Source organism: Vibrio sp. Vb1166 (assembly GCF_033338695.1).
In the GTDB taxonomy this organism is placed as follows: Bacteria; Pseudomonadota; Gammaproteobacteria; order Enterobacterales; family Vibrionaceae; genus Vibrio; species Vibrio alginolyticus.
In genome coordinates, this window is sequence record NZ_JAWOTE010000019.1 from 1 (window position 1) to 57,671 (window position 57,671).

61 protein-coding genes (1 of these 61 running past the window's edge) are annotated in these 57,671 nt (G+C 42.6%); 46 read left to right on the forward strand and 15 right to left on the reverse strand.

Annotated elements, in window-relative coordinates; translation table 11 throughout:
- Positions 1–75 precede the first annotated feature (75 nt).
- Positions 76–723 carry a hypothetical protein gene (locus R7E51_RS17415; protein ID WP_014386820.1) on the reverse strand — a complete coding sequence of 216 codons (648 nt, stop codon included), beginning with the start codon at positions 721–723 and terminating at the stop codon, positions 76–78.
- 340 nt (positions 724–1,063) lie between these two features.
- Here R7E51_RS17415 and R7E51_RS17420 point away from each other — a divergent pair, with 340 nt between their 5' ends.
- Positions 1,064–1,957, forward strand: a complete 894-nt coding sequence (locus tag R7E51_RS17420) for a DNA replication terminus site-binding protein (RefSeq protein WP_046225205.1) — start codon at positions 1,064–1,066, stop codon at positions 1,955–1,957.
- Positions 1,958–2,024: 67 nt separating this feature from the next.
- On the opposite strand, the gene R7E51_RS17425 is transcribed toward R7E51_RS17420, so the two are convergent.
- On the reverse strand, positions 2,025–3,107 hold the full coding sequence (locus tag R7E51_RS17425) for a hypothetical protein (RefSeq protein WP_032073039.1): 1,083 nt from the start codon (positions 3,105–3,107) through the stop codon (positions 2,025–2,027).
- A gap of 385 nt (positions 3,108–3,492) precedes the next feature.
- Positions 3,493–4,308 (reverse strand): hypothetical protein, encoded by an 816-nt coding sequence (locus R7E51_RS17430; protein ID WP_032073040.1) that lies wholly within the window; start codon positions 4,306–4,308, stop codon positions 3,493–3,495.
- A 350-nt stretch (positions 4,309–4,658) separates the two neighbouring features.
- Here R7E51_RS17430 and R7E51_RS17435 point away from each other — a divergent pair, with 350 nt between their 5' ends.
- From R7E51_RS17435 to arr, 5 genes are all read left to right on the forward strand, one after another.
- A complete protein-coding gene (locus tag R7E51_RS17435; protein ID WP_101905900.1) occupies positions 4,659–5,462 on the forward strand; it encodes a Calx-beta domain-containing protein in 804 nt (267 codons plus the stop codon).
- A 316-nt stretch (positions 5,463–5,778) separates the two neighbouring features.
- A complete protein-coding gene (locus R7E51_RS17440; RefSeq protein WP_077202320.1) occupies positions 5,779–5,985 on the forward strand; it encodes a hypothetical protein in 207 nt (68 codons plus the stop codon).
- Positions 5,986–6,515: 530 nt separating this feature from the next.
- Positions 6,516–7,346 carry a tyrosine-type recombinase/integrase gene (locus R7E51_RS17445; protein ID WP_077202319.1) on the forward strand — a complete coding sequence of 277 codons (831 nt, stop codon included), beginning with the start codon at positions 6,516–6,518 and terminating at the stop codon, positions 7,344–7,346.
- A 3-nt stretch (positions 7,347–7,349) separates the two neighbouring features.
- On the forward strand, positions 7,350–8,426 hold the full coding sequence (locus tag R7E51_RS17450; RefSeq protein WP_077202318.1) for an IS91 family transposase: 1,077 nt from the start codon (positions 7,350–7,352) through the stop codon (positions 8,424–8,426).
- Positions 8,427–8,800: 374 nt separating this feature from the next.
- Positions 8,801–9,232, forward strand: coding sequence for an NAD(+)--rifampin ADP-ribosyltransferase (gene arr, locus R7E51_RS17455; protein ID WP_077202317.1), 432 nt, complete (start codon positions 8,801–8,803; stop codon positions 9,230–9,232).
- A 350-nt stretch (positions 9,233–9,582) separates the two neighbouring features.
- Here arr and R7E51_RS17460 read toward each other — a convergent pair whose 3' ends face one another.
- The 5 genes from R7E51_RS17460 to R7E51_RS17480 form a co-directional block, all read right to left on the reverse strand.
- Positions 9,583–10,224, reverse strand: coding sequence for a recombinase family protein (locus R7E51_RS17460; protein ID WP_012774862.1), 642 nt, complete (start codon positions 10,222–10,224; stop codon positions 9,583–9,585).
- Between the two features lie 7 nt (positions 10,225–10,231).
- On the reverse strand, positions 10,232–10,954 hold the full coding sequence (locus tag R7E51_RS17465; RefSeq protein ID WP_101905901.1) for a hypothetical protein: 723 nt from the start codon (positions 10,952–10,954) through the stop codon (positions 10,232–10,234).
- 70 nt (positions 10,955–11,024) lie between these two features.
- The gene (locus R7E51_RS17470) at positions 11,025–11,363 is read right to left on the reverse strand and encodes a helix-turn-helix domain-containing protein (RefSeq protein WP_012774864.1); all 339 of its coding nucleotides are present in this window, start codon (positions 11,361–11,363) and stop codon (positions 11,025–11,027) included.
- Between the two features lie 46 nt (positions 11,364–11,409).
- On the reverse strand, positions 11,410–11,856 hold the full coding sequence (gene radC, locus R7E51_RS17475) for a RadC family protein (RefSeq protein WP_086959602.1): 447 nt from the start codon (positions 11,854–11,856) through the stop codon (positions 11,410–11,412).
- Between the two features lie 623 nt (positions 11,857–12,479).
- On the reverse strand, positions 12,480–13,991 hold the full coding sequence (locus R7E51_RS17480) for an Eco57I restriction-modification methylase domain-containing protein (RefSeq protein WP_101905902.1): 1,512 nt from the start codon (positions 13,989–13,991) through the stop codon (positions 12,480–12,482).
- A 129-nt stretch (positions 13,992–14,120) separates the two neighbouring features.
- On the opposite strand from R7E51_RS17480, the gene R7E51_RS17485 reads away from it, so the two are divergent.
- Entirely contained in the window at positions 14,121–15,101 is a 981-nt protein-coding gene (locus R7E51_RS17485) for a BsuBI/PstI family type II restriction endonuclease (protein WP_101905903.1), read from the forward strand.
- A gap of 324 nt (positions 15,102–15,425) precedes the next feature.
- On the opposite strand, the gene R7E51_RS17490 is transcribed toward R7E51_RS17485, so the two are convergent.
- Positions 15,426–16,505 (reverse strand): hypothetical protein, encoded by a 1,080-nt coding sequence (locus R7E51_RS17490; RefSeq protein WP_101905904.1) that lies wholly within the window; start codon positions 16,503–16,505, stop codon positions 15,426–15,428.
- 335 nt (positions 16,506–16,840) lie between these two features.
- On the opposite strand from R7E51_RS17490, the gene R7E51_RS17495 reads away from it, so the two are divergent.
- The 6 genes from R7E51_RS17495 to R7E51_RS17520 all read left to right on the forward strand — a co-directional run bounded on the left by R7E51_RS17495 (position 16,841) and on the right by R7E51_RS17520 (position 26,030).
- The gene (locus tag R7E51_RS17495) at positions 16,841–17,695 is read left to right on the forward strand and encodes an Lcl C-terminal domain-containing protein (RefSeq protein WP_180827200.1); all 855 of its coding nucleotides are present in this window, start codon (positions 16,841–16,843) and stop codon (positions 17,693–17,695) included.
- Positions 17,695–18,246 (forward strand): Lcl C-terminal domain-containing protein, encoded by a 552-nt coding sequence (locus tag R7E51_RS17500; RefSeq protein WP_014386830.1) that lies wholly within the window; start codon positions 17,695–17,697, stop codon positions 18,244–18,246. The genes R7E51_RS17495 and R7E51_RS17500 overlap by 1 nt, the downstream gene beginning before the upstream one ends.
- 56 nt (positions 18,247–18,302) lie before the next feature.
- Positions 18,303–19,817, forward strand: coding sequence for a UvrD-helicase domain-containing protein (locus R7E51_RS17505; protein WP_014386831.1), 1,515 nt, complete (start codon positions 18,303–18,305; stop codon positions 19,815–19,817).
- 119 nt (positions 19,818–19,936) lie between these two features.
- Positions 19,937–20,941, forward strand: a complete 1,005-nt coding sequence (gene traF, locus R7E51_RS17510) for a conjugal transfer protein TraF (protein ID WP_220769851.1) — start codon at positions 19,937–19,939, stop codon at positions 20,939–20,941.
- A 1-nt stretch (position 20,942) separates the two neighbouring features.
- Positions 20,943–22,382, forward strand: a complete 1,440-nt coding sequence (locus R7E51_RS17515) for a conjugal transfer protein TraH (RefSeq protein WP_014386833.1) — start codon at positions 20,943–20,945, stop codon at positions 22,380–22,382.
- 6 nt (positions 22,383–22,388) lie between these two features.
- The gene (locus R7E51_RS17520) at positions 22,389–26,030 is read left to right on the forward strand and encodes a conjugal transfer protein TraG N-terminal domain-containing protein (protein ID WP_014386834.1); all 3,642 of its coding nucleotides are present in this window, start codon (positions 22,389–22,391) and stop codon (positions 26,028–26,030) included.
- A gap of 50 nt (positions 26,031–26,080) precedes the next feature.
- Here the strand turns inward: R7E51_RS17520 and R7E51_RS17525 are convergent, their stop codons facing one another.
- Entirely contained in the window at positions 26,081–26,467 is a 387-nt protein-coding gene (locus R7E51_RS17525; protein ID WP_109320325.1) for a hypothetical protein, read from the reverse strand.
- Between the two features lie 702 nt (positions 26,468–27,169).
- On the opposite strand from R7E51_RS17525, the gene R7E51_RS17530 reads away from it, so the two are divergent.
- Genes R7E51_RS17530 through R7E51_RS17545 form a run of 4 tightly spaced genes read left to right on the forward strand, consistent with a single transcriptional unit; the run spans position 27,170 to position 29,187 of the window.
- Complete coding sequence (locus R7E51_RS17530; RefSeq protein WP_032073043.1) at positions 27,170–27,427, forward strand: helix-turn-helix domain-containing protein; 258 nt, start codon at positions 27,170–27,172, stop codon at positions 27,425–27,427.
- Positions 27,428–27,472: 45 nt separating this feature from the next.
- On the forward strand, positions 27,473–28,015 hold the full coding sequence (locus R7E51_RS17535; RefSeq protein ID WP_014386837.1) for a transglycosylase SLT domain-containing protein: 543 nt from the start codon (positions 27,473–27,475) through the stop codon (positions 28,013–28,015).
- Position 28,016: 1 nt separating this feature from the next.
- Positions 28,017–28,622 (forward strand): hypothetical protein, encoded by a 606-nt coding sequence (locus tag R7E51_RS17540; RefSeq protein ID WP_014386838.1) that lies wholly within the window; start codon positions 28,017–28,019, stop codon positions 28,620–28,622.
- Positions 28,623–28,659: 37 nt separating this feature from the next.
- The gene (locus R7E51_RS17545; RefSeq protein WP_342749706.1) at positions 28,660–29,187 is read left to right on the forward strand and encodes a FlhC family transcriptional regulator; all 528 of its coding nucleotides are present in this window, start codon (positions 28,660–28,662) and stop codon (positions 29,185–29,187) included.
- A gap of 76 nt (positions 29,188–29,263) precedes the next feature.
- Here R7E51_RS17545 and R7E51_RS17550 read toward each other — a convergent pair whose 3' ends face one another.
- The gene (locus R7E51_RS17550; protein WP_014386840.1) at positions 29,264–29,539 is read right to left on the reverse strand and encodes a hypothetical protein; all 276 of its coding nucleotides are present in this window, start codon (positions 29,537–29,539) and stop codon (positions 29,264–29,266) included.
- Positions 29,540–29,552: 13 nt separating this feature from the next.
- Positions 29,553–30,530 carry a ParM/StbA family protein gene (locus R7E51_RS17555; RefSeq protein WP_014386841.1) on the reverse strand — a complete coding sequence of 326 codons (978 nt, stop codon included), beginning with the start codon at positions 30,528–30,530 and terminating at the stop codon, positions 29,553–29,555.
- Between the two features lie 472 nt (positions 30,531–31,002).
- On the opposite strand from R7E51_RS17555, the gene mobI reads away from it, so the two are divergent.
- Both mobI and R7E51_RS17565 read left to right on the forward strand, forming a co-directional pair.
- Positions 31,003–31,557 carry a conjugative transfer protein MobI(A/C) gene (gene mobI, locus R7E51_RS17560; RefSeq protein WP_014386842.1) on the forward strand — a complete coding sequence of 185 codons (555 nt, stop codon included), beginning with the start codon at positions 31,003–31,005 and terminating at the stop codon, positions 31,555–31,557.
- A gap of 24 nt (positions 31,558–31,581) precedes the next feature.
- A complete protein-coding gene (locus R7E51_RS17565) occupies positions 31,582–31,872 on the forward strand; it encodes a hypothetical protein (RefSeq protein WP_014386843.1) in 291 nt (96 codons plus the stop codon).
- Positions 31,873–32,735: 863 nt separating this feature from the next.
- Here R7E51_RS17565 and R7E51_RS17570 read toward each other — a convergent pair.
- Positions 32,736–33,197 (reverse strand): hypothetical protein, encoded by a 462-nt coding sequence (locus R7E51_RS17570; protein WP_014386844.1) that lies wholly within the window; start codon positions 33,195–33,197, stop codon positions 32,736–32,738.
- A gap of 400 nt (positions 33,198–33,597) precedes the next feature.
- On the opposite strand from R7E51_RS17570, the gene R7E51_RS17575 reads away from it, so the two are divergent.
- The 12 genes from R7E51_RS17575 to R7E51_RS17630 all read left to right on the forward strand — a co-directional run bounded on the left by R7E51_RS17575 (position 33,598) and on the right by R7E51_RS17630 (position 43,023).
- Positions 33,598–34,410, forward strand: coding sequence for a hypothetical protein (locus R7E51_RS17575; RefSeq protein ID WP_181726419.1), 813 nt, complete (start codon positions 33,598–33,600; stop codon positions 34,408–34,410).
- Positions 34,411–34,464: 54 nt separating this feature from the next.
- Positions 34,465–34,854, forward strand: coding sequence for a hypothetical protein (locus tag R7E51_RS17580; protein ID WP_014386846.1), 390 nt, complete (start codon positions 34,465–34,467; stop codon positions 34,852–34,854).
- Positions 34,844–35,248 (forward strand): hypothetical protein, encoded by a 405-nt coding sequence (locus tag R7E51_RS17585; RefSeq protein ID WP_014386847.1) that lies wholly within the window; start codon positions 34,844–34,846, stop codon positions 35,246–35,248. Before R7E51_RS17580 ends, R7E51_RS17585 begins: the two co-directional genes overlap by 11 nt.
- Positions 35,249–36,024: 776 nt before the next feature.
- Positions 36,025–36,498 carry a hypothetical protein gene (locus tag R7E51_RS17590; protein ID WP_014386849.1) on the forward strand — a complete coding sequence of 158 codons (474 nt, stop codon included), beginning with the start codon at positions 36,025–36,027 and terminating at the stop codon, positions 36,496–36,498.
- A 10-nt stretch (positions 36,499–36,508) separates the two neighbouring features.
- Positions 36,509–36,802 (forward strand): hypothetical protein, encoded by a 294-nt coding sequence (locus R7E51_RS17595; RefSeq protein WP_014386850.1) that lies wholly within the window; start codon positions 36,509–36,511, stop codon positions 36,800–36,802.
- A gap of 5 nt (positions 36,803–36,807) precedes the next feature.
- Complete coding sequence (locus R7E51_RS17600; RefSeq protein WP_014386851.1) at positions 36,808–37,938, forward strand: hypothetical protein; 1,131 nt, start codon at positions 36,808–36,810, stop codon at positions 37,936–37,938.
- Between the two features lie 2 nt (positions 37,939–37,940).
- Positions 37,941–38,903, forward strand: a complete 963-nt coding sequence (sppA, locus tag R7E51_RS17605) for a signal peptide peptidase SppA (protein ID WP_014386852.1) — start codon at positions 37,941–37,943, stop codon at positions 38,901–38,903.
- A gap of 12 nt (positions 38,904–38,915) precedes the next feature.
- The gene (locus tag R7E51_RS17610) at positions 38,916–39,791 is read left to right on the forward strand and encodes a DsbA family protein (RefSeq protein ID WP_032073044.1); all 876 of its coding nucleotides are present in this window, start codon (positions 38,916–38,918) and stop codon (positions 39,789–39,791) included.
- A gap of 18 nt (positions 39,792–39,809) precedes the next feature.
- Positions 39,810–41,384 (forward strand): hypothetical protein, encoded by a 1,575-nt coding sequence (locus tag R7E51_RS17615; protein ID WP_032073045.1) that lies wholly within the window; start codon positions 39,810–39,812, stop codon positions 41,382–41,384.
- Positions 41,385–41,568: 184 nt separating this feature from the next.
- Positions 41,569–41,991 carry a hypothetical protein gene (locus R7E51_RS17620; protein ID WP_017086025.1) on the forward strand — a complete coding sequence of 141 codons (423 nt, stop codon included), beginning with the start codon at positions 41,569–41,571 and terminating at the stop codon, positions 41,989–41,991.
- A gap of 67 nt (positions 41,992–42,058) precedes the next feature.
- Complete coding sequence (locus R7E51_RS17625; RefSeq protein ID WP_228209261.1) at positions 42,059–42,511, forward strand: thermonuclease family protein; 453 nt, start codon at positions 42,059–42,061, stop codon at positions 42,509–42,511.
- On the forward strand, positions 42,508–43,023 hold the full coding sequence (locus tag R7E51_RS17630) for a hypothetical protein (RefSeq protein ID WP_032073046.1): 516 nt from the start codon (positions 42,508–42,510) through the stop codon (positions 43,021–43,023). Before R7E51_RS17625 ends, R7E51_RS17630 begins: the two co-directional genes overlap by 4 nt.
- Positions 43,024–43,027: 4 nt before the next feature.
- On the opposite strand, the gene R7E51_RS17635 is transcribed toward R7E51_RS17630, so the two are convergent.
- Positions 43,028–43,303: a hypothetical protein gene (locus R7E51_RS17635; RefSeq protein WP_032073047.1), complete on the reverse strand. Its 276-nt coding sequence runs from the start codon at positions 43,301–43,303 to the stop codon at positions 43,028–43,030.
- 379 nt (positions 43,304–43,682) lie between these two features.
- Here R7E51_RS17635 and R7E51_RS17640 point away from each other — a divergent pair, with 379 nt between their 5' ends.
- From R7E51_RS17640 to R7E51_RS17655, 4 genes are read left to right on the forward strand one after another with little or no spacing between them, the layout of a single operon-like run.
- On the forward strand, positions 43,683–43,946 hold the full coding sequence (locus tag R7E51_RS17640) for a hypothetical protein (protein WP_226977602.1): 264 nt from the start codon (positions 43,683–43,685) through the stop codon (positions 43,944–43,946).
- Between the two features lie 39 nt (positions 43,947–43,985).
- Entirely contained in the window at positions 43,986–44,936 is a 951-nt protein-coding gene (locus tag R7E51_RS17645) for a DNA-methyltransferase (RefSeq protein ID WP_046224247.1), read from the forward strand.
- Between the two features lie 25 nt (positions 44,937–44,961).
- On the forward strand, positions 44,962–45,204 hold the full coding sequence (locus tag R7E51_RS17650; RefSeq protein WP_014386860.1) for a hypothetical protein: 243 nt from the start codon (positions 44,962–44,964) through the stop codon (positions 45,202–45,204).
- Positions 45,205–45,261: 57 nt separating this feature from the next.
- Positions 45,262–45,633 (forward strand): hypothetical protein, encoded by a 372-nt coding sequence (locus R7E51_RS17655; RefSeq protein ID WP_180827199.1) that lies wholly within the window; start codon positions 45,262–45,264, stop codon positions 45,631–45,633.
- 209 nt (positions 45,634–45,842) lie between these two features.
- On the opposite strand, the gene R7E51_RS17660 is transcribed toward R7E51_RS17655, so the two are convergent.
- Positions 45,843–46,217 carry a hypothetical protein gene (locus tag R7E51_RS17660; RefSeq protein ID WP_052715035.1) on the reverse strand — a complete coding sequence of 125 codons (375 nt, stop codon included), beginning with the start codon at positions 46,215–46,217 and terminating at the stop codon, positions 45,843–45,845.
- Between the two features lie 349 nt (positions 46,218–46,566).
- Between R7E51_RS17660 and R7E51_RS17665 the strand changes: the two genes are divergently transcribed.
- From R7E51_RS17665 to R7E51_RS17715, 11 genes are all read left to right on the forward strand, one after another.
- A complete protein-coding gene (locus R7E51_RS17665; protein ID WP_046224245.1) occupies positions 46,567–47,676 on the forward strand; it encodes a hypothetical protein in 1,110 nt (369 codons plus the stop codon).
- Positions 47,673–48,758 (forward strand): AAA family ATPase, encoded by a 1,086-nt coding sequence (locus R7E51_RS17670; protein ID WP_046224244.1) that lies wholly within the window; start codon positions 47,673–47,675, stop codon positions 48,756–48,758. The genes R7E51_RS17665 and R7E51_RS17670 overlap by 4 nt, the downstream gene beginning before the upstream one ends.
- A gap of 535 nt (positions 48,759–49,293) precedes the next feature.
- Positions 49,294–53,493 (forward strand): RHS repeat-associated core domain-containing protein, encoded by a 4,200-nt coding sequence (locus tag R7E51_RS17675; protein WP_014386644.1) that lies wholly within the window; start codon positions 49,294–49,296, stop codon positions 53,491–53,493.
- Positions 53,474–53,929, forward strand: coding sequence for a hypothetical protein (locus R7E51_RS17680; protein WP_133305458.1), 456 nt, complete (start codon positions 53,474–53,476; stop codon positions 53,927–53,929). The genes R7E51_RS17675 and R7E51_RS17680 overlap by 20 nt, the downstream gene beginning before the upstream one ends.
- Positions 53,930–53,996: 67 nt before the next feature.
- Positions 53,997–54,428: a hypothetical protein gene (locus tag R7E51_RS17685; protein ID WP_101905908.1), complete on the forward strand. Its 432-nt coding sequence runs from the start codon at positions 53,997–53,999 to the stop codon at positions 54,426–54,428.
- Positions 54,429–54,485: 57 nt separating this feature from the next.
- Positions 54,486–55,364, forward strand: a complete 879-nt coding sequence (locus R7E51_RS17690; protein WP_243641898.1) for an RHS repeat-associated core domain-containing protein — start codon at positions 54,486–54,488, stop codon at positions 55,362–55,364.
- A 309-nt stretch (positions 55,365–55,673) separates the two neighbouring features.
- Positions 55,674–55,817, forward strand: coding sequence for a hypothetical protein (locus R7E51_RS17695; RefSeq protein WP_206949614.1), 144 nt, complete (start codon positions 55,674–55,676; stop codon positions 55,815–55,817).
- A gap of 2 nt (positions 55,818–55,819) precedes the next feature.
- The gene (locus tag R7E51_RS17700; protein ID WP_101905909.1) at positions 55,820–56,074 is read left to right on the forward strand and encodes a hypothetical protein; all 255 of its coding nucleotides are present in this window, start codon (positions 55,820–55,822) and stop codon (positions 56,072–56,074) included.
- On the forward strand, positions 56,074–56,868 hold the full coding sequence (locus R7E51_RS17705) for an RHS repeat-associated core domain-containing protein (RefSeq protein WP_032073003.1): 795 nt from the start codon (positions 56,074–56,076) through the stop codon (positions 56,866–56,868). The genes R7E51_RS17700 and R7E51_RS17705 overlap by 1 nt, the downstream gene beginning before the upstream one ends.
- Positions 56,869–56,959: 91 nt before the next feature.
- Positions 56,960–57,214 carry a hypothetical protein gene (locus R7E51_RS17710; protein WP_041154783.1) on the forward strand — a complete coding sequence of 85 codons (255 nt, stop codon included), beginning with the start codon at positions 56,960–56,962 and terminating at the stop codon, positions 57,212–57,214.
- A gap of 76 nt (positions 57,215–57,290) precedes the next feature.
- Positions 57,291–57,671 carry the 5' portion of a hypothetical protein gene (locus R7E51_RS17715; protein ID WP_101905910.1) on the forward strand. 144 nt of this gene lie beyond the right edge of the window, so 381 of the gene's 525 nt are visible here — the first part of the coding sequence; its start codon is at positions 57,291–57,293; its stop codon lies beyond the right edge, outside the window.

Genomic DNA, 57,671 nt, shown 5'->3' on the forward strand with positions numbered 1-57,671 from the left:
TTGATCATATGACAAGATGTGTATCTACCTTAACTTAATGATTTTGATAAAAATCATTAGGGGATTCATCAGTGCTTAACCTGCTTTATCTAGATAGGTTAAAGGTTGAGGCTCAAGGATATACACTAAGCCTTTGGGCGCACGGCTGAGTACATCAACAGCATTAATACTCAACCTTTTAACCTTCACCTCAAGGTTACTTAGAAGATTAATAATCTGAATCAACGCTGCCTTACACATAGTACGATCAACATCTTCAAGCACTAAAACGCTTTGCTCCAACGTTTCTTTACCGTTGTTATGAATCTTCTCCATTATCCACTTCATCGCAATCGCTCCAGTGCCGGAGCATGGCTCATAGAAAGAAAGTTCTTGATTGTGATGGTCACTAGGCGATCCTACGAGTGCTGCGAGTAAACGCCCCAGCTCTGGTGGAGTAGGAAAGAAGTTTTGTCCTTGTTTGTAGTAACCACACTCGGAGAAAAACATGCCGAGAACGTCAATACCAGGATAGTTTCTCATGGCCGCACTCAAGATATGCGATAATTCGATAGCCGTAGGTTCCAGTTCTTTTGGCATTTTTGATGATGGAGGGTACAGCCCGGTCTGCTGATATGCCCAGTGGTCGATAAATGTATAAACAAACTCGGCAACACCCATACGATATCTAGCCGCCTCTATTACCTGAACTGCCTTGCGGATTTCGCTATGCACTTGCGACATTCATTCTCCCCTCTGTTTAACTCAACTCACAGTATCATAATATAATCCCATAAACATAGCAATTTAGACCATCATGCAATACCGGATACAGCTCCAATCCCCTCCACCACCGAGAAAACTGAAAGTACACCCCCCCCTAACCACCTTGCTAGACCTCTCTTTTTTTCTCTCTTTTTCTCTATTTATCTCTCTCTTTCTAAATTCGGGGGCGAGCCCCGGCTCAACAAAGCCGAAGGAGGAGCGTTAGCGACGACCGAGGCTTATACCCCACTTTGCATGATGGTCTAAAAACGGCTAAAATGTAATCAATGATCCGTCAGAACAACGCAAGGAATAAATGATGAGCCAGATAAAAACGCTCTTTGACGACGTGACATTTAATCTGTCTCGTCTGAACAAACTACTAACGAGCACTATGCCAAGCATGGCGATAGTGAGCCGGATACCTCCAGTACATAAAGGCAATGAGCATGAGGTAATAAAACTCATCATGCCCGAGCACCATTCCGGCATGGCCGCTATGAAGCTGGCGGGTGAAGGCTACGTGGATCTGCACATCAAACACCCCTACTCACAGAAATCTGCCAGACGTTATGTTGGCGTGATCCACCTGCTGCCCTCTAATCCCAACAGCGCTGAGATTGTTCAGTTGGTACATAGCATCAACCAAAGCAAGGCCGACATCGAGGAGTTGGTGATCACTGAAAACGAAACCCGGCAAGCACGGTTCAAGGCAATCCATGACAACTGCCCCGGCGTCATGACAAAACATCTCTACAGACAAATCCACTGCCTAGTCGATGCGGACGTCAAATCAGTGAAGTTCAGTTGGCAGAGAAAAGATGCTTTGCACCAACCGGACAAAGCAGTACTAATAAGCCAAATGATCAAAGAACTGGAGCGAGCCAACCCTGAGAACGAGTTGCCCCTGACCCAGCTCATCAAGAAAGTCGCCAGCGCCCCTGATATGACACTGAGAATTCGTCGGGATGTTAAAGTACAGCCAGCGGCCAATGTGGTAAAACTCTCTGGGCAGAAAACCATGACTGCTCCGTTGCCGATCATCGTGGTACAAGATGAACCCTTCAAGGCTGGACAGATCGCTTCGTTTGTGGCCGCAGTGGAGAGAAAGCAACGCTCGGACAAACAAAGCTCAACTATCCTTGGCACGTTCGCTGGCCGACAAATAGAGCAGATAGCTCCCAAAAAGTTAAATAAAGAAGATTCAACGTAAAACGAAGACAGAAGAAATTGATATCAGTTGTTCGGTTAAACCGAACAACTGATGCTTTTAAGGATTGTTAGATGTTGTCGTCAATAGCCCAATACGATGAGCCGCTTGGCATTGCTGGAGATTGTTCAAGATGCTCAATTCCCATATCTTTAGCAACATACTGAGCTACATCATGAGACACGTGACCATCATCCAAGTCCGAAGCTATCATTGCTTGTGAGTAAACAAAAAAGGGAGGATGTTCCTTAAAATCACGTTGCCTCATCCAGGCTTGCACTGAGCGAGAAAAATATCCCCACAATTTGTTTTTATATAAAGCAGCTTGGTCAGCGATAGTTGGATTAGGATCGTTCAATTGAACGGATTTGGCCTTTTCAAACATTTCATAAGTAAACAAAGGTCTCCCGAAATACTCACTAGCAGAAGACAATAGAGTACAGAACTGATGATGTAGAACTCTATCCTCAGCCAAGTTTGGCACGTAATTCAAACCACACTTGTCGCAAATAACAGCATGACCTAAACCATCGTATTCAGGCGGCATCATTTCGACAACTGTATTGGACTGAACGCTCCTCAATTCATTCAAATATTTTTCAGTGACAAAAGTACCTGAATCAGAATCCTTTGGAAGGTGAAAATACTTAACCTCAGGGTCATAGTACCAATAACCTCCGCGTCCATTAGTGTAGCGTTTGCCTGTTATAACCACTGTGTACACAGTCATTGAACCTGCTGTGATGCTGGGGTTTTCCGAGTATGCTTTTCTTCTCCTCTCACAAAGCTCGGCGGATAATTCGTTTGACATAACTCGTACTGAGTCAAAAAGATTAATATCCAATATTTCAACTATATAGGATGTTGCCGCGTCAGGATTCGCATCAACCGGAGCTCGTTTTAAAAAAGGCACAGGAAGATCTAAGTCATAAGCGATAGGTGGTCGCTCAGTTAAAGCTTGATCTGTATTTTCAGAAAGCCCAGCCCCAGCCCAGTGGTTCCAATTTTTATAACCCTGAGCCTTAGCTAGTGCATGAAGGAGTTTGATTGGTTTCAGCGAAACATTAAAATCATCTTTCAATGTTGATGACAGTTTTCTTGCGAGATATTCAGCGTTTGATTTCGAGCCAAACGATATCGTGGTAGTTTTCATATTAAAGCAACTCCAAATTAACGGGGTATCTATGAAAGGTTGCCCTGATTACCTGCCAAGCCCCCAGTTAAATGAATCTGCATTAACACGGTTAGACATTTGCAAAGATAAAATCACCTGTTTCACAGGGCGGTCTAGTCAAAAGACTGGTCAAGGACTTGAGCATATTTCAGCGCGAAATCGTAATGACCCCAGAATGATAGCAAGTACATATCAAATGACACACTGTAGAACTGCCCGTTGAGGGCAATCAGGCAGAGAACTGATACATTCACACACATAAATTTGGTTCCCTCATAGATGAGGGAACCAAAATCCATCTGTTCAAAATCCAACCATCCGGAATTTCCGGATGGTTGGTAATTACGCAATTTGATAGTGGAGCCTATCCAAAGAGAGGTCTGTAAACACCAGCCAATACAGGGATGTTTCCTTCAATAGAACTTAAAAATTCCATAAGCTCATCTCGATCCATTACCTTATGATTGCCTTCACTATCAAAGTAAGCGAATTGCTCCACGGGAGAAAAATAGTGAAAGCCAATGCTGTGCTCCAGTTCCTCATTAAAAAAAGCACCAATGGCATTATCGAGACGGTAGTAAAGTGTATTAAGACGAGGGTTATCATAGACCCCAAAATAATCAAGCTGAGATTGTTTTTTCAGTTCATAAGAATCAGGTTCACGCTTTAATTGCGATAAAATGGATAACTTTGCTCGCTCCGCGATCTCTTCGTGAGTCATCATAAAACGCTTGGCAACAACAAATGAATGGATCACACCTCCATAGTTTTCGATATGGAAGTCGTACTCGTCATCCGGCCTCATATGCTCGATAGCTTTTTCTAGTGTAGACAGCACCTTACTACCACATAAATAAGCTATTTCGCTATCGTTAGCTCTAACTTCATCAATACAAGACGCATCTAAGAACTGAATTGGAGTGCGCTCCTCATGAGAAACAAAGAATTCATCATCCCCATTATCACCTGATAAATACATGAGATCAGATTTGGAGCTAAATGCAGAGCCACACCAGTGATTCCAGTTTTTATACCCGAGACATTTAGCCGTGGCGTGAAGCAGTTTTATTGGTTTGAGCGAGATGCTATGGTCTTGTTTCAAAACTGAGGAAAGGTTATCAGCAAATGAATTTGCAGCCTCTTTAGAGGCAAAAGTTACGTCATTAGATAGGTTTTTCATGTCAACTCCAATAGAGCGAGTTTATAGGATGCCCTGATTACCTAACATCGCTCCGGTTTACACGAAACATATTGGTTTAGATAAAAACACCTTTTTCACAGGGCGGTCTAGTCGAAGGACTGGTCAGAGATTTGAGCATCTTTCAGCGCGAAACCAAATTGACGATTAGATTTTCCTTTTCGTTACTCCATTTTTCCACTCCCAAACTGCCCAAAATGGACCATTACACGAAGTCTCTAACCTTTGCGACGTATTTGCCCAAAATGGGCTGATACAGAGTCATAATCTATGCACCTACCCTATTAGACTGGAAACCTCAAACAGGTCTAATTAAAGAGGGCAATACATTAATGAAACGTTCAGCATTGGCAATTGCTTTGATTGCAGCATTAAGCGGATGTGGTTCCGGTGGAGAAGATGGAGGAAGTAGTTCCAATACAAACACCAACCCAGGAACAAAATCTGGCTCTATTAAAATTGATAACATCTCGATAAAAGAAGGAAATTCAGGTAACAGTGATGCCAAAGTGCGTGTTACTCGTAGCGGTGGTAAAGATGGTGTAATTAAAGGTAAATACCGAACTACCCCTGGAACTGCATTATCAGATCAAGATTACCTGGAAACTGTTGGAGAATTTGAGCTTCAAGATGGCGTTACTCGGGTTGATTTGATCATCCCTATCATTGGTGATGTAAAGGATGAATATGATGAAACATTCTCCGTTCAAATTTTCGATGTTTCTGGTGCCTCCAGCATAGAGAGAGATACTGCTACCGTAACAATCACCAATGATGACTCCTCTCCAGAAATATCATTTACCTCAGAAATCAGAACCACATCAGAAGGAAGTGGTCGCGTTAAAATTCCGCTACAACTAAACACTTCATCAGGAAAAGATGTAAGCGTCAGTTACGAACTCAGTGGATTAGCTATTAACGGCCAAGATTATAGTGTCATCAGTGACAGCACTATTGTTTTCCCGGCTGGAACTACTGAGCAGTTTCTTGAGTTAAATATTGTTCAAGATGACGTTCCCGAAGGCGGTGAAACAATAAAAATTAAACTTACCGAGGCTAACAATGCCACACTCAGCAAACAGTTTGAGACCAGTGTTATTGTCGGTGGACAACAAAGTTTGAAACTCGAACAATAAAGATTAGAACTATGACAATAAAGTACGAAACTTTTCGGTGCCATTTGTCGTAGTTTGCCTTCTTCTCTGAGACGATTTTGCCCCATTCCTTCTCTGCGCGAAAGTCTACTCACAATTTGTGATTGTACGTTTGCCTTACTTGTAGTTATTCGAGGAAGTGTCGAAGTAAGCTTTTTAAAAATCATACGTCATTTTGCAATCTAATACCGATAACATCTCATTAAACTATTGATTATTAATTGAACTGTGATTGAAAAGGCTGCATGATAGGACTATGAAAAGCCGTATAAAATGCGTTATATGCGAAGGAGGATATATGACAAAGGAAGTTGCCGATAAGTGCTATATCGCATTAGGCATTGCTGCTGGAGATAGTATCTATCAGTACTTTTTCCGTACTGAAGAACCGTTTAATTTCTACAAGCCAATATTTATGTTCATAGTCGTTTTCCTTATTCTCATTACATTAAGCTTTGGCTTGAGGTTACTTAAACGGCTCATTTCTGCTCCTAAACGTGTTTAGAACGCAGTAAACCTTCATAAGAATAATTTGGTCAACAGGCTGTTGACTAAATTCAGGACAGCTCATTTGTGAAGCAAATTGTTTCGCAATTGACCAACAGGCTGCTGGACAAATCCCACTGCCCAATTTTGCAAGAGGCTCTTACAAAAAAACGAGTCAACACATTTATGCCCCAAAACAAGTCTAGTCGAGCGTCGCAAATGAGCGATCAGCGGACGGTGAAAAATGTTCAGCTGATACCGTTTTTATATCCAAAATCAACAAACTTCCCCCATATTCAGGTAAATGAGCAATTTGCGCATTTTTGTCCTTAGACCACGTCATTAACTTTCAAATATTTTCATAGCTAGCAAAAGGTTAGCTAATTTGATAAAAACGTATGAACCAGAAAAGTGAGCTATTACGTGGTAGAAATATGCGCGATTTGCACACTATTAAATTGTTGAACTAAGCCGCTGCGCGGAGTCGCAAACATCCCAATCAACGACCACACTTACCTTGAGATTTAACCCATTAATCTGGAGGTAACAATGAACTCTCTCATTGAACAAGTCGCCACTGAAATTGAACTCATGGGCTATTCACAACGAACTCGCGAGACCTACTGTGGTTGCTTACAGCGCATTGAGAACTATTTCAGTAAATCCTTAGCGCAAGTCACGGATGCGGAATTGAATCACTATTTTAATGAGCCTGAGGTGCGCCGATTAACCCGAGCGAGCCAATTGGTGCAAATTAATAGTGTCCTCTTCTTATTCAAACACATACTCCACCGGCCGTTGCAATTAGCCATCACTTTACCCAAGCAACGGCATAAGCCACCCCAATATTTAAGCCGACAAGATATCCACTTACTGATTCACCATTGCCAAGATTTACGTTTAAAAACCATGATAATGCTCAGTTATGGCTGTGGATTACGCTTAAATGAATTAACCCACCTCAAAGTGGCACAGATTGATGGGCAACGTAAAACGGCCTTTATTGAACACGGCAAGGGCAACCAGTCTCGTTATGTGGTGATTCCTGAGACGGTATTGCATCAACTCCACGTGTACTGGCAAGCCTATCACCCCAAAGAGTGGCTGTTCTATTCTCGCTGGTTAGCCTCCCAACCTCTCAGTAGCTCCACCTATACGAAGGCACTGAAAAAAATCGCCGCACAGCTTGGGCTTAAGGATAAAGTGAACGCGCATCAGTTACGCCATGCCTATGCCACGCATCAATTAGAGGCAGGGATGCCGTTGCATCAATTACAGCACCAGCTTGGGCATCGCAGCATTAAAACGACCGAGTGCTATCTGCATTGGTTGCCAGAGCTTGGGCATGGGGGCGTTGATTTACTAGCCAACTTGCAGTAACGCATGCCACCGCTTCATCTGGCGGATATTCTCAGCCAAGGATTACCGCATTACCAACAACAGCACCGATTAACCCGTCAACAATATCAAGTGTGTGCACATATCTTGGCGTGTAGAACAGGACAACTCGGTTATCAACAGTGGCGTTGTGACCAGTGTGGTCATGAGGAGCAATTTAGTTGTAGTTGCAGAGACCGGCATTGTCCTCGCTGCCAAGGACAAGCCACGCAAGCTTGGATTGCCAAACAAGCGATGTCACTGCTACCTTGCCCTTACTTTCACTTAGTGTTTACCTTACCGCATGAACTTAACCTAATCGCACACTATGCACCTAACGTGCTTTATCACTGTTTATTTAAGAGCCTTTGGCAAACACTCATGACATTCGCTGCCCATCGTCATCAGGGTCAACTCGGCATGACTTGTGTGTTGCATACTTGGGGGCAAAACCTCAGCCAACATATTCATGTGCATTGTTTAATCCCCGCAGGTAGCCTCAATCGACAATCGCAGTGGCAACCTATCACTAAAGGTTATCTCTATCCTGTTAAGGCTTTATCCACTGTGTTTCGAGGTAAAATGATAGCGGCACTCAAGGCACAATCCATAGCGCTACCGTCATTACCCGCCACTTGGTGCGTGTACAGCAAAGCCTGTGTCTACCCACATCAACTCTTGCACTATCTTGCACGTTATACCCGCAAAGGTGCCTTATCTGAATCACGATTAGTGAACTATAACGCCAGTCGTGTGCGCTTTCGTTACAAGGATTATCGTGACAACAATAAAACCAAATTCATGACCTTAAGTATGGATGAGTTCATTCGGCGCTATTTACAACATGTCCTGCCTAAAGGCTTTATGCGTATTCGCCATTATGGCTTTTTAGCCAATGCTTGTCGTAACAAGCGCATCCCCCTCATTCGAGCACAGTGCCGTGATTTAACCGATAAAATCGCCATGGATAACGTGGAAACCAAACTGCATTGGGTTTGCTCGCACTGCCATCAAGGGCAATTGATATTCGTCGCTATCGTGCTCCCCTTAACGCAACAGATAAGAGGATTGGATTCAAGTTAAACAATGATGACGTCAAACCATTTACGCAAATATTAGACTGAATGCCGCCTGATAGACTGGCGCTTGCGTGTGTAAAAAATACACTTGCAATTAACCAGAAAAGTAACGTAAATTAAGACCATTAATCGACTGAACGACAGTGACAATGGAATGCAATGATGAAGATAAATCGGATAACGTCATCAATCATCCTCAGGCTTAAAAAAGCAAATTCCATTAGCATAAATGATTCCAATACAGTGATTCACAAGTCGCCGTCCGTTCAACAAATGATTTATTTACACTCATGTGTAAATAAATACTAAAACGTTAGATTTCATGTTAGCTATAATTTCGCAATATTTAGTATAAAAACCATAACTAGGAAAAAAGATATGACTGAGAATGCCCAAAAAAATGCAAAACCTTTTTCTCAAACGTTTTTTCATGGAACCAAAGCAGATCTTAAATTGGGAGATCTTATAGAAACAGGGTTTAATTCAAATTTTGGACAAAATAATAAGGCTAAGTATATATTTTTGACAGCTACACTAGATGCTGCCATTTGGGGAGCAGAGCTTGCCCTAGGTAATGGTCGCGAAAGAATTTATTTGGTTGAGCCAACAGGTCCAATTGAAAATGATCCTGACCTAACGGATAGAAAGTTCCCAGGGAATCCAACTATGTCATATCGTTCAATCCATTCATTTAAAGTTGTAGGTGAAGTATCAAGCTGGCAGGGTCATTCAATAGAGCAAGTTAAAGCAATGAAAGATGGTTTAAATAAACTACATGAACAGGGCATTAACTCTTTAAATGAAATCTAACAAGTCGGTGCACATGACTGCTAACACGTCACTCGGTTTGCTCTGCCTTCGGCAGTTTAGCAAACTCTTCGTGCCTTAGTTTGCGCAGCATGTGACCTAGGCGTTAACAACGTCCGCAAATGGCACAGAGCCGTTGGTCGGCTCTAACTCATTTCTGTCCAAAAGCGAGTTTCAAACTTTGTTGTCACACTTTCGTTGGATAGCCACATTGATTGAATCTAAGTGTCGATCTTTATTGTCAGTATTGGGTTCTTTTAGCCACGATAGTAACGCACTTCGGAAATAGAAAAGTTTCAAACTTTAATGTCCTCCGACATTAAAGAGTTGGTTGCAGCAAAAGAAAAAGGCCGCTAGATAGTGGCCCTTTTTTCAAGTTTTTTTTTGTACTCAGCCCATATACGCTTAACCTGGCTTGTACTACACCCAGCAAGCCGAGCAGTTTCCTCAATAGTGTGATTTGGACGTAAAGAAAGGATAAGTTCATGTTGTTTGTGATTAGCCTTTCTTCCCTGGTACTTACCTTTTTTCTTTGCAAGCTCAATACCTTGCTTTTGCTTCTCTCGTCGGTCCTCGTAATCATCCCTAGCCATTTGCAAAGCCAATTTTAGTAATAGTTCCTGGACTGACTCCAATACAACTTTGGTAACACCACTGGCGCCAGAAACTAATTCTGTGAGGTCTACAACGCCAGGGACAGAAAGCATTGCGCCTTTGACACGAATTGAATCAATCAGCTTTTCAGCTTCCGGTAAAGGCAGGCGACTAATGCGATCTATTTTTTCAGCTATGACCACTTCACCAGGTTGCAAGTCGTCAATCATACGAAGTAATTCAGGGCGGTCTGAACGCGCTCCTGACGCTTTTTCTCGATAAACCCCAGCGACATAGTAACCAGCCGATTTAGCGCCCTCGATGATTTGTTCTTGGCGTTCTAAATCTTGTGATTCGGTACTAACTCGCAAATAGACCCTGGCTACTTTGTTAATTGTCATCATATATTCAAAATACCGATTTAATGTTTTTTCGACGTTTACGCGCTTCAACCTCTCTATTAAAGGTTTCCAATGTTTCTATTAGGTGCGCGTATCGTGTTTCTACATTTGAATACTCACTACTTTTAGTTAGTTCGAGAAGGTTTGCTACTGCGTCTTTAATTGGCACTTTGGCTACCCAAGAATCTTTCTCAAACGAAAACTCCCACGCTTGATTGAGGTATTCCTCAAAAGACCTTTGAGCCTTTTCGCGCATAGTCCAAATATGACGCTGCCTAAGCGTATGATCACTGTCCAGGTAGTGATTCTCGATATTATCGTTAATGTTTAACTCCCAAGATTCGGGAATGTTACGCATACGTGTAAAGTGCGCCGCAGTCACCCATAGACAAAACTGCTCTTTGGTGAAAATATCACTGTCTGAGTTCAGAGATTCCAAGACCTGAGTAGCGTATTTACTGCATTGGGATTTCATGTGCGCCAGTTCTTGAGCCTTGCGCTTTTCAATGCGAGCTTTCTTCTCTTTGATATGTGCAAATTTATGCTTGGCTTGACTCAAAGCTTGTGCCGCAACTTTCATAGCTTCGATTTCTTCTGGCTCAAACAGTTCTGTTGCTAATGGGTTCTCGATAACTTCTTTAAGCAAGCCGTTAGAAAGTTTTGTCAGTGCCGTTTGCTTTTTTCGAGCACGCTCAGAAGTCCAGTATTTAGTAAATTCCATATCAGACATTACTTTTCCTCTCTGATTTATTCTTATTGAAAGTCTCAAAAACTGTGATTATACCTACTTGTACTGTCCACTATCGAACTTGCTTAATATCATCTTCGGGACTTGCTAAATTCGCAGCATATAGCATTCTGCGCCATGCGTTCGCATCAATTTCTCGGTGTTCTTTTTTATCGCTTGCAGTTTCCCATTTACGAACAATAGAACAACCTTTGGGACTTACCGTCTTACCAAGAAAATAGCCAAGTTTTGCTTGAGACAAACCAAGATAAACTCGCAGCCATTTTATTTGCTCTGGTGTCGGTGAAAGATAATCAGGATCACTCAAAGGCAAAGTGCATTGAGAGTTCATTAGATCATCTAGCGTCATTTGCGGTTCAAAGCCGCTGTATAGTGTTTTATCTTCACTCATATTAACAAACCCTTAGAGCGCGACACAGTGTGCCGCGCAGTCATAACTAAATTATCCCATGCTCAGAGAACGCATAAGTTTCTTCAACACTGACCACGATGTGATCCAAAGTACGAACATCAACCAACTCCAAAGCGTCTTTTATTCTTCGTGTAATACGACGATCAGAACTAGATGGGGTTGCAACACCTGACGGATGATTGTGAGCCAGGATCACAGCTGCGCCATTGTGTTTGAGAACGGATTTTACAACCTCACGCGGATATACAGAGGCACTATCAATCGTTCCCTGAAAAAGCTCTACGGCTTCAATTAGTCGGTGCTGATTATCGAGTATTAGCAGCATGAAAATTTCACGCTCAGATGTAGCAAGTCGAGCCTGGCAAAAGCCTTTAACTAGATCAGGACTGGTAAAGGCATCACAAGTTTTGATTTTTTTTGCAAAAATAGCGGCTGCTTGGTCAATGATGCTTTGTTCTTCTGGTGTAAACATTGCGTTTCTCCATTTATAGGTCATGGAACATTCCCGACCTTTCGTAAACAATTATACCGCCCCGCTGTGGCGGTGTCTACTTTTTTTAATTTATTTCTTCATTATTTCCAATGTGCAATAAGACTTTAGGGCTAACGCTCCACTCAAAAATTGATAGCATTTACTCTTGGCGTAAAAACAATCATGTGTCTTTTTAAGAGGTGTTCATTTTAGGTATGCTCTATTTACCTAGTGAATGTTGATAGGACAATATAAGTGAACAGCAAGGCTATTTGACCAGCCCAATTTAACCAACCCAAATTGGCTAGGTTAGGCTGTTTTCTAGCAGCTAAAAGGAATAAAGCTATTGGATTTCCTTCCTGGCGTAATTTTCATCGAGTATAGGGGTCACACGACGATTCGGAAAACATTGTACGTTAAGAGCCTAACGCAATGATTATCTTAGCCAAGATAACCAGTTTTCGATGGGTAAACCCAAAAACTACTCACAAGAGTAAGCTGAAATGAAAAGAGCCGACAAAAATCGGCTCTTTTTTAAGTCTGAAGCCCAATGGAACGAAAACGTACGCTAAGCTTCTTACCCATATAAAATCATCATACTTTCCTATAGCTGCTAACACAGATCAAATGAAACTCTCAATAATCCGGTCTACACATGCTTGATTAAACTCTGCAAAATCAATTGCTTCACCCATAGAAATAAGCTGTTCTCTGGTTGGGTAACGTAATGTTCTTAGGTCTGTAGCATTTACTTGAGTATGACCGTTCATCTGACGGAAATACTTATCTACTAACGTGCTGTTAAGGAATACCCATAGACCTTTTGCAAGACCATCATCTAACGGCTCACCCAATGCATGAAAGTAATTTGTTTTATTTTCAAAACCCACTACTTCAACATCAGCAATATCAGCTGTGTAGATTGACGCAACGATTCTACGTTTCTCTTCTTTAGCGGTCAGTCTGCGAGTTAGAACATAAGTTCCGTTTTTAACCATCAGGTTAGCTGTGCTTTCGTTGTTTAAAAGTGCGTTCGGCTTTTTGGCATTTTCTACTGGCCATTCAATCGCACATTTTTGTAAATGTTGTGGAAAGATTAAAGGCACTGAACCATCAACAAAGTCGGTGCTTAAATTTTCTCTAGTGCGAAAATCTACAACTTTACCTGTGCTTGCCTGAATACCAAGATCTTCAAGTGAACACGGTAAACCACCTGCTCTAGTTGCTACGCTCTGTTCTTCTTCATCAGTGATGATATGAATAAAACGCTCTGGATTGTTTTCACTTACTACTCTGTCAAAAGGCACTTCATAAACATACGGGCTTGGATCTTCTGCACAAGAGCTAGAAGTGACAATAACCGTGTCTCTTTGTGGTTCACCTTTTGTTAAGTGATAAATAACGTTTTCCTGCAGCACTTTATCAGCCTTGAATGCTGATTTACGGCTATTAAAAACATGAATTTTGTTGATTGAGCAAGAGTCTAATAACAATCTACGGAAATCGTTGAAGTATGGACCGTTACAGAATGAACGGGGAGTGATTGCGACAAGTTCACCGCCTTCTTCTAATAATTTTATCGCTAACCCTACAAACGCTGAGTATAGATTTCCAGTTTCAAAACTAACCTTTCTTAGTGCTGCTCGCTCAGTGCCTTTTGAAGAAATTTTTAAGTAAGGTGGGTTAAGAATGACTTTGTTATATTTAGGTTTGAAATTGTCGTTTAAGAGCTGTTCAACTGAGTGTTGAATAAAATCATCTTCAACTACGGTTTGATCCCACTGGACACCATATGATTCACACGTATTTGAACAATGCTTTAATGTATCAGACAGGTAATGATTCATTACGCTTGATAGTTCGAAGCAAGTTGAATCAATGCTTGTTGCATCGTTCTTAACTCGCTCAACAAACGCAGCCGTTAACGATCCTACTCCTGCTCCTGCATCAAGTAGACGGTGTTCACCATCTACATTTTCAAACATATCAGCAAGAAGCTTAGATACAGCAGAAGATGACATAAACTGACCTAATTTCCCTCTAAGCTTTTCATCGAGTTTTCCATTTGCCGCAACTCGGTTAACATCCGCAATATCATTTAAGTTAAGGGGTAAATTTTGAGCCAATTCAGTCATATATGTTTTTTTATACAGTTGTGTGTTGGACGGGCAGTATCGCAAAAAACCTGCACAAAAGGAAGAAAAAAACCTGCACATAGGTTACATTGTGGGATCTGTTAGTTTACTGGCTGATAAATAAAGAAAATGAGAGACAAAAAACTAGAACAAGCTAAAGAAATTCTCAAAGCTTTAGGCTTGCCAAAACAGCAATACAACGACAGATCCGCTTGGGTCTTTCTTGCTCTTGCTAATGTAAAACCAACTGACGATTGGAGTGTAGCGACAGCGCCACTTTTACCGACTGTTGATATTATGAGTTTTATACGCTCAGAGTATGGAAAAGATTACCAACCGAACTCTCGTGAAACGATTAGAAGACAAACACTCCACCAGTTCGACCAAGCTCAAATCGTTGATAGAAACCGTGATAATCCTGCTAGAGCTACAAATAGCAAAGACAATAACTACTCATTGAATCAACCTGTCATCGAGATTCTACATACTTATCCTAACGGTAATTGGAAAGAGCTTGTGAAGAAGTTCCTTTCTGATGTTCCAACGCTGCAAGAGATGTATGAACGCACTCTTAATAAAGAGAAGATTCCTGTGCTCTTACCTGACGGTAATGAAATCAAGCTGTCCCCAGGTGCTCATAACCAACTTCATGCTGATATTGTTCACGAATTTTGTCCTAGATTTGTGGGGGAAGGTGGTAAAGTCCTCTATATCGGCGATACAGCGAGTAGCCGTGATGAAGGTGGTAAACATATGGTTCTTGAAACTGAATATCTTGAATCATTGAACGTCCCTCCTATGTCTCACGACAAGTTGCCTGACGTTGTTGTATATGATGAAAAACGCCAATGGTTGTTTTTAATTGAAGCTGTAACGAGCCATGGACCAGTCAGCCCTAAACGATGGCTAGAGCTTGAAAAAGCTTTGAACGGTTGTTCTGTGGGGCGTGTTTATGTCACCGCATTTCCCCATAGGGTTGAGTTTAGAAAAAATGCAGCAGACATTGCTTGGGAGACGGAGGTTTGGATTGCTGATAATCCAGATCATATGATTCACTTCAATGGTGACCGATTTCTTGGGCCACACAATAACAAACCTGAGATTAGCTAACGTTCTTCTCCTAGAATTAAATAACAAAGGTAGCGAGGAATACCTTGCTGCCTTTTAGTATTAACCCTCTTACAGCGATTATTCCTTTATAAATATAAAGTTACGTTCTTAGCGTACAATATTTTCCGAATCGTCGTGTGACTGTCGGTGGACAACAAAGTTTGAAACTCGAACAATAAAGATTAGAACTATGACAATAAAGTACGAAACTTTTCGGTGCCATTTGTCGTAGTTTGCCTTCTTCTCTGAGACGATTTTGCCCCAAAGCTAGCTAGATGCTATTGCATGTCTTATTAGTATATCTAACTTGAAATGTCATAATTACTATTTGAGCCACTTGTAGCACCATCCATCACTCATGAGCAATTTCCTGATTTTTGCTCTGTCATTAGCTTTAGCTCGCATATATATAGAGCGTATTTCTTGCTCATAAGAATCAGATTCAAAACCACGGTTAATCGCTTTTTGATACCACTCATGACCTTGGGAGATATCTCCACTCAACATTTTGCACGCACCAATCAAAGTGCATGGGCGGTAGTCCTGTAGAGTCAATTCATGAGCCTGTATGCCAAATTCGATAGCTTGTTCTAGCATATTTAAATCACGTTTAACACCGCCAGCCGTAGTAAGCAAAGCAGATTTTAACTTCTTATTTCCATTCGCAAATTTGAATGGAAAGTGCTTATTCACCAAGGTTAGGGCTGTTTTTGCCTTATCTGCTTTACGATAATCAGCAAGAGCATTAACCAAGTTCCACGGCTTATTGGTCGTATTCCATATTCGCTTGGAGTTCTCTGCGCGACGAAGGTAATACATGCTATTCACCTGATCATTCTCAAAGCCCTTCTGCTTAAGCCACAAGTAGTCGGCATCAGTGATCATACCTTTGTTGAGAGTCGTGAGAATATAAGCTGCTTTAGAGTGCCTACGAATCGAACTAATATTGAGTGAGGGGAAGTCGATGAATTGCTTATCATACTTAGCTCTAAGATCTGCAAACATCTTGTCAGACGCTATTTGCCGCTGTTTTAGCTTTTGTTCCTGTGCTTTTTGTTGCTCGATTCTTTGCTCTTGAGGAGTTTTTGTCGTGTTATATTTAGCGAGTTTTGACTCGATAAACTCTATATTCGTTGAAAACTCAGCACCTTCAACTGACTTACGTTTTTTCACACAAACCTTCAGGCTCAAGAACTCACTAAACACATCAGGGTGATCTTCAAGCAATGAATTCAAGATCGCTACATACTCTAAACCCATTGCACTTGTTATACAGTTGGCTTCATCGAGTAATGGTTTATCGAGCACGCTGCCATCTATAGCTTCAGATAAAAGCTTCAACCAAGCATGGTGAAGTGGGAATTGAACTCGATCAAACAGCCTAATTACTTTAGTGACCAACATAACGATTTAATCTCCATCCTCGTTTAAAGCACTGTCCATCATAAAGGGGCCATGCTAAACCGCACCACCAATTATAGCGGCTGAGTTTTTCGAATTTTCTATACTTGAAGTTATCCATACTCTACTAATTTAGTAAAGTCACTGAAACGAAATTGTCCAAAAGCGAGTTTCAAACTTTGTTGTCACACTTTCGTTGGATAGCCACATTGATTGAGTCTAAGTGTCGATCTTTATTGTCAGTATTGGGTTCTTTTAGCCACGATAGTAACGCACTTCGGAAATAGAAAAGTTTCAAACTTTAATGTCCTCCGACAGTTATTATCCTTGGAGACTTAGTGTTAAACGATACTGGCGTCACCAGATATGTAAATGGGAATGACTTCGATGCCCAAGGCGCACCTAATGATCTTCCTGGGCAAGATGCTGAATTTGGCGCTGATACTGACTCACCAAACTACTTAGATGGTTATGCAGGTTTCTCTTTTACAAAATTAGACGTTTCCGGAAACCACCTTCCTCATACAGCGACGGCATGGTCATGTGTCTTGGATAACCGAACAGGGATCGTCTGGGAAAACAAAGGTGATGCAATTACTGATATTCCATCTTCACTTTCGGAAGCAGAATTCAAAGCCCTAGTAAATGATGCTTGGCGTGCCAGCAGAAACCCAAGCTCAAAGGATTATGTTCCTTACCCTTATTATCACTGGCATCAAAACTGGCAAGCTAAAAACTACCTATACACCTGGTACAGCAAAGATAGAACTAATGACGGTGGCAGTGCTGGTGGCGCTTCACTAGAATTCCAAAACCGTAATGCTCCTGTTCACGATAAGGCACAATGCGCGTTCCCTACGACAGATAACGCTGGCTATGTAAAAGTCACATCATGTAGTACCGATGACTACATTCGTGCGGCCAACGAGCTAGCCGTTTGTGGCTATAAAGATTGGCGATTACCTTCCATTGAAGAGCTACGTTCTATTGCCAATTATGAAAACAGTCAAACACTGCTCGATACCGACTATTTCTATAACTACGAAGGTGGCGCACCGATTTGGTCTGGAACCCCGAGTTCAAATGGTGAAGGTACAGCATGGTGCATGGACTCAAGCAATGGACAAGCTAAGTTGTGTCATAAACAAAGCAACTCGGCGAGCATTCGTTTAGCAAGAGGAGGGAAACAGTGATGAAGTCCAAACTAACCGTTGCGGCAAGCATTCTTTGTCTTGTAGGGATATCAACTCAAACTTACGCACAGACTTGTAAGTCAGATATTATCGCTCCCACCACCAATATAGAGCAATTTACAGTACATAAAGACGGCACAGTTACTGACGCCGCAACAGGCTTGATGTGGACCACTTGCACTATGGGACAAAGATATAGTGCCGATAACTGCATTGGAACTCTAAAATCATTTCCTACTTGGTCTGATGCGTTACTAGCTGTGGACGACGCTAACAGCAGCAATTTACTAGGGTACTCTGACTGGAGACTACCCAACATTAAAGAGCTTGGTTCCATTGTCGAAAGGTCATGCTCAGCTCCTGCGATCAGATTGGAGGTATTCAAAAGCACCCCAAAAGTACTTTATTGGTCAAACACTCCTGACAGCAAGGTTAACCCTCAGTTGAAAGCGCGAGTTATTGATTTCAATGAAGGAACTGAGTTCGCATCGTTAGCACAATCTAATATATATCTGCGGCTAGTTCGTGACCTTAAAGAAACGTCCAACTAATTCCATCGTAAGCCCCGGATTTTATTCTGGGGCGTTCCCATAGTGAAGTACACGCGATGAACAAAACATTACCACCTGATACCCCAGAGCAAGCCCGAATCACCAACTATCAAGGAAACCAACTGATAGTTAGGGCCTATGCTGGCACGGGAAAGACAACAACCCTCATCAAATATGCTCTTGCTAATCCTCGCCTAAGAATGCTGTATATCGCGTACAACCGAGCGATAAGAGATGAAGCTGCGGAAAAGTTTCCCCGAAATGTTACGTGCAAAACCTCTCATCAACTAGCATTCGCATCTGTTGGACGTATGTTTGCGCACAAATTAGTGGGAAACATTCGCCTGACCGATATAGCACAAGCGTTAAACACAAAAAACTGGACTCTTGCAAGAGACTGCCTGGATACGCTAAATGCATTTATGTGCAGCGCAGATGACCAAATTCTGTATGACCATTTCGAAAGAGCAGATACTGGATTACTACTAACAACAAAGCAAGAGAGATACGTAATAGAAGTCGTTCAAAGTGCAGAAGATATTTGGAAGAGGATGTGTGAACCTCAAGATCCTTTCCCTATGGTTCATGATGGATACTTAAAGCTGTACCAATTATCTCACCCCAATTTATCATTGAGATACCAGGTAATCCTCTTTGATGAAGCACAGGACGCTAACCCAGTAACTAGTGACATTGTAATTAGGCAGCGCTCAAGGACTATTCTTGTTGGAGACGTCCACCAGCAAATCTATCGTTTCAGAGGTGCAAATGATGCGATGAATAACCCCCGCTTCTCGAACGCAGATCAACTCTACCTCACACATAGTTTCCGATTTGGGCCTAATGTAGCGATGGTTGCTAATGCCCTTCTCGAACTAAAAGGAGAGACCAAGCCGGTAATTGGGCGCGGAGCTAAAGATCAGGTTCTTATGATGCTACCTCAAAATATCGGGCATCATGCTGTGTTACACCGCACGGTAATGGGAGTTATTCAAACTGCTTTGGGCTACACAGGTGCGGGACATAAAGTTTTCTGGGCTGGTGGTATAGAGTCTTACCAAATCGACTATCTGGAAGATATCTTTTGGTTCTCACGTGAAGAAAGAGAACGTGTCAGAAACAAGCAGATACTTAATGATTATGAGGACTATCAAGAGTTCACCGAGATAGCTCGTGCGACTCAAGACAACGAGATGTTTAGAGCGATGGCAATTATCGAAGCCTACGAAGATCTTCCTGAACATCTTGCGATATTACGCCTTAACACCGTAAAAGACGAATTGGTTGCAAATGTCACTGTGTCTACCAGTCATAGAGCAAAGGGACTGGAGTGGGATTATGTCCAACTATTTGATGACTTCCCTGACGTTTTGGACCCCGAGCTAGAACCTGAGGCACGGGATGATGAGATCAATCTACTTTACGTTGCAAGCACGAGAGCCATGCGAGCACTTGCGCTTAACGCTTCAGTGGAAATGGTGATCAGGTACATCACCCATAAGCGTCAACTTGAAAAGATTCAGCAGGAAGAAGCAACTAACAATCAGTCAGAACACATAAAAACAGCCTAATCGACCAAAAATACAACAATAAAACCTCCCCTAATTGCCCTAAATGGGAGGTTTCAGATGCATTCCTTAATCCTCCCCCCCGTTACCATATGCCTGAATGGGAAAATATGTGTGGTGACATGAACAACAAGACTTTAAAGAAAGCTACTTTAGCGCTGGCATTGATAGCCTCAATGCCAAATATCTCCGTAGCAGAAGACAGTAGGCCCGGCTTTTACGATAGAAAGGCGGAAGGATGGTTTTTCTATGAAGTCGAGCCAGAAGAAAAAGAAGTACCTAAACCTAAGCCAGTAGCAGTGCAACCTCCCCCACCACCTCCTGAGCAAGAACAGATGGCCCAGAGTGAAGGACCTGAATATTTTTCTGCTGCGTGGTTTAGAGAGAACTTACCTAAATACAAAGATGCTTGGTGGGATAACCCAACCATTGAGAACGCTAAAGCTTTTGCTTACATGCAGCGATTCGCAATGGATCGTTCAGAACAAGCGCAAGATGCATATGAACTGGCTATTTTAGGTGATCCTTATCTTGATGAAGTGTCCAGAAGACCTTATGCCACGTTCGCATCTCAGCAAGTAGATAGTAAGGCTGGGAAGGAAAGGCAGACATTACTTGGGACTGTAGCAAGTCGTGTGGGTCTATTTTTCTTCTACCAGCCAAACTGCGAAATGTGCGAAATACAGGCTCCAATAGTCAAAATGCTTGAGCAAGGATATGGATTTACTGTCGTGGCAGTATCTTCTGACGGCACCCCTTTCCCAGGAAACATTTTCCCCGAGTTCAAAGTAGATAACGGCCATGCCGAACAGCTAGGTGTCGTCACCTACCCAGCTTTATTCTTAGCTTCACCAGATGGGAGTTTTGCTCCTGTTGGGCAAGGGGTAATGTCACTTCCAGATACAGCCAATCGAATTCTAGTTACTGCTCGCCGAGCAGGTTGGATCAGTGATGACGAATTCAACAAAACAAGAGCACTGGTTAATACCGACAACAACATTGCGGAAATTCTTACCGATAAAACAGGTGAGGCTTCCTTAGAAGAAATCATGACGGATGATAAAGGGAACTATATCCCGCCGGAACAATTGATGGACTTCATCCGCGAAAAAATTAAGGAGAAATAAGATGTTCAGAAAGAACAAGCTGCGGAAGAAAGCTCTCGCTATTTGCGTAGCATCCGTTCTGTGGACAGTACCGAGTATATCTACAGCTAACGGCTTAAAGTCTGAAATGGACGCCCTTTTCAATGAAATGAGCAATGTCACTCAACCAGGTGTATTTGAAACACAGCGTCGAGGGGTTCTGGCTGGTGGTCGATACACCACGAAAACACGCATATTTAATGAAAACCTAGTGTCATTCACACCTCCATCATGGAAAGCTGGTTGTGGTGGTGTTGACCTATTTGGGGGCTCATTGAGCTTTGTTAACGCAGAACAAATCGTCACTTTGCTGCGTTCGGTAGCTGCAAATGCAAAGGGATACGCATTCCAATTAGCATTGGATAACGTCTTTCCTGATGGTGCAAAATGGATAGAAAACTTCCAAAAGAAAATACAACAATTAAACCAATATTTGGGTAATTCTTGTCAACTTGCACAAGGTATCGTAAATGACGCTACCTCTTCATTCGATGTTAAACACAAAACTGACGCTTCCATTACAGCTACCACAACGGGTCTGTTTGACGATGTATTCTCATCTAAGCAAGAGCAAGGCGGTTCTACACCACTCGAACAATTGAAATCAAACAACCCAGATGAGTACAAGAAAATGATTGGTAATATCATCTGGAAGCAATTGAAGAAAAATAATGCAAACGCATGGTTCACATACGGAGACAACACATTACTAGAAGCCATAATGTCTGTGACGGGAACAGTAATAATCGGTGATATTGTTAATGATTCACACGCAAGTATTACGGAAAAAACGACACCAATCACCACTTTACCTGGCAATAAAATCCAAATTTCAGATCTAATCACTGGTAGTAACGTTGAAATATACTCATGTGGTTCAGATACTGAAAATTGCCTAAGCGCTGGGGCAACTGGTGGCGGTGTTAAAACCGTCAACATCACAGGCATAAAGAGCCAAATTGAAGATATGCTTATTGGTTCAAGTACATCTACAGGTATTATTTTCAAGTTTGCTAGTAATGCTGGAACACTATCAACTAGCGAGCAAAACTTTTTAGCTAGCTTACCTGTTGGTATAGGTGCAATCATCCGAAATCTTTCTGTTCTATCTAAAGACTCTGCAATGTTATTTGCCTCAGAGTCGTCTGGAGCGATTTCTCTAGCAATGATGTATTCATTTACTAATGAGCTTTTCAGAGCTGCATTTATTGCTATATCAAACAGTGATAGTCCTTATAAACAGCAAGCGTTGGAAGTATTACGTGAATCTCAAGCCAACATGAGAGCCGAATACTCAATTCTTACAGCTCAATATGGAGATCTCTCTTCTCAAATCGAAAAGTACAACAACCTCCTAAATAACGTTCGAAAGCAAAAATATATGTTATCGACGCTAACTAAAGCACCAAGAACAAAGGAGTAAAACTTCATGCCTGAATTTACTATTTACTCCATTGGCGACTCAGCATTTCTTGAGCAGATATTAATTGCTGTAGCCATGATCACGGGGACCAATGACTTCACCAAGATGGTCAGTGTTGGGTTGCTTATTGGTGTAGTGATGATAACCGTTCAATCTGTTTTCCAAGGGGCAAAACAGATCAATATTCAGCAAATTTTTATGGGGTGGCTACTATACGCCTGCTTCTTCGTACCGACTTCATTAGTCAAGATTGAAGATGCTTACACCGGGCAAGTTCGTCCTGTGGCAAACGTGCCGATTGGTATAGGCTTTGCCGGAGGTGTTATATCGAATGTTGGCTACACCCTAACAAAATTATTTGAGACTGGTTACGGCATTATCGTACCCAATGTTACTGAAACTCACTTTTCTGAAACACTCAAGCTACTGAATGATGTAAGACGCGGTGTGTACGATAGCGCTATTTTTACAGCCCTAAACCAAGAGCAAGGTGGTGGCTATGTTGATGTTCGTCGCTCAGTTTCTAATTACATTAGAGAATGTACGCTAACAAAAGTAGATCTCAACCTGATGAGCTTAGATGAGCTTCTAACACTCCCTTTAGATCAAGCCTTACAATTCAATTCTTCACTATACGGAACGCGTGTATATCTAAACGCGTCGAATCCCGATGGTGGTGATTTTACTTGTAGTGAGGCATGGTCTACAGCTGAGGGGGTTGGCATTGTTGGGGCATTAAATAACCTAAGTGGGTCCAATGTAAATAACGCTTTAAACAATCTACTTGGTGTAGATCCTACCTATACAGGTGTAAATGCTCTAACAAAGATAGCTGACTCATTACAAGCAGTAGGAGCAATTTCCACCTCAGCAGTAGAATATACAAAAGTCGCTCTACTAGAGCCTTTGTATTATGAAGCAGCTGCCGGACGATACCAGGACCTTCAAGACTATGGTTCTGCATTGATGATTAACCAAGCGATTCAACAGCGAAACACTCAATGGGCAGCAGAGCAATCTATGTTCATGTCAGTCGTCAGACCGATGTTAACGTTCTTTGAAGGTTTTGTTTACGCGATAACTCCTATAATGGGCTTTATCATCGTTATGGGTTCAATGGGAATGACGTTGGCAGGAAAATACTTCCAAACGGTTCTCTGGATACAGCTATGGATGCCAGTTCTATCTATAACAAACCTATTCATTCATACAGCAGCGACTAATGAAATGGCAAGCCTGTCTACACCAGGCTTAAACTCAATGTATGCATTATCCTCAACAGGAGACATTCTACAGAACTGGATCGCTACGGGGGGAATGTTAGCAGCAGCCACTCCTATTATTTCACTATTCATAGTGACAGGATCAACATACGCATTTACCAGTCTAGCTAACAGGGTTAACGGTTCTGATCATGTCAATGAGAAAATTCAGTCGCCTGACGCTTTGAATCAAGGCCCAGTAATGAACAGTCAACCTGCATATAACCACAACCAATTTAGTGGGACGATGGCAACAGGAGCGGAAAGCATGATCAGTTCATTTTCTCTTGGCTCATCTATTGGAAGCGGGGTTAGCTCAGCAAGGGCAGTACAAAGCCAGAAGTCAGAAGCATTCTCAGACACCCTTGGCCGAGGTTTTTCTCATGGCGTATCACAAGACCAAGCATACTCCCGTCTTTCTAGCATTGGCCGAACAATCGGTTCACAAAACACTCAACAAAGCCAGTTGGTTAATCAACAAGCTAAAAGCTTCATGGATAAGTTTCAAGTTGATGATCAACATGCCGATGCTGTAAAAGGCGCGTTCGCAATGCAGGCTACAGGCTCTTTAGATGTAAAAGAAGCTGCGGCAATGGTAATGCCACTGATGGGCACCGCTCGTGCAGCAGTAAAAAATGCAGTTAAAGGTCCCTCCAAAGGAACTGGTTTGGCAACTATACCTTCTCAAGAGGATGGAGCCAAAGGCGGTGGTGGTGATATTGTAGGTCTAACTGCTCAAGCCCAGGGAAAAACGGAATCGTCTGCAACAGATACGTCAACATGGTCTGCCAGTGATGTATCGCAATTCATGAAAAATGTTTCATGGGGGAAGACTGATTCTCAGGCACTTACCAATCAATTAGCTCATGGCATTAATAGACAAGGTGGCGAATCCTTTAAACAGTCATGGGGTGATAATTTATCTCAAAATCTATCTAAGTCTGCACAAGAGCTTGTTTCTGCCACTAATGCATATACAACAATGGATCAATTGCAAAACTCTATGGGCTCGATGACAAATAGCGACTTTAAAACATTGGGTGGCGAAGTCGCTCGCTCGCCAGAAGCAATGGATTACCTCAACCAACATTATCAAAATGCACCGGACTCAGTTCGAAAAGAAGCGGCAAATCTCGAACAAAGATATCGTGGTTATGGCATGGACCCAGGTGTAGCTAAAGCGGCAGCTAGACTGACAGCTATGACAAATACCAACAACTATCAGCCAGGGCAACAAGTTGGAGGCTTCCAAGCTGCTGTTAGTGCAATCAACTTAGCTACCGGGAGAAATAGCGGATTTGAAAGCGACCCTCTACAGTACAGCGGCCTCACTCCTCCGACTGTGCCAGAGAATTTAGGGCAGACAGTTGGCAGCAACGTTGGAAGCGGTCCTGTTTTACCTTCCAATTTTAGGGAGAACACAATCAGTACGTCTGGCACAGCTCCGGTAACAGAAACGCCACCAACACCTCCTGTTACTCCGGTAACTGGCGAACATGATGCAAACCTCCAACAATTAGGCAATCTTGCAAATCAGACTAACCGAGCTGTTTCTAGCCCAGAAGAGCAAAAAGCAAGAAATAATATGCTCAATGCTTTGCCGGATATGTCATGGAGCGCTTCCACTTGGGGGGCAGTAGACAATACTGGAGACTGGTTGGCTCGAAGAGCTGAGCAAGTTGGTGGTGCAGCAGTAGCTGGTGGACAGGCGACAGCGAGCGATTTTTCAAATGCAATGGATCAGTTGCGAACCATGACACCAGAACAAAGGGACCAGTTTATCGAAGCGACTCAACGTGGTGACGACTATATATCCGAAGAGTACGGCTTTGGCGGAGAAATGGCAGTTGCAGCGGCAAAATTAGGTCGTAATGTTATTGGCGCAGCAGCTAGCGGTTACAACGCAGCCAAAGAGTGGTTAACGGGAGAGTCGGATCTCTCAGAAGCAGCTAAAGGAATGAGCTTAGAACAACGAGGGGCATTCTACGCAGCAGCGGCAGCGTCGGCAGCGGAAGCTGGCGGTAGTGCAGCAGCTAATTTCATGGAACAATATGGAGATGAATTCAAGCAAACTATGGCTGAGCTCGGGACATCGAGATACGGTTTAACAAACGAACAAGCGGCTGTTTATGCTGAATCTTTTGATACTAACCAAGATAGAATGAGTCAAGCTGTTAACAACTTAAAAATGCAGTATGCTGAAACTGATGCTAATGGTTCAGTAATGATGAATGAAGATGGCAGCCCTGTTTTATCTCAACAAAACCAAGAGTTTACAGACCAACTTGTGAATGTTTTACAAAATGCAGGTGACGCTGGAGATAGATCAGGAAGTTATCTTACTGCCGTTCGTGGCTACAACATTGCAAATCAGCAATTCGATTAATTCTTCCCTTTCACCCGAATCCAAAAGGAGCACCAAGTGCTCCTTTTTATTTAGAAGGTATTAAAAGGATTACCATTTGAATCTACATCCATACCTTTGTGGCCCATCATTGGCAAACCTGTAGCGGGATTGTGTCGTTTTTTCTTTGCGCATCTCCCAGTTCCTATTTTATTAACACCACCAGAATAAACAGCGCGCATCCCAACGAAAAGAATAAAAGCCATCATTGCTACCAATGCTACTTGCCACTGTATGTATGCGACAGCAGACCAGAAAACAATCGCTGCAAATGGACTTTTATGAACCAATAACACAAACCCCAACGTCCAGTACATTACAGGAACAGACATCAAAGCCCATCCCCAAGCAGTATCCGCTGCCATAACAAACCCCAGCAGCAACAGAAACAAACCGATAATATTAATGACATGCTTCATGCTCTTACCCTCAACGAATTTCATAATACCAATATAACACAGAATCAAATAATGCAACCATGAATCCGTCTTCTACTACTCACTTTCACATGTGAAAGTGCCTATAACGCCATCTTCATATAGAAAAATATGAAAAATGTGACTTTCACTCAGCAAAAATGTGATGAATACGCTAAATATAATAAAGAACCATTTGTGAAATCAGTTGATTATAATTTTATTAGTGGTTAAAATGCACCCTATTCGGTCAAATGTAATGGTTGCAATTGCATCTGATCCCATCTGCAAGTCAGAGTATTAATAAGAATCACCCTTAGGGTTAGTTGTGAATTTATTAGGAACCAGCGCCCGCTCGGTTCCTAAACCTTATTTAGCTTACTACACACACGTAGAGTACATTCCTTTTTGGTACTCTGCCTCTTCGTACCACTCCCCCGAATGGTACGCCTATAGCCCATGACTCCAACCCAACTGGGCATAAAATTCTAGCAGGTCAAAAGCACCTGCATAAAAATTAAACTTCAAATTTCAATTCGCTTACTGCAAAAAACGTTACCACGCAAGATAAAACTATTTTTAAAGTTTTTTTCTGTTGATAGGCTCACTTTATGATCCTATAAATAAGGTCATAATACGTCAAGAAATGTCAACAAACGACAAGAAAGCAACTTTAAAAAGAGTTTGGTAATAGAGAGACAAAGGATGTATTTGAATAGCGAAATTCCCCAAAACGAAGAACAGAAACGCAGTTGGATAAAGTATCAATTAAAGATACAAGGGAAATCCCTGGCATCCCTGGCAAGGGAGCACAAAACATCTCGACAAGTACTTTCTAACACTTTGTACGAACCGTCCCCGCGCTGGGAGTACGTTATCGCACAAGCGTTAAACAAAAAGCCTACTGAGATATGGCCGGAAAGATACGAAGACGGATTACCAAAAGAAAAATTGAAAGTTTAAGGGATCACCCCGAAGGACTGGCTAGGAAAATAAGGGTTTTCATATATGGCAAGGGTCAAGAAGTTTATAGCAATTACGTTGCTCGGGATGTCTAGCGTAGCAAACGCGATTGACTTAACTGGTACAGTATTCGAAAAGGCAGCAATAAAACACGGTGTAGAAGCGAAGCTTTTGTACTCTGTTGCGTTGGCTGAGTCAGCTACAGGTCGAGGTGATGGAAACATTAGCCCTTGGCCTTGGGCATTAAGGACACTCAAAGGTGGTCCTCATTACGAGACCTCTCTCGAATCAGCCAAGTTAAAACTCGATGCACTTCTCGCTCAGCACGGAAGAAATGTTGACGTAGGTATGATGCAAATCAATCTGCGTTGGCATGGAGATAAAGTAAGTTCTCCAGATGAGCTCTTGGACCCTGCTAAAAACGTTGACGTCGGAGCTGGTTACTTAGCCCAGTGCATTTCGTCCGCTCCTGGAGATTTGGAGCTAGGCATCGGTCGTTATTACACCTGGTCTGATGAAGCTAGAGCAAGAAATTACGGCAGTCGAATCCTTGCCATTTATAGAAACTTGGATACTGAGGGCATTTAGGATGGACTACTCATGTTCTTACAATATGAATATTGCCTCTCTTAGTGAATCCCAGGCTGATAGAAATGTTTACGAATTTGATCTGTCTTTATGGACATTGTTGAAGCACCTAGCAGAAATCCACCCACGAGAAGTCTCGGAGCAATTTTCTCTTCCACTGGAAACAGTGGAAGCACTTGCGGATGCTACAAAGCATCAATTAGAGCTCTTATCATCAGGTGTAATCCTTTCTTTTAAGCTTTCCTCGCCAGAAAAAATCTATATCTCACACTTGGAGCAATCCTTCGATCAAATTTGTTTGACGCCTTCTTCTGACTCTGGATTTGGGGCTGCATATTGGCTGCTTATGGGAAAAGTGTCACAGCAAGACATTAATATTGCAGCGCAAACTTTCGGGGTCTCAGTCAACCTTACAAAAATCGTATCTCAAGCCTCTGATAATCAACTAAGAAACTTAGCATGTAGCCAGGACATGCCATTTTCGATCAGGTTTTCACCTGAGCTGGTGAGAGAAATTCTGGACAGTGACGAACAAAGGGTTACACACCTCATTTTAAAGAAGCATCAACAATCTATAACTACAACGGGAGGCGGCAATGAGTTGTAATTCAAACTCTTTGGCCCGATGGATATCGGCTAGGAACATGGCTTTGGCTGGATACATTACCAAGATCATCATGGTAGAAACAGGACTTACCTACAAGCAAGTACGTAGAATGTACAAAGAGCTAGAAGATGAAGGTCTTGAAATTTGCAGGAAGAGTAGAACTGCGCGTGGAGGTGCAACTTTGATTCATAGCCATACATCAAAGATTGAAGCGTCTCTATTGATGCAGCTTTATTACAATATAGCTGGCGAAGCGGCCCTTCGTTCAATAAACATTGATGCACTCCATGTGGCTTACCAAATGTATTGCGCTATTAGAAATGAGACGCCTGGAATGAAAGGAACTCGTTGGCAGATGCTCGACATCACCGATGCGTGGTGTTTAGCCCAAGAGCTGCGTTCTGGTGAAGCTATGATAGAAACTTGTCATAGCTGCAAGTGCAACTACTTCACATCAGTTAATCAAAGAACAAGTGTGGATTGCCCTTTCTGTAAAAACCAAGCATGTAGCGGAAAAAATGAAGAAGAATCGCTCACCCATGAAAGCAACTATTCTTATGCTTGATTTGCTCATTGATTAAAAAAGGGGTGAGATTTCTCACCCCTTTTCTATTGGAACAACGCTCTATTTACAATCTGCGTCATACACTTTGCAGCAATTTACCTTTCAACCCATTCCTAGCTTTGTCTAACTTATTATTTTTCTCTTCAACCTGCTCTTCAAGTGGAGGGCTAAAGTGTTGGACTGTAGTCATTGCCCCACCTCTAAGAGCATACATACCTAACATAGCTAAACATCTAAGACGGTCACAACGTTCCTTATGATGCATTTGAGATAGCTCTTGATAAAGCTCGGGAAATGCCTGCTCTGAGACTTTGAAATTACTAATTTTCCCATCCCAATCACTACTAGCCATATGTCCCCCTTAACTAGCCGCAGAACCAAAAACCACGAGCATTCGATGCCACTGCGTTGGAAGGAACCACAACCTTTGAATGAGGGAACAGTTCTTTTGCAGCTTCTTTGTAAGCCGAAGCTCCTCCACCAGCAAGCAACACAGCATCAGCAGCCATACCTTCTTCACGCATAGACTTCTTCATAGGCGTTAATGCATTTGGAGCAACCTTAGACGCAGCCTTATCGAAGTACTCACTAAGAGGAACTTTCGAACCGTGTAGAAGCAATTCTTTCTTATTCGAGCGGATAGCTTTTTCGATTTTTTCTAATCCAGGTCCCGTACCATAGTCCTCTTGTATTAGTCTATTTAGTTCCTGTAGAAGAATAGACATTGCTTTCAGAGACGTACCAGAAGATTGATAACGTACCTCCCCCTCTTCGAGAGCGACCCAATCAACACTAAAAAACCCAGGGTCAATAACAACTGTTCGACCTTCATTTATGATTTCTAACAGTTCCTCATCATCGCAAGAACTAACCACATCCATATACGCTCCGGCAGGCTGAGGCACGACTACAACTGATTTCACCAGCACCTTTCTTTTAGGTGAAATTTGATGCTCACCAGTAAGACGTTCAACAAGTGCATCTCTCTTAGACTTATCCATAAACTGATCAACAGGAAGACCAGTTACAAGAACATCAATCTCTGAACGTCCGCTCAAAAGTAAGCCAGCTAAAAATAAAGCCTTATACGATTTGGTTGAGGGATAATCACCATGTAACTCTCTTTCCCAACCCTGCAATCGATCTGGCTCTACCCCAGCGACCCATTTTTCTCCGTCTATGTCCACCAGGATACAATTAGACGCGCCTCCCATTAACTGCTGAGGCATAAGCTCTGCTGGCCCAGCGCCTACAGGCAGAACTTCAACCTTAGGCTCTTCCCCCTTCTCTCCGTATGCAAGTTTTAAGTTTGAGTATCCAATATCTAGACCAAGAACAAACATGCCCCACTCCTATTAAATCAAAAAGTAATCACAAGATGGCTTTTAGATGCAATTCAGCCGATGAGAGACAATTTACATCACGACATTTACCAAGACCGCCTCCACAATTGCCCAAAAGGGGCGTTTAGATTGCTTTTCGATTAAAAAAACCAAAAAAAAGCAACAATCGAAGCATTTGCTCAAGACTCTTTAATAACCTCGCTGGTGTATAGTGAAATATTTATGAGTAGAAATCCTATATCTATCTGGATAAAACCGATACATAATCATAAAGATTGCAATATCTAGGATATTGGTAACAAATTATCCAGATAGATAGAGCGTTGACAAAAATAATTCACGAGCTATCGTAAGAGAGTACCTATCTATCTGGATAAAAGAGTTAAATCCTCCAGATAGATAGGTATTTGGATAGGAATTGGTTAGGAATTTTGCTATTAGCCACGCTAAAGCCAGCTCAGGAGCCTAAGAAATGAGTACGGATAAAACCAGTAAGAAGGCAAATATAGACTGGGATCTTTTGTTAGATCCCAAAAATGAGGATGAAAGATCTGAACTGTACCTTGATGACATTGAAGCAATATCAAGAGACTTTGTTCTAGAGATACAAACCGCACTAGAGCAAGAGATGAAAGTTCTTATCGTTGAAGCAAAGAAAAGAGCAGACGTACATTGGGCATCAAACAGAATAGCCAGAGAAGAAGAGGACGAAAATAATCAATGGCGATTCGGAACTAGGGCAAGAATGAATGGAAGAAGCCTATCTGCCGAATGGTTTTTAAACCGTTTCAAGCCAGATCCAAAGGGGGGTAAATCCCAAGTGTATTCAACATACCTCAAGAAAGGGACAGGCAATCAATACGACTTGTCAGCATTCAAAAAAGCCACTGACGATGAGTTCAAGTCCATAAAAATGACCGAAGAATACTACGCAGTGCTAAGACAACGCTCAAATGTACTAATGAAGATCCGTAGGCTTCTGAATGACTACGAAAAACTTATTGATAAGCGAAAGGTTGAACTATAAGAACAATGAACCAAGGAGACCAACATGAATTCTGTATCAGCCACTGAAATGGCAAAATTAGGCAAATGTGAAAAAATGATCAAACGATCACGAGTGAGTAAAAGGATCAACGAGAGAGCGCCTAGAAAGCTCTCTAACGCTTTTAACGGAACCAGTGATACATTGCGAGGTGAATTTGCTCACTTCTCCTATGAGAGTGCCACACAGCGCTTTATGACAGACAAACAAGTTAAATGCCGTCGTGTGCTGCAACTATGTTTAAGCGGTGCGTTCGCTATGGGATTGCTATCACTAGTAGCTTTATACGCAAGTTAAGCAAGGGTAATTTGCACTCACAAGACACAGAGGAATTGGTGTTAGTACAAAACTTATCCACTTTTTCTGTGGATAAAAACATCATTTGTCACCTCACAACAAACCTTACTGATACACAGAATTTGCACGTTGTTAAGAGCAGCATTGAGACACAGCAAAGGTTTTAATGTCAGAGTCGAAATAATGGCTTACATCCTCTCGGCTTACTTCCATTAGGTGATTACCCCCAAACACAACGCTGCCCTCTACAAATCACCAATCGGATACTAAACATGATTGCCAGGTAAAATTCGAACGAGACGAGAGCTCTAACAATGTCACAGCAGAACATAGCGTGACAAAACACAAATGACGCACCAGAACACACCAAGCCAATTAACATACAGACCCGATCAGTTAACCGATCGCGCCTTATGTCTATGAATCAATATCAAACCTACCCCAAAACCAAATTAGGGAGCTCTACCAATTAGCAACCTAAAAGACTCCAACAGTGCAGGTCCTAGAGTTAACGAAACCACTTGCTGGTCTTACGTTAATCCAGAAAATCAATGTGTATACTTGCCTTGCGGCCAGCTCAGAAGTTCTATTCTCAAGTATTGCGAGCTTTATTACCTTTGCAAACGCGGTATCCAGCTCACTATCGCCATACGATGAACGTCATAAAAAATGATGCAGATATGAATGTCTTGAAGATACCGAAGGATTTATGTAATGCTTGGTACTACCTAGTTGTGTTTCCTTCGGTCCATAGGAACTGCTTTGGTGAAAGCAAAGAAGATAAATAGCACTAGAGGCTAATCAATGAATTAGAACCCGGTTTGGTGATGTTTCCGAGCACCGAAATAACATCACACATCGAATCAAGACCGGATAGACAACTCAGAACCATTACTCGCCATAACCTCCACAATACCAAACAGAGCTAACGAAAGAACAAACACTCCAGCAAGCAGTAACATAAAGTACCCTATCTCTTTGACTGCGAACTTGAGAGCTGACAACAGAGAGACCTGTTTGCCGGAAATCTTTGAGTAACCCCACTGAAATGCCAGGAACGAAGCTAGGCCGCAAAACGCAACTATACCTGCAACAACCAGAGGTTGTTCTATCAAAACATCCTTATTCAGAAAGCCTTTTGAAATCGCTACTGAGAACAATCTACCAATCAAAAACCCAGCCCCCACAGCCACTCCACTGCGAATTAAGACGACCTTAAAAGACTGGGAATAACTTAGCGTTGTTCCGTTAGTACGCCGAGAAGTGTATTGCACCACCAGCGTGGATATAGCTAATCCAAAGAAAGTAATAACGACAAATTCCATACAAGGCTCTCCAAGCCAATTCTGAGCGTCCAATAAAAAGCATAGGACACTGATTTTCTTTAATCGACCGTACTGACATTTACTTTAACCAGCCGTGAATTAGTGTATTGCATCATCTTTATAAGGTCATATAATGAGCTTAAAAGGCAAACCGAAAACGGACTTGGCTTTTCAATGTGAAATATCGAAAAGCAACCCAAAGACGACATTTAGATTGAATGCTGGGTATGCATAAAAATAGATTGAATGCCGTCAAGAAAAGCAAAGTGCCTTTAAGGTAGTGTTTTGATAGATAAGGTAAAGTTGCATTGTTCACTAAAGGAACACAAAAGCAACCTAAAAACAACTTAGGAGTTAGGTAATGATAAATGGAAAACTAATAGGTTTAGGCGTGTCAATAATGTCGGTAATAATGACTGGTTGTGCGTCAACTTCCCAACCAGTGTCATACGATGAATCACACAGTCGTGCATATAACATCGCGCAGGCTGGTGGATTGTACGATGTAAGTGACAAATACGTCCCAAGAGAGAATTACGAGTCTTTGCAATTTGCAGGCAGCGCTGCGACAAACTCTCTTTTGTTTACCTCCTCCTTCGGTGCGAACCTAGATTTAACATCAGGGTTAGGATTGGGGCTTGTCACCTCTCTTTTAGAGCAGCCCGACACAGCATCCAGAAACAGCGTAATTGCATGGATGCCAAAGTCCGAAGCGTCATCCACCAAAAATGCTCAAGAAAAACTTTTGTCTGAAATGAAAACGGCCATTGAATCAACGCTAGAAGAAATGGGATTAGAGTATGAAGCAACAAATGGCAATTCCGAACGCAAAGTAGAGTTCTACTTTCACAGTGAAGAGTACGGTTGCCCCATATACAAACCAGGCATGACAAATGTGGATCTCTGCTACATAGCAACCGAAGTCTTTGAGCCCCGCGAAGCAAAGGCCCCTAGCTTTGTCGGAGTCGATGAAATTGATTCGTATGCTTTTGAATCAAACCACAGTGTTTACTACAACCGATTCCGAGTTACTCCCGGCAAAGGTAGCCATGTCCCAAGCGACAAAATATATTCACTTGTAAGCGGAAAACTTCCCTCTTGGGCTTATGTTTACGTAGCATCTGGGAACATACAGGTAGGTGAATCTAAATTTAAAACGCCTTATCTACTCGACAATGGCGAACCTCTATTGTTCATACACCCAGAGAACTAATTAGCTCTCCCCAAGCATTTTGCTTAGGGAGATTGCCTTTTTCAGGAGGTAGACATGCAGCAGCAGAAAGAACAAATTACACGCTCAACAATTTCATATAGAAACAAAAGAGCTAAAGAACAAATCCAGCACATACTCCAACTTGCCGAAAGGATTACCTCTGACGTCGAAAAGGAAAAACGAGAGTCCATGCATTTGTGTTTATGTTGCTATTACGCTCGTTCTCAACGAATAGGAGGAGCTGCGATAACATCAAAACCTTGTGGTGTTTGCGAAGAAACAATGCAGTTCGGCTCAACTGCTACTGATGCAGTCTGCGACAGCTGTGCAAAGGAACAGGGGTTATGTAAACAGTGCGGAGCAGACATTGAATTGGCGGAAAGAAGAAAGCCGTACCCTTTTGAGAATGAGATAAATAAAAAGGAACTTTCAAATGATCAATGAGGAATGGTTTTCTGAATTAGAAACAGTTCTGTTTGTGTTGGAGGACTGTCAGGTTGACTGTGATGGAATGACTTATCTAGTAAGCCATCTTCTGAAACAAGCCAACGTTGAACACTGTTGCATGTTCGGCTATGTAACAGAAAAGTCGTCAGGAGACGTAGTAACCCCTCATTGCTGGATTACATTGCCAGGAGACTACATCGTTGATCTCAGACTTAGAATGTGGCTTGGGGATTTCGATCATATTCCCCACGGCGTATTTAAATCAAGCTGCACACCAGATATCGTCTACGAAGGAAAAGGGCTAAGAGACTCAAATTTAGATGTAGACACCTTAGATATGATGTCTGACGGTAGACTTTCACATGTGAAAGTCCCCTCTTTGCTTCACTAGTGCTCCACCAGCTGCAATAGCCCCTTCTACACGGGGCTCTTCCCTGCCCTAAAAGTCTTTCACGCTACCCCTTCCCTCATACCGAACCTAAATGCTTAGTACTTCCTAAGTGGCTACGTGACAAATATTTAAGGGGCTATATAATGATACTATAAAGTAATCGAGAGTATCTTATGAATATAGTCTTGTTGTTAGTTTCACTGATTGTCGCTCCATTTCTAATTGCCAAAGTAGACCTATGGCGGAAAAAGCATTTGCATGAGGTGCTCAGCTGGTGGAGTGAAGAAAACATGCCAAAAGAGTTGAGAAACGCAACTCTGTTTCTTTGTGAAGAAGATGTGGCAACAACACTACCTGTACCTCTGCATGGAAGAGTTGATCAGGTTTTTTTATCAAAAAAGAAAGTCCTTATCCCTCTGGATACCAAGTTAAGGAAAGATAACAGGATCTTTGAATCGGATGTAATCCAGCTATCTGTATACCGAGTGATTCTTAAAAATCAATACAACTTAGAGGTATCCGATTACGGGTACGTTAGAACGGTTGTCCCACAGCCCGACGGAAAGAACAAGGTTCGTTACATCAGAACAAAGTTACTGAATGAAAAAAAAGTCGTCTCTCTCTACTACAAATATCAGGCTATTAGGCAAGGACTAATAAAGACGTCCTGTTCGTGTGAGGGATTGTTTCATTGAGTTCTCAGTTGCCCTTATTGGGCATGTTGCCGTGAGAAGCTTTTGCTGTTTATCCGTTACTCTCATGGCAAAGGAGGGCTTATGCCATTAACAAGAATCAATAAAGCAATGATGTTGCTGATATCTATCGGCGGAGTAATTGCTGGTCTTGCAGGTAAACCTATCGTCGCCTGTACAGCATTAGGGGTAGTTCTTTGGCTTGCGGCCAAGAATGGAGGCTCAAACTCCATCATAGAAATCCGCAAAAAAGCAGCCAAATCAGCGTTCGACAATATGGATCTTGTCATTGATAACAAACGCTGGCTCGGGAAGGATGCAACGGTTGTTAAGGTTTCAAACATCACTGCGGCCAACGAGATAAAAGTGCCTTGGAACCTACAAATTCTTGCTAAATCGGTCAGAGGCACTTGGTTCACTGTAGATATGAGTGTGATTGGGAAAGACCAAATCCTAATCATGGCAATTAATGAGATTGATGAAAGCACAGTCAAGCGTCTGTTAGCGAATGATCACGACTTATACCGTCAATACTTCGGTGAACCAGAGTTGGCGTAAGGAGCGAAATGTGGAAAGAACTCAAACACCAGAAAAAAGTGAAGAAAACCTTAGTAACAAGCCATTGAATCAAGCTGGCTATGCTCAATGCCTGTTTATCCTTATCCAATCAGTGCTTTTCCCTGAGCTTGGCGCTGGTGGAGCAATGATCGCTGCCTTATGTGCAATGATGCCTTGGATGGTTATGTACGCTAAAAAAATGCCAGCACGAGTATTCGGTATGGTCATGGCATCTCTACTGCTAACCCCCTTCTATTCAATGCTATGCCTATTTGTCTTGAAGGTCATTGGAGTTGGAGTGTAGTGCGCATGGATCTATTGGCCCCATTCCTAATATCCGACTTGGAGAGACATGGCGCGAGTCAAGAGCTTATTCGTAATGCACAAAGCTTAAAACACTCGGCTTTCCGTTATAAACAAAAAGATATTGAAGAGCTGTCCAGAAAGCTTGGTATAGAAAGCCAGGAGTTGATGGATGGGCATGTTCAATATATGACTTCAAGATTCACGAGGAAAATGAGCGGCATCATTTCATCATACCTAATGAAAGATACCGGACATTTCGCTATTCAATGTACAGAGCTTTGCCGAGAAGCAGAAGCACTTAGCCTTAAACGCAACCGCGAAGGAAAGCTGGTTCCGTATAGTGCAGCAAATGCTGTGGCTGTTGATCGAATGCTTGATGTCGTCATAGCCAGGGCAACGGAGCTTAAAAATAGAATAGCGGATGAGTTCTTCAACGCAGAAACTAGCTCTGTCTTCATAGAACAAAGAGAAGCTGGCACATTTTGCCCAGAAAAAAAGACTAAAAAACGTAAAGCAAGGCGAAGAAAGAGTTCACCTATTTACGTCAAAGGAAAACCCTACGCTAGTTTAACCGAACTGGCCCAACAAACTGGTAAAGCAGAAAGGACTCTCTATTCAAGGATTAGGGATAAAGGGCTATTAAAAGCCTACCAAACCAACACTATGACAGATGAGAACTGGAACTCAGTCTTATCTGAACCACCAGCTCCAAACAAGGGCCCAAAGGCGGCCAACAAACCTATCACCTATAAAGGTGATTCCTACCCCACGTTAAACCATCTAGCCGAAGCCGCTAACTTAACGTACTCGGCTCTCTACCAGAGACTTCGACATCGAGAATTATTGGAAAAGGCACGATGTAACGAGCTTTCAGATATGGACTGGGAAAAGGTACTCAACGCTATTCCCCCTAATCGAAAAGCCGATGTTGAAATTGTGATAAATGGCAAGGGATACCCTTCCGTTGCGGCAGTCGCTACTAATTTCGGGTTAGCGGAATCCACGTTATCAGAGAGGTTAAAACAAGCCGACAAACTTGAATTAGCGAAAGAGAACAAATTAACCGAGGAAGAATGGGAGCTGTTTCTGGTTCCACCTCACCCAGGTCGAAAACAAACCACAACTAAGGAATAAACATGAGTGAAAACAATAAACCAGAAGCATGGGAAAAAGACATGATTAAAGATCTGGTCTTTACCCTCCATAAGGAACAGGTAAAAGACAGAAGATGGCGAAGAGGGATTCAGTTGATTCGCTCCCTTGGCTTTGTCCTTATGATAGTTGCATTTCTAACCGTAGCTTCAAATCCAGGAGGACTACCTTGGCAGACATCCAAAGCTGACACTCCACATGTTGCATTCATTAATATCAAAGGAGAAATCGCTGCGGGTTCACTTGCAGATGAAGATCATCTAATACCTTCCATTCAGGCTGCTTTCAAAAATCCCCATGCAAAAGCTGTCGTTCTACGAATAAACAGTCCTGGTGGAAGCCCTGTGCAAGCAGGTCGAATATACGAAGAGATTCAAGCTCAAAAAGCAGAATACCCAGAAAAACAAGTTATCGCTGTAATTGATGATATCGGTGCATCTGGTGGCTATTACATCGCCGTGGCCGCAGACAAAATTTATGCGGACAAAGCAAGTATGGTTGGCTCTATTGGTGTCATCAGTTCTGGCTTCGGATTTACCGGGCTCATGGAAAAATTGGGTATTGAAAGACGAGCTATAACATCTGGTGAAAACAAAGCTTTGTTAGACCCATTCTCCCCTCTTTCAGAAGAGATAACTAGCTTCTGGAAGGAAGTGCTATCGAAAACCCACCAGCAGTTCATCGAGCGAGTAAAAGAGAGCCGTGGTGAACGACTCAAAGCCGATCCAAAAGTGTTCTCTGGATTGATCTGGAATGGAGAGCAAGCACTTGAGATTGGGTTAATTGATGGTTTAGGAAGCCTACACTCTATTTCTCGCAATGTTATAGAAGAAACAAACCTCGTTGATTACTCACCAAGTGAAGACATCGTTAAGCGCTTAACACAACGCGCAAAAATGGAAGCTTCAACCCTGATTCATGAATTGGCAACTGTAAAAGTTTACTAAGGACAAAATGTAATGTCAGAACAAACCACACCACAACAACAAAAATCATTCAGTCCAATGCAGAAAAAGCTACTGGCCGTTGGTGCTGCTATGACCCTAATTTTGGGAGCGTCTGTCGCTACAGTGGGATATCAAATTTACCAGACCAAAGAGTTGCTCATTCAAGAGCGCGATTCTCTCCAGTCGAAGATTACTCAACTAGAAAGTGACTATCGCTTTAAATCAGAAGAGCGCTTTAACAATGCAGTTCAAAAAGCACTGGAACATTTCGTTCAACAGAAACGCGAACAGGATATTCAGGCTAAATACGCAAAATACGAATCAGCTCCCGAACAAGTGCCTGACGATAAACGCATATATGGAAACCTGAACGCTCGATTCACGCTGGTGGAATTTTCTGACCTGGAGTGTCCGTTCTGCAAAAAATTCCACGACACACCAAAAGAAGTGGTGGATGCAAGTAACGGGAATATCAACTGGCAATGGAAACATCTGCCATTGAGTTTTCATAACCCAGCGGCAGAAAAAGAAGCGTTAGCAGCGGAATGTGTTGCTGAACAAAAAGGCAACCGTGGATTCTGGGTGTTCTTAGACGAAGTATTTGCCAAATCACAAGGCAATGGTGGTGGAGTGCCTAATTTGGCAGAAGTTATTGAGAGTGTTGGTGCCGATGCTTCCCTAGTTCGAGAGTGTTTAGCTTCTGGCCGTTACGACCTGAAAATAGCAGCAGATGTGAAGCAAGCTACTGAAAATGGCATTTCAGGTACACCAGCGACTTTCATCGTAGATAACCAAACTGGGAAAACTCAGCTTATTCGTGGGGCACAGCCATCACAAGCTATCGCGGCCATCATTCGAAAAATGATGATTGAATCCGAAAACAACTAACAACAGAGGATGTAATTGATGTTAAGAAGAACAGCTTTAGCAGCTGCTCTACTATCAGTGTTGGCAGGATGTGGTGGTTCCAGTGGAGGCACTGGAACTACTTCCAATGGCAATGGTAGTGAAAGCAATAACCAAGACAACTCAACAGAAACAACAACGGTCGCTAAGCGAGAATGGCAAAAAGAAGTGTTACTGAGCTCTCCAACAAGAGATGCAACACTTCCTGTCATCCAGCTACAAAACGAAAATGGTTCGGCTGTTCTATACAGTGCCTGGGTCGAAGAAGCCAACAATGACAAACCGGATGAGCTATATGCTTCTGTAGCCCCTATCGAAGACTATGCGAATGGCAATGTACCTAACAAAGTCAAGATAAGTGCCGATATTGGTGAAATACTAAGATCAGACTGGCAACCATTCATTGTCGATGAAAACCACTACAAGAGCTCTGTTCAAATGAGCCTTTCAAATCATGGTAATGCCTATATTACATGGGTACAGAGAGACAATAGTAACAACCAGAAACTGAACGTTTCCTATTACGACGCAACAACACAAGAATGGTCCCCACCATTAGAAGTTGATCATGTACTTATGACTGACGCGGCAGCTACGAATGAGGAAAGTCGAGTAAAAATCACCGACAACACTCTCTTCACTGACCCGTCAGGACAAAGCATCGTTATCTGGCAAACTCCGATTTTTGGCTCCGATACAAATGCATTGGCAATAGCCTGGTTAAGCAACGACGGCACAAAAGCCAATATCATTGCAACGACAGAACTTTCGAGAAATATAAAAACAAACAGTGACGGTGAAGTTAAAAGTGCTATCTCGATACATTCAGTAGAAACTTCTCCTGGCGTACTTGAAATCCTAAGTATCGAAAAGGGCGCTGATGATGAAAATGATGTCCTAGCCAAACATACCGTCAAACTTGGTCCATTCAATACGCCTGTAGTGGAACGCAGCGTTATTGATGATGATGGAGTCAAGAGTGGTTTAGCATCTATCAACACTAACCTTACTAGCTATGCGCTATGGTCTGAAAGCCGAGGGTCGGGTTCTTCTGACCTAATCGGCGTAACATGGCGTAATGACAACAATGGTTACTCTCCTATCTCAGGCATTCCCAATATAAGTGCCGATGCAGGGCAAGCTAGCTTAACCAGTACCAATGGAGATGTTCATGCTGTGTGGCGTCAACGCGACAATGTTGTTGGCAATACCATCAGAACAGAGAAGCTAATGTTTGCCACATTAGAACAATCCATAGCAAGTAACGTCACAGAGCTCAATTCAAACGGTGCTATATATCCACGTTTGTTTTCTGGAAATGACGACAAGTTATATACAACTTGGAATGGCGAGTACTTCCATATCAAAGAGGCATACATCGAATCTGGAGATATCCATTGGCAAGAAACATATCGTCCATCCTGTGACCCAACAACAGCGATTGATGACCTCTTGTGTGGTCTAGGTGTGCGGGAACGGTACAGCGCGATGGTCGATGGAGATTATGGTGCAATGTCATGGCTGAAAGATGTAAATGGCACAAAGTCAGTATTTATCTCTATCAGCACAAATTGACTTTCACATGTGAAAGCGGCCCCAGTAATTGGGGCCTTTTTGATTGGAGACTACTAAGTCCCCATCCAAAAAGGGCTTCTGGTTCAACGATGACAGTATCCGTCACAGCTATGGATCGGAATTAAATGAAAAAACAACCTAAAAACAACTTTCACATGTGAAAGTGGAATAGGTAAGGAGTGTTATGAAACCACAAATGATGATAAAAATGGCAGCAGCCTACATGATGGCATCAGCTGTAATTTGGAGTGCTGGAGTATGGTTACTAGAACTACCCTCGCCTCTTGGTACTCAAACATGGACGACGTGGTTGGGAGGTCCAATTTTAGTTCTAGTATGCGCATCTTTCATTTCGTACTTGCTTGTAACCTATCACTCAACTGGATTGCTCTTCACTAAAATTTGGATGCTGTGCAATGTCTGCTTGTCTGGGTACAGCCTATTCATGACGTTCAATGATCTAATGCTGGCTGGTGGATGTTTAGCGATTCTCTTAGGGTCTCTTTGGTTCTTGAAGGAACTGGAGCGACCAGAAATGAAAGGGGCCTATACCGCTATTTCGGCATTACACAAACAAATGTGGAATGCTCTATCAGGACAACAGTAAGGAATTAATCATGCTTAAAAAAATTCTAACTACCACCCTTCTCTACTTCGTTTTTAATGCACCAATTATGGCTGAAACCTTTTATGGGAAGGTGGTACGAGTCAGCGATGGTGACACTATAAAAGTCCTCACAGATGCCTCATGCACTGGCACCTATCAGTGTACCGATGGTAAAAAAGAACACCGTATTAGACTTGCAGAAATCGACACACCCGAGTCGAAACAACCCTGGGGAAAGAAAGCAAAACAAGCCCTTCTTTCTATAGTGGGTGGGAAAGTCGTTCGTGTAGAACAAACCGACGTTGATCGTTATGGCCGCATTGTTGGTCATATCTACGTCGATGATTTGTGGGTAAACGGACAACTGGTAAAAACGGGTAACGCATGGGTATACAGGCGGTATGCAAAAAGCACTGAACTGTTTTCTTACGAGCAAGAGGCAAAACAGAATGGTGTAGGCTTATGGGCATTGCCGGAGGCAGAAAGAATGCCACCTTGGGAATGGAGACGTAAAAAGTGAAACTATCCATTAACAACCAACTGGGTAGGGATGTAAGCACATTGGCTTTGAATGTATTTGGTATTTTTGTCTATATCAGCCTGATCCGGATATACCTCCACCAGCTGACGCTTCCAGAGCCACTACTTTTTGCTCTTATGTTCTCCCTTGTATTCAATATCTACTATGAGTTTAAAGCGGGGATATCCCGCTTAACCCATGTAAGAATACTGTGTACCATCATTATCTTTTGTGTTGCGGCATTCCTTGCCCAAGAGATTAGAGGTGTCTATCTAACAACTATGACCGAACTTACAAACTACGAGAACGCAGAAGAACTCATAGGGCAAGAGTACTTAAAAGCTGCTCAAAATAGAGTTGTTGGTTACGGTGGGTGTTTTGCAGTTGGTTTGGTAACGGCGAGAATGTTGCTCTACAAAATCTTAGTTAACGTGGCAAGTAGAGTTTTGGTATTGCCTAACTATCGCGGTAACGTTTGTCCAATGTGCCAGCAACCGACACAAATCCACTAAATCCTCAGCCGACTTTCACATGTGAAAGTCGGTACTTCATCATATCACCTGACGATAGAAGCCCTTTCTCCACAAAGCATTTCATCAAAGACATACTCAAAAAAAATCGCTCTCGCTCACTAAGGTTCAAAATGTTGGCGTTATGCATTTCACGATATGCAATTACCGTCATCATACTTGCTTCAAGCGGTTCTGCTTGGCCTATTACTGCTTTAATGTCTGGCAGGCTATCTAGATCCACGCCAGGCACAGCTTCGTGCAGTGTATTTAATTTAAACACTAATATTTACCCAATAAATAAGTTGCTTTCAAAGGTTCACGATAAGTAATAGTTAATATAGTAGATCTTATCAATGAACATAAAATGTTCTGTCAGAACATCGCAAGGATCTCATTATAGATAAAGAAGATCCAACTCGCACTTTCACATGTGAAAGTCTGTGGCATAAGTTGGCAGGAATCTCATATTTTACAAAACGTTACCCTAGCTAAGTCGCCATAAACTCAACAATGAATCACTTTAAAGAGCTCCCATTATCCAATTAGTTCAATTCCATCGAAGAGATATACCGACATCTCTACAGGATTTAGATATTGCCATTTCATTTAAAGAACTATAAAATGATTCTATGAATTATTAATATTGGTCTGGAGCATAAATGAAACCAAACATGCAGGGGCAGCTGGAGCTTTTCCATGTGGAAGAAGCTTATGCACAAGCTGATGGTCCAATGACCAATGCCGAGCTATATGCGAAGGTAGCAAGTATAGCCGGGCTATCAGAGGCTGAAATCAATACTAAAGCCGAAATCGGCAAAGCCAAGGCACAACACAGCCCTATCAAAAGAAAAATTCGTTGGTTTCAGCAAACATTAAAGTCCATGAATATCATCCAAAAAGTGGACGGTGAGCGTGGCGTATAGAAGCTGGCAAACAAAAATAAAAAAGGGCTTCATGAAGCAATGGGCGAAGTAAAGCTTGTCGCATATTCAACAAATCTAGGCATCGCTATTTGGGGAAATAGCAAAAAGGTATTCACAGAGCTTGGAGAACCGATCCACCTTTGTGTGACATCCCCTCCGTATCCTTTAAAAATCGAGCGCGGGTATGGGAATGTTAGTGAACAGGCATGGGTGGACTTTATCACCGAGTCTTTGGAACCAATTGTAGAAAACTTGGTGCCAGGGGGTTCTGTGGTACTCAACGTGAGTAACGACATTTTTGAAAGTAAACGCCCTTCGCGTTCAACTTACCTTGAACGTATGGTCTTAGCTCTAAATGATCGATTAGGGCTTTCATTAATGGACCGTTGGCCCTGGATAAACACATCCAAGCCACCAGCTCCAACCCAATGGGCTTGCGTTAACCGTATGCAGCTTTGTTCCGCGTGGGAACCTGTTTACTGGTTTACGAACGATCCAGACCGAGTTCGCTCTGATAACCGAAGAGTTTTGGTAGAGCACACTGAGCAACATAAGAAATTACTCGAACAAGGGGGCGATAGTCGTATCGCTACTTACGGTGATGGTGCTTACCGATTAAGAGGGAATGCCTTTTCCAATAAAACGCAAGGCAAGATCCCTAAAAACATAATCCAACGAGGTCATCGTTGTGCTGATACATCAGCAGTAAGGAAGATAGCCAAGGAATTGGGTTTACCACCACACCCTGCAATGTTTCCTACAGACATTCCATCATTCGCTATTGAGTTCCTAACCAATGAAGATGAGCTGGTGGTTGATCTCTTTTCTGGTAGCAATAAAACCGGACTGGCAGCGGAGAGAGCGGGGCGACGTTGGGTTGCATGTGACTTAATTTTAGAGTACGTGCGAACACAAGCTGAGTTGTTTAGCTCGTTTGCTGGCTTTTGGATGAATCCTGCTTTGGCCTGTGTCGGTCGAAGTGTTAAATAAACTCGTGATTACTGGAGAGTACATTATGAACAAACCTTCAAACACACCAAGCACACTGGTTGTATCCATGCTTTGTATTTTAGTCCTGGCTCTGGAGTTTGCTGCTGTAACCCATTTTACTGGTTCTACTTCACCTTTAGATTGGGATCGCATCACGCTTATCTCCGTTGCTTATTTAGCCGCAAGCACCATCTTAGGTGCCACATTTTGCTTGGTTAAAAGCAAGTTGCGTTTCAATACTCTGCAACATCAAAAAAATCTGGGATAGCAAGAATGCCAGAGCAATGTGATAAAGCAGGACTAAGCCGTTGGTGCAATAACCAGGATGTTCGACAGGTTCAGCAAAGGGCCTGTCGTACATATGTGTAGTGAGTATGATTTCGACCATGCTGTTGGTTATATCGTTCAAGTACGAGAGAAGCGTGACGCATATGGCTCTGAACAATATCTTGTGCGTCATCCAAATGGAGAGCTACACACACATGAAAACCAATCCTTCTGGCTACTAAACGAAGAGCATCAAGGGCAAGCTTTAGCTTTATTTGCCCAAAAGCCAACAGAAGAGGGGAGCGATACTGTTTACACGGTAGCCGAAGGTTTTCCAGAATCCGGCTATATCATTCCTTTTAAAAAAGGTGCGCCAGAGAGCGAAAATCAGCATCTAACTATGGCAATTACTATCACGGAGAACAAATAGAATGGACCCTAAAAAGAAAGAGCTTGCGGAAATGTTCATTCAGAGTTGTATTGAGCAAGGCTTAACTATGGACGAGTCAGCTGAATTGTCAGCTCATATACTCATATCAGCTGTTAGTGCAAACGGGAAAAGTCATACGAGAATTGAGATTGCCAATCTCGGCTCAGTGGAAGTAGATTGCTAAGGGCTCTAGGAGGCAAGGATGGCTCCTAGAGAATGGCAAATCCATTGCCAGCGATATCAAAGTGTTTGTTCTTCATCACCAGACCAGAAGAAGGATTAACTATAAACCGTTGCTTTTTAATAGCAGGAGTATTTGGAACGCGCTTGATTGAAGCTGTGGCCGAAAAAACAACAAACGCCAAAAGAGCAACTACGGCAACCTGCCATGAAAAGTAAGCTACGCCAGACCAAAAGACGACCATTACTACTGCATTTTTATGAACAAGCCTAAGCAGAGGCATCAACCAGAAAACAACCGCTACGCTGATTACAGCCAAACCCCATTGATTATCGTTAGTTTCAATCATAGCAACGCCAAGAAGAATCACTGCTAAAGCAACTAGGTTAAGTATGTGTCTCATTTTTCGTCTCCTTAATTGACTCTGGAAAGCTATCTCGGCATCACCGTCAAGCCCTCATTCAATTCAACTTACACTTCCATAATATCATGGAATTAAAAAATGCAACCGTGACCCAGAAACACGCTTAGCCCACTTTCACATGTGAAAGTCTTATGTAGCAATGCCTAAGAGCGTGATCTGGCTTTTCCTAAAATTAAGGTATGGTCGAACATTTCCTAAAATTAAGCTATAACGTGAAATGTAAAGCGTTCTATTGTCCTTTTTTAAGGTATAAATCACATCTATTTGGCTTGTTTTCCTCTTTTTAAGGTATGTGGTATGCTTCAAAAAAACATTACGGTATTAAAAAATGAGTAGTAACACAGACAATTTAGAAGGGTATTTCCCTGCTGAGATAGTCAACGAGGCATTTGGCAGCAGGCCATCGACTACTACGTTAATGGATTGCATCTTTTTGCCAGGTAGAATTCCGCGAGACTTAATTACAAGGATCAGTGGTAACAAGGCTGAACTTGAGCAACAGCTACTGGCACAAAAGCCTCTTCTATCCACCAGCTTGTCAAAGCCATACTGGAAGAAGGGGACTAATAAACGTGAATTCGATGCCGTTAGAATCGACGTATACAGTGCTGTCTGCTTGGCCGATGACAGACATCTACTGGAAGGGATCGTTAGTGTAGGGGGGATGTACGTAGACCTATCTGGCTTAACGCTTCGCCAGGCTATTGAGCTCGCGCAGATTAATGTCGAACTGGATAAGTTGTCACACCAATACCACAACCTTCTCGATACAAAAATGTTTAGTGGGGTATACGACTACTTCCTTTGTGACTTCACAACACTGTTTGAGTTCTTGAACCTGAAAAATCAAAAGGCCAACAAGAACACAGTAATGACAAGACTTCAAAGGCTATCACAAATGTTACTGGTCTTGGATTACGAGAAGGATGGTGAAACGCTACCTCACTACCACACGCGAATGAAGCTGGTGGACAGCAACTACATTCCATTGCTGGTTCTGGATGGGATTAAAAATAAAGGATCTATCAGGGCAGATACGATCACTCACTTCATAGTTGGAGTGCATAAGACTTTCACTGCGTCTTTGCGACAAGAGGGAGCTATTAGCCGGAAACGTTTTTTAAAAGTCTACCCGCAGCTAACGGGCAAACATGCTGTTACTGACTTCTGTAAATATATTGATGCTCATAAGCGTGAATATGTACATGGTAAGTATCTGAGTCACCTTATTAAAGATTACTATGCCAACAAGGTTAGAGTGTCTAAACAGCATCTGAGTCGCCATATCAATAACACTATGGCCGAAGTCATTTTGAAAAAGGATGTGTTATTGCGAGATTTCCGATTGCTACTCCAAGAGAAAGTACGTGACGATGGTAAGCAAGATATTATGCTGTTGTACCTGGGCGATGAAGAGAAAGAAGAGGTAACGACATGACAACAACACTCCACAATGAGGATGTTATCGCTCTAAGCGAAGAAGACATTAATGAAAGTTTAGCCAATTCCAACAAAGAACAGATTTTGAAAGGTTTGTTTCGAGGCAGTGTCGGATTTCTGATCGCTCCACCTGATTCTGGTAAGAGCTATTTGTCTTTATCAATAGCTTATGAGATGGCTTTGCCAGAGTACCCATTAATTGGTGTACGGGATGAGGAAAACAAAGTGCTTAGAACTTTGATATGGCCGATCGAAGATTCCTTGCCCGGAACACTTCCGCGTATCAAAGCACATTTGACTGAGTTCTCCACCAGCATCAAAGACCGATTAAAATCGAGCATTGGGATATACAAGCATTCTGATCCAATTTGTAGTTCAGGCTCATCTAAACATACTAAAGAGTGGGAAGAAGCATCCAGTGCACTGGAAAAACTTATTGCCACGGCCAAAGGGTACGACTTGGTAGTTATAGATACATTGCGTGATGCAATTGGCTCAGCTGACGTAGTAGATGATGACTATTACATCAGAATTGCTTTGGAGAGGCTTGCCAATGAAGCGAATGTCGCGGTTCTTGTTGTTCACCATCCGACAAAAGATGTGAGCAGAGGAAAGGAGATAATCAACAGCGTCTCTGGCTCTGGTTTATCTTCCACTCTCTCAAAGTCAAAACTTCATCTGTATTTAGATCAGTTGATAGACAAGAAAGATGGAACGGTACAAGAGACTCGTTTGCGTCATATCAAAGCTAACTATGTGCCTTTTGACCAGCAGTGGAGAAAACCGATAAGGCTGCACTGGAGTAACAATTCACTATTGCACGTTGATCAAGAAGTCGTTATCCAACTTAGAAATGATCAATTAGACGGTGATAGTGATAATGAGAAAAAGCCAGGAGCAGATAAACCAGTTAAAAGACGGTTATCGCGTCTTTCAGAAGAGCCAGGATTGATACACAGAGATGACTCCCTTCTATCTGAGGAATCGAAGCGCTTGGCCCAACAAACCAGTCATGGCCCATTTGGTGGTGGCATGGCATCAGAGCTCTCCGAACTTCGTACTGGTAAGTCCTCCAAGTAATCCAATTCCTTAAATTAAGCTATTGCTTAACGCCTTTTTCCTAAAATTAAGCTATATATACGGATTAAGGCGTTTCCTCATTTTAAGCTTAGATATAGGTGTGTTTCCTAATATTAAGCTATGTGATAGAGATGAACTTCCTAATATTAAGCTTCAATTTCCTAATATTAAGCTTTAGCTTACAGAAACAAAGCTTAAAGTTAGGAAATTTCCTGATATTAAGCTACCTAACACGCTGCATGATCTTATGATCCTATGGATCTATATATGATCAGTAGCGTTCACCGCTGATGCGGCTTCGCTGATCACTCAACTTCGTTTCACTGCTATGAGCAGTAAAACAAAGTCGAGCGATTCAATTAAAACCCGCTTCCATATTAGCCATTGTTTCATGTCTGTATGCGCCCGTATAGGGCAGTTAAGCATGAAGTTAATCTCTTTGATTAAGTTGATAATAGAGTCCGTGTAGAAAGTAATTAATGGACTTTAGAAACCAGTGGATCATTTTCATACTAACTTAATCGCAAGAGCTTGTTTGTTAGCACTTATAGTTCCTAGTGCTGTTTCTGCTCAGTGGCGTATCAATGCCAGTGGTAGTTCAGAAATTGATGCAATGAGATTTGATCTCCCAGAGCAAGCGCATGAATTTTTAAGGGACTATAGAATTAACGAGCTCGCAAGCACACACAGCTATGTGAGTGAAAAGCTATACCCGAGTGAAACGTATAGTGATGGAAGACTAATCTCATGGCTATGTATGCATCGTAGTGATGCTCCAGGTAGTTATGACCCTGACACTTGTTACTTTGGAGCTCTCTCTGGAACTACACTGACAAAATTCATAATTCCTGGGGAGATGACTGATTCTCCACTTCTCAATAGAGATCTTGGTAAACCAGAGACAGAACTGTGCGTTGGAAACCCTATCAACCTAGCTACTGGTAATAAATATCAGCAAGAAACCGATTATGTAAGCGCTGGTATGGAGCCTCTTGTATTCACACGACATTACAACAGCCAGTTAGCTTTGAGTGGTAAACAAAGCGATGTTGGTATTGGATGGAGCCACAACTATTCAAACAAAGTGATTTTTGACAAAGAAAGTCACGGAGAGAATATGGTTGTCTTGCATCGGCCAGATGGGAAAGAGTTAGCATTCTACCGGACAAATGCGGTTTGGATGCCAACATGGAAAAGTGATGATCGGTTATACAAAGATTCTGGTTGGAGATATCAGAGGGCTGATGGTGTTGTCGAACTATATGATAGTAATGGTCAGTTGATACGTATTGTTCATCCATCGGGAAATGAGCTGGATCTGAATTATACCAACGGTAAGTTAGACTCTGTTTCTGACAGTTTTGGCCGGACTTTAAGGTTTAGTTACGATCAAGGGAAGATCATAAAGATGATCGACCCTGCTGGACAAACCTTCTCTTACGATTATTCGAATGAATTGTTAGTTGCAGTGCATAAACCGGATGCCAATCAGCGACGTTACCACTATGAAGACAGTTTAAACCCAAGCCTTTTGACTGGCCTTACGGATGAAAAGGGAAGCAGATTTGCTACGTGGTCTCATGATCCTTCGGGTCGCGCTGTTCTGAGCGAACATAGCAGTGGTGTTGATAGGACAAGTGTTACATACAACCCTGATGGTTCAGTTACGGTAACGAATGCTCTAGGTCACGAACAACATTATCTGTTTAGTCGTTATAACGGAAAACTAAAGCCTGACAGTATACAGGGTGCTGCATGTACTGGCTTTGCTGGTGGTACGAAGTCGTTTGGCTACGATACCAACGGTGAGTTGAAGTCAATTATCAATGAAGAAGGCCAATCATTCTCTTACCAATATGACCAAAGAGGACTTGAAATTTCGAGGACAAGCTCGACTGGTGATACGATCACAACACAATGGCATTCAGAGTTCCCAAAACCAACCAAAATTACATCGTCATACTTGGTCCAAGAATTTACCTATGACGACCGCCAGCGGCTGTTAACGCTTAAATTGATTGACCGAACCAACTCAGATGTCAGGCAGTGGGCATTTGAATATTATCCAGACTCTCTTGGTGTTCCTGGACAACTGAAATCAGTGGATGGTCCACGGGTGGATGTTGATGATGTAACGCGCTTTGAATACGACGCTCAAGCCAACCTAAGCCGAGTTATCAACTCTCTTGGGCACGTAGTGTCATTTGACAATTACGATGCTCATGGAAGGGCTCAGAGCGTCACAGATGCCAATGGAGTAAGCTACTCGCTTAACTACAACACGTTAGGTCAAATGATTTCTTCTACTGGTCCAGATGGAACTACATTGTACTCTTACGATGAATCAGGACTCTTGGTATCTATCACCTTACCAACCAATAGCACTTTCACTTATGAGTACGATGCTGCTCAGCAGCTGATGGCCGTGATTGATGCAAATGGAAATCGACAAAGTATCAATCGAGATTCACTAGGAAATATTGAGCAAGTTGAGCTGAAAGATAACAGTGGCATTGCTCACTGGAAGCAACTGCATAGTTACACTTTGAATGGTTGGCTTTCATCAACAACAAATGGAACGGGAAATGTTTATACCTATTCCTATGACAAGACAGCCAACCTAACGGGCAAAGTTGACCCTTCTGGAAATGCTTATGCCTACCGCTATGATGGTTTTAGCAACCTGCTCCAATCAATTGACCCTGTTAACCGCGCCACTGCAATGCAGTATAACGATAATGCCTTAGTAACGAGAGTCACTGATCCAAGAGGGCGGAGAACTTACTATTCATACAACGGATATGGCGATGTTCTCTCAGTACAAAGCCCAGACACAGGCACGGCTCATTACACTTATGACAAGGCTGGAAACCTGATCGGTAAAACAGATGCCAACGGTCAGGTTTTCACTTATCACTACGACGCGCTTAATCGCCTTTCTTCAATCACTGTGGATGGTCAACCTAATGCTAGTGTGACATTCCGCTACGATGAGCCAGAAGCGCTGTATGGGGTAGGGCAGCTTACTTCCATTACAGACGCTTCTGGCGTATCAAAATACAGTTACACAGCCAGTGGTGAGATAGCCAGCCAAGAACTAATTGTGGATGGCCGCACCTTGTTAACCAATTACACCTATGATGGTGCAGGGCAGTTGGCGAGTATCGAGTACCCGAGTGGCCGCAAAGCGGTTTATCAGCGCAATGTAGCTGGAGAGGTCATTGGCATTACATTGAATAATGGTGTTAACAGCAGAACATTAGTCTCTGACTTGGTACGGAAACCTTTTGGGCCTGTAACTGATCTGACTCATGGAAATGGGCTTTGGGAAGAGCGCCAGTACGACATGAACTATCAATTGGAGTCTGTACAGGTTGCTGGTGCAATGCACCGCAGTTATCTCTATACGGCCAATAGCAATGTCGATTCAATTACAGACTTAATGGATAGTGGCTATAGCCAAACTTTCAATTACGACAAGCTGAGCCGCTTGATTGATGCTACTGGTGGTTACGGGACCCGAGAGTACACCTACAACTACAACGGCAACCGGACGGCTATCTACCGCGACGGCGTGAAAGATTCGTACAGCATTGTGTTCAATAGCAATCGTCTAACCAAAACAAGTATTGGCTCGATCACCTACAGCTATGATGCAAACGGAAACACGATTGGCCGAGGAACGGATGTCTTTGTCTATGATGCTTTCAATAGATTGACTGAGGCTACGGTCAATGGCGAAACATCAATCTATCACTATAACAGTGCTCATCAACGAGTGAGGAAGTCAGCTGGTGGCGTAGATGTGCTTTATGTTTACGGCCTCGATGGCGAGTTACTGGCCGAGGTGGATGCCGGAACCGGGCAAACCCAGCGAGAATATGTCTGGCTTGACGGCCAGCTGATGGCTTACCTGGTGAATGGCACCGTTTACCACGTTCACAATGATCACCTGGGCACACCGCAGGCCCTGACAGACGAACTGGGTGAAGTAGTATGGAAAGCGCAGTACACGCCATTTGGCCGAGCCAGTGTCACGACAGAGCTAGTCACCTTTAATCTTCGCTTCCCCGGCCAGTATTTTGATACCGAGACTGGGCTGCACTACAACTGGCATCGGTACTATGACCCGTCTCTGGGGCGTTACCTGCAATCAGACCGCCTTGGCTTGTTCGATGGAATGGATACCTATGGGTATGTGCGTGGAAATCCGCTGTCGAGCATAGACCCTACAGGTGAGTTCGCATGGGGAGTGGTGTTCGCCGGGATAGATTTGGCATATCAGCTTTATGATAACGGTGGGAAAATTGATTGCGTTAACTGGGGTGATGTTGGATTGGCAGCTCTTGGGGGTGGAATGTTCAATGCCGTGAAGGTAGCAAAAGTTCATCGCTTCAAAAGTGCTGTCACTACTAAAGGCAACCCCCATTCATGGGGAGCAACGAGAAGGTGGTACGCGAAAAACATAAACAAGGACATCCCGCCACGACAACATATTCATCATTGGCTTGTTGAAAGAAGACACTTTGAAGGTAATCAAAAATTAGAGCGTATATTTAATCAGCCTTGGAACCTTAATCCAAAACCATTCACAAACATCTATCACAATACAAAAATTCACAATAACGGAATTAAAGGTTGGTTTAATGGTGTTCCAATATGGGCAAGAGAAACCGTAGCAGGCTTAGGGTTAACAGCAGCAGGAGGGAATGGTTGTGGGTGCAGTGAAAAATAAAGGTATATTACTGAGTAAAAAAGAAAACTTTATGCTGCCTATCTATGAGGAAGCCCTAGAGAAGGCGTCCGCCTCGGCTAAAAAGATAGGAAATCGCTATGTTGGATCGTTACTTATCAAAGGAGATGGTAGCGTCTGGAGAATTGACTCAGTACAAGAGGTTAGCCCTCGTTTTATACAACGAGTTTGTTTGCAGTTATTGGGGAAGCCTAGAGACATCAAATGTTCTCTTCACCTAGTAGAAAATGATTTTGTGGACTGGGTAGAGATGATCGCTAATCTGGCTACTGAAAGCGGTTCGTACTCTGTGTGGGGTCAATTCTATGACAGCAAAGCCGAGTTGAAAAAAGCGGTGATGGGATGTAAGACGCTGGAAGATTTATTCGCTGTGTTCAGGCTTGAGGATGATAATGAATTTTCTAAAAAGTTAGTTTGATAATTTCTAAAGAAAGCCGCCAGCGGGTTAAGCCTGCTGGTGGCGTGGACAGTAAGAGGGGGTGGTTGTGGAACTTACATATCCAGTGCTACTGGTCAGTAAAAAGAAAAAATCAGTTCACGTAGAACTAACCGGAAGCCATTTGGGGAAATGTACTAATGCCGCTCTAAAAGGTGGGTACTTTAACCAAATGGAAATATACGACTCTAACGGAAGGCATTACAAAGTAGACGAGGTAGTTGGGGTCAAGCCTTTAAACGCTGTATGGCGATGGCCTTTAGAGGTGTTAATGTTTAACTCTAGGCTATTGAAAGCTGAGCTGAAAACAACATTGGTATCTCAGTTGGAACTGAAAGAGTTTAAAAGCGTAGTAGCAAAAGTGATCAATGAGCAAAAGGAAAGTTGGGAATCAGGGGTTGGGCGTGAAGCAATGTTGAACGATCTTGCGGCTGCAAATGGCATTGAAGAAGTAATCAGGATCTTTCGACCTGAAAACTGATATTTACTTAGTCTAAGCAACTCCGCCAGCGGGGTTAAGCCTGCTGGTGGCGTGGATGTGCTTTATGTTTACGGCCTCGATGGCGAGTTACTGGCCGAGGTGGATGCCGGAACCGGGCAAACCCAGCGAGAATATGTCTGGCTTGACGGCCAGCTGATGGCTTATCTGGTTGATGGCACCGTTTACCACGTCCATAACGATCATTTGGGTACGCCGCAAGCATTGACCGATGAAACGGGGGCCACGGTATGGAAAGCCAGTTACTCTCCGTTCGGCAAAGCGACTGTCACGACAGAACAAATCAAGTTCAACTTGCGTTTCCCCGGCCAGTATTTTGATGCAGAGACTGGGCTTCACTATAACTGGCATCGCAACTATGACCCGAATACAGGGATATATATCACCAGTGACCCAATAGGGCTGGCTGGTGGGATTAACACCTATGCCTATGCATTGAATAATCCTGCTATTTACACCGATCCTACTGGTTTATGGGTTCCGCAAATTATTGGGGCAATGGTTAACATAGGCTTTGAAGGATACAGACAATATCAAACTGGTTCGTTTGATGCGGGGCGACTTCTTGTGGCTGGTGCTACGGGGGCACTTGGAGGGTTTGGAAGCACTCTAAGGAGAGCTGTATTTTTTGGTGCATCATCAGGCGCTATTGGCAATATGTATATTCAGTTAACTGAAAAGTCTTCTGGTTGTGATCAAAGGTATCAAAAGAGCCTTGATTTATATCAGGTAGGAAGAAGTGCAATTCTTGGCTCGTTTGGTGGAGCAGTTGGTTTTGGCGGGGGAATATTAGGCAAAAATATTTTGAGACCACGAGACATAATCGGGGTGGATTTGAAAAAAAGGGTTAGTTTTAACTACGAATCGTATGGTTCGGCTATAGGTTCTGCTGGGGGAACAACAATTGGAAATCAATAATTGGCTTGACTTTGTTTTGTACACATTCATGACTTTAGGTGGGTTGCTTATAGCAATTCCATTAGGGATAAGATGCCTTTATGTAGGTCTTGTTGCACTATTTAAATACAAGATTGTGAAATTCAAAAAAGATAGCAATGTGTCAGTGTATGCAAACACATCTATAGAGCTAGTTCTTTTAGGTATTTTCTGTATTGGAGCTTCTATTTGGTTTCTGTTCTTCGATAAAGGTGGCCACCTCTTACATTACCTTCCGGAAGTGATGAGGTTCTTCGCTGGAACATAAGGCAGATTACGCTGGTGCTGGCTGTGGCTGATCGCCTTGGCTTGTTCGATGGAGTGGATACCTATGGGTATGTGCATGGAAATCCACTAATAAGGATCGATCCTACAGGTGAGTTTGCGTGGGGTTTGGTTGGAGGTGTGAATATGCCAATAGGTAACGGAGAGTAAATATGGCATACAAAACAGAGATTTCTATATATCTGATTCTGATCCCTTTAGTGGGAGTTATGACGGGACTCATATCCTACGGTGCGTATAGATTGATCGGGTATCCTGAATCAATATTTGTTCTTTTTATGATGATTGCTGTTTGGGGAGGGGTATGCCTAGCTTTAGGAGTTTGCAGCACGATTCGTTGCTTAAAGCAAAAAAAAGGAATTGAACGACACATGAGAGAGACGAAAGGAAATAGCCAAGAAAAGTGATGGTCTCAGCTAATCTTTCACGAATTCCAAAGTTAAATAGTTACCTGGTGGATGGCACCGTTTACCACGTCCATAACGATCATTTAGGTACGCCGCAAGCATTGACCGATGAGACCGGAGCCACGGTATGGAAAGCCAGTTACTCTCCGTTCGGCAAAGCGACTGTCACGACAGAACAAATCAAGTTCAACTTACGTTTCCCTGGGCAGTATTTTGACGCAGAGACTGGGCTTCACTACAACTGGCATCGCTACTATGACCCAGCACTTGGCCGTTACTTACAATCAGACCGCCTTGGCCTGTTCGATGGAGTGGATACCTATGGGTATGTGCATGGAAATCCGTTGAAGTTTATTGATCCTACAGGCGAGTTTGGATGGGTTGCTTTTGGGGCTTTCGTTGGCGGTTCGCTTAATGCGATTGCTCAATACCATTCAGGACAGACGTTTGACTTTGCATCTTTTGGGGCTGCTGTCGTTACAGGGGCTGCGGGAGGTGGTCTTGGTAATTTAACTAAGGGGTTGTCTTGGGGGAAAAATATCGTTGCCAATTCATTGGGTAGTGGGGTAATTGGAGGTGGTGTGACAGCTGCTAAGAACAAAGTTACAGGCAGCTGTGATGATATTTGGCTTAACTCAGGGCGCAGTATGATATTAGGTGGATTAGGAGCAGGGGTTGGTAACTCATTTGCTGGGCTAGGAAAAATAATTCCAAAGATGCAGGCTAACCGATGGTGGGATAAAGCGTCATTAGAAAAACGGTTAAAGAGTTCGTCGAATGCGTTTCACCGTTAAGATGCACCTCCAACGCTAACGGTATTTTTTGTCACCACTGGTAATATCGGAAGCAACATCATTGCTAATATCCCATAAGTGAGAATTGAAGATGAAGATGAAAGGATTTAGTGCATTCATGATAACAGTATTTCTCCCCTTTTTAGTTGGTGGGGCCATTATTGGTGCTGCATTTGGGGGAGTAGGATATTACATCACAAATTGGTTTGGTTTATTTGAAAGACAAATTCAGCACGAGATGGTTTTTTGGTTATTTTTAGGTATGGGGGTGTTTGCTGGGACAGTAGGAGCGGTACAGTCGCTAATTGCATTCATTAGACATCCCGGTGTTCACGGTGACACATAGCAAACATTCATGCTTGTAACACGCCGCCAGCGGGTTAAGCCTGCTGGTGGCGTGGGCAATAAGGGAGAGGTTGTGGATGTCAGTAATATCAAACGTCATAAGGTCGTTAAAAAAAGCCGTTTACTCAGATTGTGAGTGGTTGAGGTGTTATGAGGTAGAGGCATTAACTGCCTTCTACCTACACATTACGGAAGAGGATAAAGGTAAACTAATTCAGCAATTTAAACGTCTGGATATGATGGAGCGTTCCAAGAGTGGGAAGTTGCTACAGATATTTGATGGGCTGGATACAGTTAGAAAAAAATGGCTTAAAGAAATAAAAATATGCCCTGACGAACCTGTAACTGGATATAAATTTGCTCTTAAAAGAAATGGCAAGGAATATGCGATATTTAATATTTTCCTTGGTAGGGGAGGTATAGGTGAGATTCAGTTTGAGAAGATGCCTAGTAAATTC

Coding starts and splice junctions, on each gene's coding strand:
- R7E51_RS17435 (WP_101905900.1), top strand. CDS start 4,659: ATGAAACGTTCAGCATTGGCAATTGCTTTGATTGCAGCATTAAGCGGA.
- R7E51_RS17525 (WP_109320325.1), bottom strand. CDS start 26,467: ATGAAGCATGTCATTAATATTATCGGTTTGTTTCTGTTGCTGCTGGGG.
- R7E51_RS17520 (WP_014386834.1), top strand. CDS start 22,389: ATGCCTGAATTTACTATTTACTCCATTGGCGACTCAGCATTTCTTGAG.
- R7E51_RS17480 (WP_101905902.1), bottom strand. CDS start 13,991: ATGACTGAATTGGCTCAAAATTTACCCCTTAACTTAAATGATATTGCG.
- R7E51_RS17670 (WP_046224244.1), top strand. CDS start 47,673: ATGACAACAACACTCCACAATGAGGATGTTATCGCTCTAAGCGAAGAA.
- R7E51_RS17460 (WP_012774862.1), bottom strand. CDS start 10,224: ATGACAATTAACAAAGTAGCCAGGGTCTATTTGCGAGTTAGTACCGAA.
- R7E51_RS17515 (WP_014386833.1), top strand. CDS start 20,943: ATGTTCAGAAAGAACAAGCTGCGGAAGAAAGCTCTCGCTATTTGCGTA.
- mobI (WP_014386842.1), top strand. CDS start 31,003: ATGAGTACGGATAAAACCAGTAAGAAGGCAAATATAGACTGGGATCTT.
- R7E51_RS17490 (WP_101905904.1), bottom strand. CDS start 16,505: ATGTTGGTCACTAAAGTAATTAGGCTGTTTGATCGAGTTCAATTCCCA.
- R7E51_RS17485 (WP_101905903.1), top strand. CDS start 14,121: ATGAGAGACAAAAAACTAGAACAAGCTAAAGAAATTCTCAAAGCTTTA.
- R7E51_RS17640 (WP_226977602.1), top strand. CDS start 43,683: ATGAAACCAAACATGCAGGGGCAGCTGGAGCTTTTCCATGTGGAAGAA.
- R7E51_RS17645 (WP_046224247.1), top strand. CDS start 43,986: ATGGGCGAAGTAAAGCTTGTCGCATATTCAACAAATCTAGGCATCGCT.
- R7E51_RS17450 (WP_077202318.1), top strand. CDS start 7,350: ATGCCACCGCTTCATCTGGCGGATATTCTCAGCCAAGGATTACCGCAT.
- R7E51_RS17565 (WP_014386843.1), top strand. CDS start 31,582: ATGAATTCTGTATCAGCCACTGAAATGGCAAAATTAGGCAAATGTGAA.
- R7E51_RS17535 (WP_014386837.1), top strand. CDS start 27,473: ATGGCAAGGGTCAAGAAGTTTATAGCAATTACGTTGCTCGGGATGTCT.
- R7E51_RS17550 (WP_014386840.1), bottom strand. CDS start 29,539: ATGGCTAGTAGTGATTGGGATGGGAAAATTAGTAATTTCAAAGTCTCA.
- R7E51_RS17570 (WP_014386844.1), bottom strand. CDS start 33,197: ATGGAATTTGTCGTTATTACTTTCTTTGGATTAGCTATATCCACGCTG.
- R7E51_RS17430 (WP_032073040.1), bottom strand. CDS start 4,308: ATGAAAAACCTATCTAATGACGTAACTTTTGCCTCTAAAGAGGCTGCA.
- R7E51_RS17470 (WP_012774864.1), bottom strand. CDS start 11,363: ATGAGTGAAGATAAAACACTATACAGCGGCTTTGAACCGCAAATGACG.
- R7E51_RS17545 (WP_342749706.1), top strand. CDS start 28,660: ATGGCTTTGGCTGGATACATTACCAAGATCATCATGGTAGAAACAGGA.
- R7E51_RS17590 (WP_014386849.1), top strand. CDS start 36,025: ATGCCATTAACAAGAATCAATAAAGCAATGATGTTGCTGATATCTATC.
- R7E51_RS17710 (WP_041154783.1), top strand. CDS start 56,960: ATGAAGATGAAAGGATTTAGTGCATTCATGATAACAGTATTTCTCCCC.
- R7E51_RS17585 (WP_014386847.1), top strand. CDS start 34,844: ATGATCAATGAGGAATGGTTTTCTGAATTAGAAACAGTTCTGTTTGTG.
- R7E51_RS17650 (WP_014386860.1), top strand. CDS start 44,962: ATGAACAAACCTTCAAACACACCAAGCACACTGGTTGTATCCATGCTT.
- R7E51_RS17425 (WP_032073039.1), bottom strand. CDS start 3,107: ATGAAAACTACCACGATATCGTTTGGCTCGAAATCAAACGCTGAATAT.
- R7E51_RS17655 (WP_180827199.1), top strand. CDS start 45,262: ATGTTCGACAGGTTCAGCAAAGGGCCTGTCGTACATATGTGTAGTGAG.
- R7E51_RS17665 (WP_046224245.1), top strand. CDS start 46,567: ATGAGTAGTAACACAGACAATTTAGAAGGGTATTTCCCTGCTGAGATA.
- R7E51_RS17505 (WP_014386831.1), top strand. CDS start 18,303: ATGAACAAAACATTACCACCTGATACCCCAGAGCAAGCCCGAATCACC.
- R7E51_RS17620 (WP_017086025.1), top strand. CDS start 41,569: ATGAAACCACAAATGATGATAAAAATGGCAGCAGCCTACATGATGGCA.
- R7E51_RS17705 (WP_032073003.1), top strand. CDS start 56,074: ATGGTCTCAGCTAATCTTTCACGAATTCCAAAGTTAAATAGTTACCTG.
- R7E51_RS17530 (WP_032073043.1), top strand. CDS start 27,170: ATGTATTTGAATAGCGAAATTCCCCAAAACGAAGAACAGAAACGCAGT.
- R7E51_RS17625 (WP_228209261.1), top strand. CDS start 42,059: ATGGCTGAAACCTTTTATGGGAAGGTGGTACGAGTCAGCGATGGTGAC.
- R7E51_RS17465 (WP_101905901.1), bottom strand. CDS start 10,954: ATGTCTGATATGGAATTTACTAAATACTGGACTTCTGAGCGTGCTCGA.
- R7E51_RS17445 (WP_077202319.1), top strand. CDS start 6,516: ATGAACTCTCTCATTGAACAAGTCGCCACTGAAATTGAACTCATGGGC.
- R7E51_RS17555 (WP_014386841.1), bottom strand. CDS start 30,530: ATGTTTGTTCTTGGTCTAGATATTGGATACTCAAACTTAAAACTTGCA.
- R7E51_RS17500 (WP_014386830.1), top strand. CDS start 17,695: ATGAAGTCCAAACTAACCGTTGCGGCAAGCATTCTTTGTCTTGTAGGG.
- R7E51_RS17420 (WP_046225205.1), top strand. CDS start 1,064: ATGAGCCAGATAAAAACGCTCTTTGACGACGTGACATTTAATCTGTCT.
- R7E51_RS17600 (WP_014386851.1), top strand. CDS start 36,808: ATGGATCTATTGGCCCCATTCCTAATATCCGACTTGGAGAGACATGGC.
- R7E51_RS17660 (WP_052715035.1), bottom strand. CDS start 46,217: ATGAGACACATACTTAACCTAGTTGCTTTAGCAGTGATTCTTCTTGGC.
- R7E51_RS17440 (WP_077202320.1), top strand. CDS start 5,779: ATGACAAAGGAAGTTGCCGATAAGTGCTATATCGCATTAGGCATTGCT.
- R7E51_RS17700 (WP_101905909.1), top strand. CDS start 55,820: ATGGCATACAAAACAGAGATTTCTATATATCTGATTCTGATCCCTTTA.
- radC (WP_086959602.1), bottom strand. CDS start 11,856: ATGTTTACACCAGAAGAACAAAGCATCATTGACCAAGCAGCCGCTATT.
- R7E51_RS17580 (WP_014386846.1), top strand. CDS start 34,465: ATGCAGCAGCAGAAAGAACAAATTACACGCTCAACAATTTCATATAGA.
- R7E51_RS17610 (WP_032073044.1), top strand. CDS start 38,916: ATGTCAGAACAAACCACACCACAACAACAAAAATCATTCAGTCCAATG.
- R7E51_RS17540 (WP_014386838.1), top strand. CDS start 28,017: ATGGACTACTCATGTTCTTACAATATGAATATTGCCTCTCTTAGTGAA.
- arr (WP_077202317.1), top strand. CDS start 8,801: ATGACTGAGAATGCCCAAAAAAATGCAAAACCTTTTTCTCAAACGTTT.
- R7E51_RS17575 (WP_181726419.1), top strand. CDS start 33,598: ATGTCGGTAATAATGACTGGTTGTGCGTCAACTTCCCAACCAGTGTCA.
- traF (WP_220769851.1), top strand. CDS start 19,937: ATGAACAACAAGACTTTAAAGAAAGCTACTTTAGCGCTGGCATTGATA.
- R7E51_RS17615 (WP_032073045.1), top strand. CDS start 39,810: ATGTTAAGAAGAACAGCTTTAGCAGCTGCTCTACTATCAGTGTTGGCA.
- R7E51_RS17415 (WP_014386820.1), bottom strand. CDS start 723: ATGTCGCAAGTGCATAGCGAAATCCGCAAGGCAGTTCAGGTAATAGAG.
- sppA (WP_014386852.1), top strand. CDS start 37,941: ATGAGTGAAAACAATAAACCAGAAGCATGGGAAAAAGACATGATTAAA.